The following is a 45,047-nucleotide window of genomic DNA, read 5'->3' on the forward strand; positions in this document are numbered from 1 at the left end:
GCTCGGCCTCGTCATGCGGGAGGCCACCACCAACGTCCTGCGGCACAGCCGCGCCCGGCACGCCACGGTCGACTACCGCGTCAGCGACGGGCTCGCCCGGCTGCGGGTGAGCAACGACGGCGCGTTCGAGCCGCCCGGCGTCCCGTCCGGCACCGGCCTGCGCACGCTCACCGAACGGCTGCGCGCGGCCGGCGGCTCGCTCACCTGGACGCACGACGGCGAGCGTTTCGAGGTGTCGGCCTGCCTGCCGGACGGGCACCCGGCGCCGGACCTGGAGGCGCGATGATCCGGCTGCTGATCGCCGACGACGAGGACCTGCTGCGCAGCGCCCTGGCGTCCCTGCTCGCGCTGGAGGACGACCTCACCGTCGTCGCCGAGGCGTCCACCTCCACCGACGCGGTGCGGCTGGCCCACGCCCACCGCCCCGACATCGCCGTCCTGGACCTGGAGATGCCGCCCGCCGACGGCCTGCGCGCCGCCGAGGAGATCAGGGCCGAGCTGCCGACCCAGATCGTGCTGGTGACCCGGCACGCCCGTCCCGCCGTGCTGCGCCGCGCGCTGGCCGCGGGCGTCCGCGCGTTCGTGCCCAAGACGACCGCCGCCGCCCGGCTCGCCGAGATCATCCGGGACGTCGCGGCCGGCCGACGCTACGTCGATCCCGACATCGCGGCCGCCGCCCTCACCGAGGACGACTGCCCGCTGACCGAACGCGAGCTGCAGGTCCTGGACGCCGCCCGCACCGGCGCGTCGGTCAACGAGATCGCGGCCCGCGTCCACCTCGCCCCGGGCACGGTCCGCAACTACCTCTCCGCCGCCATGACCAAGCTGGGCGCCCCGACCCGGCACGCCGCCGCCCACCACGCCTGGCAGCAGGGCTGGATCTGACCGGCCCGGCGGCGGAGATCAGGCGACCCGCGCGCCTCGCTCGCGTACCGCGGGCGAGGGCGGCGCCGCCGCGGGGGCCGTGCCGCGCGGGCGCAGGCCGAACCAGATGAGCGCCACGCTCGCGAGCGTCACGGCCACGTTCACGCTCAGCGCGAGGCGGATGCCGGCGAACTCCACGCCGCGCGTCGCCGCCACGGCGCCCAGGATCGGGATGCCGACCGTGATGGCCACCTGCTGGGTCATCGAGGTCAGCCCGGTGGCGAGCCCCTGCTCCCCGTCCGGCAGGCCCGACGTCGCGGTCACGGTGAACGCCACGATGGCGGTCACGTGCCCGAAGAAGCCGATGAACAGCGCGGGGACCAGGACCAGCAACGCCACACGGCTTTCGCCGAGGAACACCAGCGGCAGCGTCGCCAGGCCCTGCACCGTCATGCCCGCGGCCAGCACCGCCCGGCCGCCGAAGCGGCCGAGGGCCCGTCCCGCGATGACCCCGGCGGCGACCGAGGCCAGCCCCGGGATCCCGAAGACGAGGCCGGTCGCCAGCGGGGAGAGCCGCAGGGTCTGCTGGAGGTAGAGCGTGATCAGGAAGATCATCGCGGGCTCCATCGTGAAGATCACGAATCCCGCGTAGTTGCCCCACTTCACGGTGGGCCTGCGGAGGATGCGCACCGGGGCGAGCGGTGCCGGGGACCGCAGCTCGATCAGCCAGAACGCGGCCAGCAGCAGCACGCCCACGATCCCCGCCACCAGATGGCGCTCGATGACCGCGTAGATCAGCGCGAGCAGGCCGCCGGTCACGGTCACCGCGCCGGGCAGGTCGAGCCTGACCCGGCCCGGCACCCTGCTCTCGCGGATCAGCCCGGGCGTGAGCAGCAGGATGACGACGGCGACGGGGACGTTGATGAAGAACGCCGCGCGCCAGCTCAGCAGGCCGACCAGGGCCCCGCCGAGCAGCGCGCCCACCGTGAACCCGCCCGACAACAACGCGCCGTTCAGCCCGAGGACCCGCTCCCGAAGCGGCCCCTGGAACGTCGTCGTGATCAGCGACAGCCCGGCGGGCAGCGTCATCGCCGTGGCGAGACCCTGCAACGCCCGCGCGGTCAGGAGCGCCTCCGGGCCGGTCGCCAGGCCGCCCAGCAGGGACGCTCCCGCCAGCAGCGCCATGCCCGCCAGGAACAACCTCCGCCGCCCGAACAGATCTCCCATCCTCCCGAACACCAGGGAGAACCCGGCGGCGGGAAGCGCGTACGCGGAGGCGATCCAGGGGAGTGCCGTGTCGCTCAGCCCGACGCCCGCGCCGACCTGCGGCAACGCCACGTTCAGGATCGAGAAGTCGACCGACAACATGAACCCGGCACCGAGCAGCACGAACAGGACGAGCCGCTGCCGCCCGGTCATGAGGCTTCGAGATCGTCGGAGTGCCCGGCCTCGAGCCGGGACCACTGAGCCGTGGGACGCCCGTTCGTGGTGACCTCCCCGGACTCGAACTCCTGCGGCCACCCGTCCGGGGAGTCCTCGCAGTCCTCCCGCCGCCCGAACACGGTCAGGTCCATCAGCGAGTAGCTGTTGTCCATCGCCTCGACGCCGCGGCGGGTCGTCCAGTAGGTCTCGAACACGCGGTCGCCGTCCCGCAGGTAGCACACCAGGTAGAACATGCCGGCCTCGCGCCCGGCCAGCAGGGCCTCCGCCGAGTCCCGCACCGAGTACCAGGGCATGTCCAGCCCGAGGAAGTCGCGGTAGCGGACGCTCTGCTCGTACGGCCCCTGGCAGAACGTCGCGTAGGTGACGTCACGCGAGTGCAGGTGGGACAGCTCGCGGACCTGTCCGTTGAAGAAGGTGCACCCCTGGCACTGCTCGGAGGCGGGGTGCCCGGTGTCCCACATGTGGAAGTAGGCGATCAGCTGGCGGCGTCCCTCGAACACCTCCAGCAGGGTCACCGGCCCGTCCGGCCCGGCGACGGTGATGCCCGGGTCGACCTCGACCATCGGCAACCTCCGCCGGGCCGCCGCGATGGCGTCGCCTTCCCGCGTGTGCGCCTTCTCCCGGGCGCGCAGCACGTCGATCTCGGCCTGCCACACGTTCCGCTCACGAATCTCCGGTGTACGCATCGTTCCGCCCTCTCATCGATCGAGGTGGTCCTTCAGCGCGTCGAGCCGCCCGTCCCAGTCGCGCGCCAGCGCGGCCAGGAACTGCTGGGCGACCTGCATCGGCGCCGAGCGCAGCCGGTAACGCACCCGGCGTCGTTCACCGGGCTCGGCCGTCACCAGGCCGGCCTCTTCCAGCAGGTTCAGATGTTTGGCGATCGCCTGCCGGGTGATCGGCAGGCGGGTCGCCAGGTCCGTCGCCGTGGCCGGGCCCGACTCCGCCAGCGCGGCCAGGAGGGCGCGGCGGGACGGGTCGGCCAGGGCGACGAAGACCTGTTCGGCGATCGCCTCGACGTCAGGCCGCATCGAGGTATTCGACCAGTTCGCCCAGCTCGCTCTTCCAGCCGCGGACGTTGCCCTCGAAGGCCTGGGCGTAGGCCTCCTCGGACAGCTGGGCGAAGCCGGTCTCCACGACCGTGAGCCGGGTGCCCGCGGTGACGGGCTCGAGCGTGAACTCGACGTAGGTGCGGCGCGGGTCGTCGTCGGGCAGGCCGTAGATCGGCCAGGTGAACGCGAACACGTTCGGCTCCTCGACCCGCTCCACCCGCATGTCGACCGCGTGCCCGCCGTCCCAGCTCATCCGGGCGGGCCCGCCCGGGCGGAGCTCGATCGTGGCCTCCTGCCCGAACCAGGCCGACAGGCCCTCGGACGTGGTGAGCGCCGCCCAGACCTTCTCCGGCGGCTTCGAGACCTCGACGGTCCGCTCGATGCGATCAGGAAACCCCATGACGTCCTCCTCCATATATAGCAACCGACTGGTTGCAACAGTATGGCAACCCGTCGGTTGCGTCAAGGCGGGGGAGGTCTGGGCCCTGGTTCGCGGAAAATGCGGTGATCCGAGGGATTCGCCGCTGCTACGGTTCCGATCACGAACGAAAGGGGGCGCGACACCAGTGGCGACGAAACTGAACCAGATCATCGCGGTCGAGAAGGGCGTGAAGAGCAAGTCCTTCCAGGACCTCACCGAGGCCCACCACTCGGTGCAGAAGGCGCCGCTGCTGTCGGGCATCTCGCGTACGTACCAGCCCAAGGACGAGGAGGGCGAGCAGCTGCCGCCCGAGTCGACCCGCGTGCAGGTCAAGGTCGACGACGTGCTGCGTCAGCTGGGCACCTCGCTCACCCGGCTCTTCGACGTGACGGCCACCAAGGACTGGGCCAACTGTGTCGCGCGGGCCGACGTGACGGTGGACGGCACCACGCTCGTGCGCGACGCGCCGGTCACCTACCTGCTCTTCCTGGAGAAGCAGCTCAAGGACCTGCACACGTTCGTGCGCAAGCTCCCGGTGCTGGACGCCGCCGAGACCTGGAACCACGACGCGTCCACCGACGTGTGGCGCACCGAGCCGGTCCGCACGGTCAAGACCAAGAAGGTGCCGCGCAACCACGTCAAGGCCGAGGCGACCGAGAAGCACCCGGCCCAGGTCGAGGTGTACTACGAGGACGTTCCGGTCGGATACTGGACCACGGTGAAGTTCTCCGGCGCCCTGCCCGCCCAGCGGGTGAACGAGCTGCTGGAGCGCGTCGACAAGCTGCAGGACGCGGTGAAGTTCGCACGTGAGGAGGCCAACGGCACCGAGATCGCCGACCAGCGCGTGGGCGAGGCCGTTCTCGGTTACCTGTTCGGATGACCCAGACTCCCCCCGCCGGAGGGCGGGGGGTGCGCGAGGAGCGCAAAGCTGAAGCTGAAGCCGAAGCTGATCAGGATGAGTGACAGTGCGGGTTCGAATCCCGCCCCCACCACTCAGGGTGGGGTGGCCCAACCGGTAGAGGCAGCCGTCCGCTCAACCTCAGATTCTCGCTCCAGATTCAGTATTCACCGCCGATCGCCGAATCGATCGGATGTGGACGAGCCCCCTTGGGATGCTGGTTCGAGTCCAGCTCGCTCCGCTTCATGGGGCGATGGCGTAACGGTAACGCACAAGGGCCTTTGAGAACTGATCCGCATCCATACCGTGTCGGCGTGCGAATTGGGCGGTAAACCCAGGGACCCGGGGGCGGCAAAACCCCGGGTCCCGCCTCGTTCCCGGGGCCCGGTCGGGTCCGGGGGCTCCGTCACTCGGGGGAGGGGACGGCAGGGGGTTCGGCGGGGCGGCGTTTGCGGGGGGCCGCCGAGCGCGGCGGCAGGGCGCGCATGTGGTCGCGGACGCGGGTCATCATGTCGTTCAGCGAACGTACGTCGTCGCCGGTGAGCGGGGCGAACAGCAACGTCTTGGCGACCTCGACGTGGCCGGGCAGCACCGTGGCGACACGTTCGCGCCCGGCGGCGGTGATCGTGACCAGCGTGGCGCGTTCGTCGTCGGCGCTGGGGGCGCGGGTGATCAGGCCGGCCTTCTCCAGCAGCCCCGCCTGGTAGGTCAGGCCGCTGCGGCTGTAGACGACGCCGTCGGCCAGCTCGGTCATGGTGAGCCGGCCGTCCGGATGGGCCGCGAGGCTCGCCAGGATCTGGAACTGCACGGAGCTGAGGTCGCCGTCGGCGCGCAGCTGCCGTTCGACGGCGTGCTGGAGCAGGCTGACGGCCTCCATCAGCGAGAAGTAGGTCTCCAGCTGCTCGGGAGGCAGTCCCGGCGAGTCCCCGTGGGCGATGTCGGCCATGCCGCCCACCCTATCGCTTCGAATTCGAAGCATGTGACGAGGGTCACACGGCCCCAGGGTATTGCTTCGAATTCGAAGCGGGCTATGGTTCCTGCATGCTTCACATTCGAAGCAAATCAGGAGGAATCATGAAGGCAGTGCGTTTCCACGGGTTCGGCGACAGCGACGTCCTGGTGTACGAGGACCTCGAACGGCCGGTGGCCGGAGCGGGCGAAGTCGTCGTGAAGGTGGCCGGGACCTCGTTCAACCCGGTGGACGCGGCGGTCCGCGCCGGGATCCTGCGGGAGGTCCTCCCGGTGCCGCTGCCGCGCATCCCCGGCATGGACATGACCGGGACGATCGCCGAGATCGGCGACGGGGTCACCGGCTGGAACGTCGGCGACGCGGTGGTGGCCCTGCTGCCGGTCACCGGCGACGGCGCCGCGCGGGAGTACGTGGCCGTGGCCGCCGCCGAGCTGGCCGCCGCCCCGCGCACGGTCGACCTCGTCGACGCGGCCGCGCTGCCCACCGTCGGCCTGACGGCCTGGCAGGCCCTCTTCGACCACGCCGGCCTGCGCGCCGGGCAGCGCGTGCTGATCAACGGCGCCGGCAGCGCCGTCGGGGGATACGCCGTCCAGCTGGCCCAGGAGGCCGGCGCCACGGTGGTCGCGACGGCGGGCCCGCGCAGCGCCGAGCGGGTTCGCGCCCGCGGCGCGGACGAGGTGATCGACTACACGGTCACCTCGGCCGCCAAGGCGGTGACCGGCCGCTTCGACGTGGTGCTGAACCTGGCGTTCACCTCGCCGGAGGAGATCGCGGAGCTGATCGGCCTCGTCGTCGACGACGGCGTGCTCATCACCACCACCGGTACCGACGAGGAGGCCGGCCGCGGGGTGCGGGCGACGCGGATGTTCGTCCACGGCGACGCCGCCCAGCTCGCCGGCCTGGTCGAGCGGGTGGACGACGGGCGGCTGGTGATCGACGTGGCCGAACGCTCGACGCTGACCGGGCTGCCGGACGTCCACCGGCGCGCCGACGCCGGCGAGCTGGCGGGCAAGACCGTCGTGGCCGTCGGCTGAGCCGGTCCAGGCCCAGGTCCCGGGCCCGGCGGCGTGGCCGGGCCCGGGACCTCGGCCGCTCTAGTGTCCGGCCAGCTCTGCCACGACGGGTGCGAGTGTGTCGGCGAAGTCGGCGCCGAAGACGAAGTAGGAGAAGCCGATCTCCTCTCGCCGCCGCTGGATCTCCTCGGCGGCCGCCGCGGGGTCGTCAGCGCGAAGGCGACGGTGTCCGCGATCTCGGCCGCCATCGCCTGCGCCTTCGGCCCGCGCACGGCCATCACCACCGGCGTGTGCGAGTCGGCGCCGTCGAGACCTCGCAGCGCCGTCACGGTCTCACGCACCCGGGTCAGCCGCTGGCTCGGTGGCGCGACGGGCAGCCCCAGTTCGCGGAGTTCGTCTTCGATGCCGGGCCTGCCGGTACCGATGCCCATCTCGAAGCGACCGCCGGTGAGCACCGACAGCGAGTGCGCCTCCCACGCGGTGCTCCAGGCCGGGCGCAGCGGGGAGGCATACACCCACGTGCCCACCCGCAGGTCGGTCAGGGTCGCCGCGACCGCCAGCGCGGGGGCGGGCGCCGGCTGCCATTTCGGGACGTCGGGCGTCAGCAGCGTGGAATAGCCACTGTCGGCTACACGGCGTACCCGGTCTCGCCACGTCCGCAGATCTGCCGTGAGCGGGGCGACGACCCCGAAACGGAAGGACCTGGTACCGCCGGTCACCCTGGCGCCGCCCTTATGGACGGCCTCACCCCTGCTACGAACACCACCACCGAATCGACACCGTCCCCCGGATTTCTTCAAAGAACTTTCCGGGACACCGGTCGCCAGCGATCAGACAGCACGGCAGGGGGGCCGTCGTTGATCCCCGGGTCATGGTCACAGCCCGAAACCGGGGCACGGCGATCACCATGGATCCGCTACCGGAGGATGAAATTACCCCCGGGGTCGCGCCAGAGTTCGTGCCGGATCGGGCGTCCTGGATGCTGGGGCGACGCCGTGTCGTACCCAGAAGTCAAAATGTGGCTCGCCACCGTAACTCTGTTGGATGCCACGGTATGGTCTCTCGTTCGTGCGATTGATAAGCGAGCGTCTCGGTCGTCACTGCGCATACGTATACAGTGGTCCTGGCCGGTACAAGGCCGAGGAGGGCGGCGCTCTGATCGGGTGCTCGCCGGTCGATCGATGAGAGGTCCATGTGGTCACGAGTAGGGACGTCGCCTCAGCCGCCAAGGTCTCGCAGGCGACCGTGTCGCGGACCTTGTCCGGCGCTGGCGGTGTGTCCGCCGAGACTCGCGCGCGGGTCCTTGCCGCGGCGGCCGAACTCGGCTACGAACTCAACCACGCGGCCCGCACTATGCGGACGCAGCGCAGCGGGACCATCGGGGTGGTGGTGGACCGGGTGACCAACCCCTTCTATCCCGAGGTCATCGAGTCGCTGTCGCGGACACTTGATGACCTGGACCTTCGGATGATCCTTTGGGACTCGCAGGGGGCCGGCGAGAAGGGTGCGATCCAGGCGATAGGCCACAAGATGATCGACGGCCTGATCTTCACCACGGCCACCAGCACGTCGAGCGCACTCACGACGGCGCTGAAGGCGGGCGCTCCACTGGTACTGGTGAACCGTGTGGTCGAAGGAATGGGCTGCGACCAGGTCGACAGTGACAATGCCGTGAGGTCGTCGCAGGTCGCCCACTACTTCGCCGCGGCGGGCCGCACGCGCGCCGGCCTGATCACCGGCTCAGGTGGCGCGAGCACGGCGCACGACCGGAAGGAGGGATTCCTTGCAGGTGCGGCTCGGCACGGTGTCGATGTCCCAGACGAGTTCGTGCTCGATGGCCGCTTCTCTCACAGCGGCGGCTACGAGGCGCTACGCGCGATCTTCGAGAGCCCGCAGCCGCCGACGGCCGTCTTCTGCAGCAATGACCTGAGCGCGTTCGGTGCGGTCGACGCCGCCCGGTCGATGGGGCTCACCGTCCCGGACGACCTGTGGATCGTCGGGTACGACGACGTCGACATGGCGTCGTGGGAGTCGTTCAGTCTCACGACCGTGCGTCAGCCGGTCGAAGAGATGGTGCGAGCCGGGGTGCACCTGCTGCTCGAACGCATCGACAACCCGAAGAAGTCTTGGACGCATCAACGGTTCACCAGCGAGCTGATCGTGCGCGACTCGACTGGCCGGACACCGTTTCCCGGTGCGCCTTAGGCGTCGACGGCCAGATCGCGAGGCGTGTCAGCCCTCGACGTCGGGGACCTGCTCGAGCACGGCCGACTCGAACGCGTCAACGCTTCCCTGTCCGAGCAGCACGTTCATCTCGTCGAGGCTCATCATCCGGGTCGACCAGTCGGCGGTCGAGCCCGTGTCGCGCAGGCCGGCGTAGAGCTCGGAGATCATGCGGCCCGCCAACCTCAAGGCCGCCGTCGGGTAGATGGCCAGATCGAACCCCAGGGCTTCGATCTGGGCGAAGGGCAGGATCGGAGTCCTGCCGGACTCGGTCATGTTCACGACCAGGCGGCCAGGAACCTCGTGCGCGATCCGTTCGAGGTGCTCGACGCTCTCGGGCGCGTCGACGAACACGGCATCGGCCCCGAGATCGTGGAACCGCTTGCAGCGCTCGATCGCCTCGTCCACGCCGAGTGGACCCAGCGCGTCCGTCCGCGCGATGATGAGGGCCCCCGCAGTTCGGGCGCGGAGCGCCGCCACCACCTTGCGCTCCATCTGCTTCGCCGGGATGACCTCCTTGCCCTGCATGTGCCCGCAACGCTTCGGGGCGACCTGGTCCTCGATCTGGATCGCCGCGGCGCCGGCTTGCTCCAGTCGCGCCACGGTCGCGGCCACGGCGGTGACGTCGCCGTAGCCCGTGTCGGCATCAACGATGACGGGGATGCCGCTCGAGGTGGTGATGGCCGCGACGGCGTCGAAGACATCCGTCATTCCCGTGATCCCCAGGTCGGGCTGGCCGTGGCGCCAGGCGGCGACCGCGTACCCGCTCAGGTAGAAGGCGTCGAATCCGGCCGCCTCGGCGCAGTGCGCCTCCAGTGGGGTTCCGCCTCCTGGCACGGCCAGCGAACCTCGCCGGTCCAGCAGTCGTCGGAGCGTGTCGCCGGGGCGGGCGGAGTCGTCGGTCGTCATCGTCGAGTCCCGTCTCGTGGGGGTTGCGGCAAGTATGAAGTATACGTATCCAGATGCTGTCCGGAAATCAAGGATCCCTGACGTCTCGATTACCGCTCTGACCCTTGACGTTCGCCTCACCACAGTGCTCGAATACGTATTCAGTGATGTCGGCGGTAATCGCGCATCTCAGCATCCCGACGCGAGAGGGCCAGTCAATGACCGACGGGGGACGGACCGAGGCGTCGCTCCAGGGGCGAACGGTCGTGGTGACCGGAGCCGCGCGTGGCATCGGCCGGGAGATCGCCCTGGCCATGGCAGGCGCGGGCGCCGATGTCGCCGTCACCGCGCGTAGCCGCGAGGAGGCCCAGCGGACGGTCGGCGAGATCGAGTCCCTTGGCCGGCGCGGCCTCGCGGTGGCCCTCGACCTCGCCGACCGTGCCCAGGTGGCGCCGGCGTTCGAAGCGGTCGTGGAGGTGTTCGGCGGTATCGACGTGCTGGTCTGCAACAGCGGGGTGGGCGGCCCCTCGGCCCCGCTCTGGGATGTGACGGACGAGTCGTGGGACGAGGTCGTCGACGTCAACGTGACCGGCCCGTTCCTGTGCGTGCGGGCGGCCGTGCCTCACATGATCGCAGCCGGTCACGGGGTCGTGCTCGTGATCGGGTCGATGACCGGCAAGCGTCCCCTGCTGCACCGGGCGCCGTACGCCGCCAGCAAGCTGGCCGTGGTGGGCCTGTGCCGTACTCTCGCCCTCGACCTCGGCGCGCACGGAGTGCGCGCCAATGTCATCTCGCCCGGCCTGGTGGGAGGCGAGCGACTCGACTGGGTCGTCGAGAACCAGGCGGCGGCACGTGGCCTGGAAGTGGACGAGATGCGCGAGGCGATGCTCGCCGACACGCCGCTCAAGCGTTTCACCACGGCGGGCGACGTCGCCGCGACCGCCGTCTTTCTCGCGAGCGATGGTGCGGCGGCGATCACCGGTGAGGACGTCAACGTTTCGTCCGGGCTGGTGATGTACTGACATGGCACCGCGCACGCTGTTCGACAAACTGTGGGACGCCCATGTGGTCCGGTCGGCTCCGGGTGAGGCCGATCTCCTGTACATCGACCTGCACCTCGTCCAGGAGGTGTCGAGCCCCCAGGCCTTCGACGCGCTGCGCGACCAGGGCCGCGGGGTCCGGCGCCCCGACCTCACCCTGGCCACTGCCGACCACGCGGTTCCGACGCACGGCATCGGGCTGGAGGTCGCCGACGGTATGACGCGCCTCCAACTGCAGGCGCTGTCGGCCAACTGCGAGGAGTTCGGGATCCCCTTCTATGGGATGGGGTCGCCGCGGCAGGGCATCGTCCACGTGATCGGGCCGGAGCTCGGGCTGACCCAGCCCGGCATGACGATCGTCTGCGGCGACAGCCACACCTCCACCCACGGGGCCTTCGGTGCTCTGGCGTTCGGGATCGGCACGTCGGAGATCGCGCATGTGCTCGCGACGCAGTGCCTGCCCCAGCAGCGACCGCGCACGCTTCTCGTCGACGTGTCCGGCCGGCTGCCGTCCGGTGTCACGCCGAAGGATCTGGCGCTGACCCTGATGCACGAGCTCGGGACGTCCGGTGCGGCGGGTCGTGCCATCGAGTATCGCGGCGACGCCATCTCGTCGTTGACGATGGAGGGCCGCATGACCGTGTGCAACATGTCGATCGAGATGGGCGGCCGCGTCGGGATGATCGCCCCTGACGACGTCACCTACGCCTACCTGCAAGACCGCCCGTTCATCGCATCGATGGACCACTCGTTCGACGACTTGGTGCGGTTGTGGACCGAGCTGCGCAGCGACGACGGGGCCCACTTCGACCTTGTCCATCGGGTCGATGCGAGCCGTGTGGCCCCGATGGTCAGCTGGGGGACGACCCCCGCCATGAGTGTCCCCGTGACCGGACGCGTGCCGACACCCGAGACCCAGCCAGATCGCGAGGGCGCGCGCCGTGCTCTCGACTACATGGGGCTGTCCGGCGGGGAGGCCGTGCAGGACCTCGCCGTCGACCGGGTCTTCATCGGCTCCTGCACTAACGGACGGATTGAGGACCTGCGGGCGGCGGCGGCCGTCCTTCGCGGCCGGCGTGTCGCCGACGGAGTCGACGCCATGGTCGTGCCCGGGTCGGCGGCGGTGCGCCGCCAGGCCGAAGAGGAGGGCCTCGGCGAGATTTTCGAGGCCGCGGGGTTGTCGTGGCGCTTGCCGGGTTGCTCGATGTGCGTCGGCATCAACGACGACCGGCTCGGCGCGGGCGAACGCTGCGCCTCGACGTCGAACCGGAACTTCGAGGGCCGGCAGGGCGCGGGCGGGCGTACGCACCTCGTGTCGCCCGCCATGGCCGCGGCCGCGGCGATCCACGGCCACTTTGTTGACGTCCGCGAGGCCGGGGTTCAGCCGGTCGGGACATGACCGCCCAACCCATCAGCAGGAACGAACACAGGAGTGAAGATTGACATGACCTTGCGCATCGGTGTGGACGTTGGAGGCACGTTCACGGACGTCTTCCTCCACGACTCCGTCAATTCACGCTTCTGGCTCGCCAAGACTCCCTCGACTCCCGGCAACCAGGCGGAGGGAGTCATCCGCGGGATCGTCGAGATCTGCGCGAAGGCCGGCCTGGAGCCGGCCCGGCTCGACGCGGTTCTGCACGGCACCACCGTGGCGACTAATGCGTTGCTGGAGGGCAAGGGTTCCAGGGTCGGCCTGATCACGAGCTACGGATGGCGGAACATACTGCACCTGGCGGACAGCTGGACGCCGGGGCCGCTGTTCGGCTTCTTCTCCTACCAGCCGCCCGAGCCGGTGGTTCCGTACGAACGCGTGCGCCAGCTGAACGAGCGGATCACGGCGGACGGCGAGATCGTCATCCCGCTCGACGACTCCGACGTGGAGCGGCAGGTGCGCGACCTGGTCGGCCAGGACGTCGAGGCGCTCACCGTGTCGTTGATGCACGCCTACGCCCATCCCGACCACGAGGTACGGGTCGCCAAGATCGCTGCCGGAGTCCTCGCGGAACTCGGCGTGGACATTCCGGTATCGCTGTCCAGCGACGTCAGCCCGGAGTTCCGCGAGTACGAGCGGGCGGTGACCACGGTCCTCAACTCCTACCTCGGCCCGGTCATGCAGAGGTACCTGTCCGCTCTGGAGGTCGCCCTGCGCGACGTCCCGGTCACGGCAGGGCTGCAGGTCGTGCGCTCGGACGGCGGCCTGATGTCGGTCGCGGGCGCGCAGGCGCATCCGATCCAGACGGCCCTGTCCGGACCGTCGGGCGGCGTCAACGGCGCCGCGTTCGTGGCCAAGCGCGCCGGGTTCGACAAGATCATCACATTCGACATGGGCGGCACGTCATCCGACGTCGCGGTGTGCATCGGCGGCATCCCCGAAGTCACCCGTGAGACGAAGGTAGCGGCCTTCCCGGTGCGTGCCCCCGCCATCAACGTCGAGACCATCGGCGCGGGCGGTGGATCGATCGCCAGCGTCTCCGAGGTCACCGGCGGACTGCGCGTGGGCCCCGCCAGCGCGGGTGCGCAGCCGGGTCCCGCGTGCTACGGCCGGGGTGGGGAACTGCCGACGGTCACGGACGCCAACCTCGTCCTTGGCCACCTGCCGACCGCTCTGCTCGGCGGTGACATGACACTCGACGTCGAGGCCGCGGTGCGTGCCCACGAGCCGCTCGCCGCCCAGCTGAACATCGACGTGCACAGCGCCGCGCAGGCCGTCGTCGACATCGTCAACGGCAACATGCTCGGAGCGCTTCGGGTCGCGACCGTCCAGAAGGGGCTGAACCCCCGGGAGTTCTCGCTGCTGTCGTTCGGTGGTGCCGGTGGCCTGCACGCGAACGCGCTCGCGGCCGAACTGGGGGCGTTCCCGGTCATCGTGCCGCCGGAGGCCGGTGTCCTGTCCGCTCTGGGCTTCGTCGTCGCGGACGTCCAGAACGAGTTCTGCCAGGCGTTCCTGGGGACCGTCGACGACATCGACGTGACGAGCCTGCGCGCCACGCTGCACGAACTGGACGGCCGTGCGGCCGCATGGCTGGAGGAGGAGGGCGTGCCGGCCGGACGGCGCAACGTGCGCCACGTGCTCGACATGCGCTACCGGCGCCAGGGCTACGAGATCCCGGTGGAGTTCGACGGCGACGCCTCGACCCTGGGGCTCGACGAGCTGAAGAGGCTGTTCCACGACGAGCACCACCGCCTCTATGGGTTCGATCTTCCCGCGCCGATCGAGATCGTGACCGTGCGTTCCAGGGCGATCGGCCGGACCGAGAAGGTCGACCTCGAACCCGGGACCGAGGGACCCGCGGACGCGTCGGCGGCGCAGGCCGGCACGCAGCCGTCCTGGGTCGACGGCGCGCTGAGCGACATCCCCGTCTACGACCGTGCCCTGCTGGCTCCCGGCATGCGTGTCGAAGGCAAGGCGGTCATCACCCAGTACGACTCGACGGTCCTCGTCCTGCCCGGACACACCGCGCGTGTCGACCCGTGGTTCAACCTGCTGATCGAGGAGGCCCGATGAGCCCGACGTTCGACATCGATCCGATCACCCTCGACCTGATCGAGAACTCGCTGAAGAACATCCGCATCGAGATGGACGAGGTCCTGCGCAGATCGGCGATGTCCTCGTCGATCCGTGAGCAGCATGACGAGTTCCCGATGATCGCCAACGCGGCCGGCCAGATGATCGTCGGCCAGTTCGGCTCCTACATTCCCGATGTCGTGAGCCGGTTCGAGGGGGAGATCGACCCGGGTGACGCCATCATCCTGAACGATCCGTACCTGTGCCGCGGGTCGATCTCGCACACCAACGACCTGCTCGTGATCATCCCGATCTTCCATGCGGACGTGCTCGTCGGGTACGCGAGCCAGTTCGGCCACGTGCTCGACATCGGCGGGCGGGCCGCCGGCACGCAGTCGGCCGATGCGCTCTCGATCTGGGACGAGGGCCTGCGCATCCCGCCGGTCAAGCTGGTCGAGCGCGGCAGGCTCAACGAAGCCGTGCTCACACTGATCCTGAACAACACCCGCGTTCCCGACATCGTCCGGTCGGACATCATGGGCCTCGTCGGTGCGTGCCAGCGTGCGGGATCGCGCGTCATCGAGCTCTGCGACCGCTACGGCCGCGGCACCTACGAGGTGGCCTGCGACGCCCTGCTCGACCGGACCCGTGTCGCGATGACCAAGCTGATCCGCCGGTACATCGGCGAGGAGAAGGTGACCTTCTGGGATTGGGTCGACGACGACGGTCTCGGCAACGGGCCCTTCAAGCTCCAGCTCACGGTGTGGCGGGAGGGGGACAAGGCCTACTTCGACTGGACGGGCACCGACCCGCAGGCGCCGGGGTCGATCAACTTCCTGATCCACGAGAACCTGTGCAAGCTGTTCTTCGGCGTCTACATGATCATGGCGTTCGACTCGACCATCCTGTTCAACGACGGCTACAACGAGGTGTTCGAGGTCGTCCTGCCCGAGGGCTCCCTGCTGAACCCGGAGTTCCCGGCGCCGCTGTCGAACCGCCTGAACGTGCACACGCGGCTGTTCGACTGTATCTCGGGAGCGCTCGGTCAGAAGGCGCCCGACCTCTCGATGGCGGCCGGGTACGGCACCAGCCCGTATCTCGTCTACTCCGGAGTGGACGGCTCCGGCGAGTATTTCCAGATGACCGAGCTGCTGTTCGGCGGACTGCCCGGTCGCCGCGCGGGAGACGGGCTCGACGGTCACTCATGGTGGCCCGAGTTCCGCAGCACTCCCGCCGAGTACATGGAGACCAACTACCCGCTGGTCGCCCTGCGCTACGAACCGGTCCTCGACTCCGGCGGCGCAGGACTGCACCGCGGCGGCACCGGAATCGAGCGCGAATACCTCTTCCGCAGGGCCGGCCAGATCACGGTCAACGACGACCGAGCCACCCTTCAGCCCTGGGGCATCGGCGGCGGCAGGGCCGGAGGGAGCTCGGCGAAGACGCTCATCCGTGCCGATGGCTCGGTGGAGTCGCTGGTGTCGAAGATCGACAATGTCGCCGTGGGACCGGGTGATCGGCTCGTGTTCCGCACCGCGGGCGCGGGCGGCTGGGGTGACCCGCTGGAGCGGCCGGTCGAGGCGGTCGAGCGCGACATCGCCCGCCGCCTGGTCTCCGCCGAGGCGGCCAGGACCCAGTACGGCGTGGTGCCGGGTGACGAGCAGGCGACCACCGGGCTTCGCCAGGAGCTCGGCGCGGAACGGCCGGCTCTCGGCTTCGACTTCGGCGACCTGCCCTCCGGCCTCACCCCGCCGGTCGCCTGGACCGAGGAGGTGCAGGCGTGAGCGCGGACATCACCGGCGACTACGTCGAATCAGGCTTCAACCAGCGTCTGGGGTTCGGCGCTCGGCCCGCCCTGGTCGTCGTCGACTTCGTCAAGGCGTATCTCATGCCGGGCAACCCGCTTTACGCAGGAGTCGAACCGGCGCTGGCGGCCGCGGTGACGCTGGTCGATGCCGCACGGTCGGCCGGGATCCCCGTGATCTATACCGTCGTCCACTACGAGAGGGGCACCGAAGGCGGCCCCTTCTTCCGCAAGGTCGCGGCCCTGCAGAACTTCGTGGGCGACACCGAGGCAGGGGAGATCTGCGACGAGCTGGCCCCGCGTCCGGGTGACCCGGTCATCCGCAAGCGGTTCGCCAGCGCGTTCTTCGATACCGACCTGAAGCAGCGGCTCGACGACCTCGGTGCCGACAGCGTGCTCGTCTCCGGGCTCAGCACGAGCGGCTGCGTACGCGCGACCGCACTCGACGCGGTGCAGTCCGGGCTCATCCCGATCGTCGTCCGTGAGGCGGTCGGTGACCGCGCCGCCGGCCCGCACGATGCCGCGTTGTTCGATCTCGATGCCAAGTACGCCGACGTCGTCGGTCTCGACGAGGTCCTGACCTACCTGCGGGATCTGCCGAGCCGGCGGTAGCCGTCTCCGCGATCACCACGCGCGGCGGGGGCCATCCTGCCGTCGGCACCGAACGGAGCACCAACCTATGGAACACCTCAAGAGGCCTGCTTTTGCATCGTCGGCCGCACCGGACGGGAACGGTTCCGTGTCCGAGACGGTCAGGGGGATCATCCAGGACGTCAGGACGCGCGGCGACGCGGCCGTGCGAGAGCTCTCGGCGCGGTTCGACTCGTGGGAGCCGGAGAGCTTCCGCCTCACACCCGACGAGATCGCCCGCGTCGTCGCGTCAGTGCCGCGACAAGTGATCGACGACATCCGGACGGTGCAGGACAACGTCCGCGCGTTCGCGGTCCACCAGCTCGAATCGATGCGCGAGTTCGAGGTGGAAACGATGCCGGGCGTCTTCCTCGGGCAGAAACACCTACCGGTCGAGGCGGCCGGCGCCTATGTCCCGGGCGGCCGCTACCCGTTGCTCGCGTCGGCGCACATGACGATCCTGACGGCGAAGGTCGCGGGCGTCGAACGTGTCGCGGCGTGCACACCACCGATTCGCGGCGAAGTGCCGGCACCGACCATCGCCGCGATGCATCTCGCCGGTGCCGACGAGATCTATCTGCTCGGAGGAGTCCAGGCCGTCGCCGCGCTGGCGCTCGGCACCGAGTCCATCGGACGGGTCGATCTTCTCGCCGGCCCAGGCAACGCCTACGTGGCGGAGGCCAAGCGCCAACTCTTCGGCGAGGTGGGAATCGACCTGCTCGCCGGGCCGACCGAGATCCTGGTCATCGCAGACGAGCACGCCGACCCGTTCGTCGTGGCGGTCGACCTTCTGAGCCAGGCCGAACACGGACCGGACTCGCCGGCCGTTCTGATCACGACGAGCCGCGAGCTCGGCTTGGAGGTCCTGGCACATATCGAGCGACTGCTCCCCGGCATGCCGACCGTCGACAATGCCGGTCCCGCGTGGGCCGACCACGGCGAGGTGGTCGTCGTGGACGACCTCGCCGAGGCCTACGCGCTCGCGGATACGTATGCGAGCGAACATGTCGAAGTTCTCACCGAGCAGCCACGGCGCGCACTCGACGAGATGAGGAACTACGGCGCGCTGTTCCTCGGCGCCGGGACCTGCGTTTCCTACGGCGACAAGGTGATCGGCACCAACCACACGTTGCCCACTCGCGGCAGCGCGCGTTTCACCGGTGGGCTCTGGGTCGGCAAGTACCTGAAGACGGTCACCTACCAGGAGGTCATCGACGAGGCTTCCAGCGCCGAGCTGGGTGAACTGTGCGGCCGCGCCAGCCGGGTCGAGCTGTTCGAGGGCCACGCGCGTTCGGGGGACGTGCGTGCGGCGGCCCGCACCGGTGCGCAGCTGAGCTGGAATACGGAGGCTTCGGTCGTCCAATGAGGCGTGTAACGGTCACGTGAAATCTGGAACCGGCCACCTCTGAACTCTTTACAACAAATCGCGCCCCCTAGTTGAATACGTATTCTACTGAATACGTATTCAGAGGTTCAGGGGCCTGCAAGGGGCCGCGGGAGAACTGCGGCCCACGTGGTCCCCCCACCGTCGCGACCGTGACGGCGGATCACGCTTCGAGGCCGACGACCCACAGTGACGGCGGGTCCGCGTTCCCTGCGATCGCCGGCCGGACGATGCCCTGCGGCCCGCGATGGGCGAGGACGACGTCACTCCAAAGGCTAGGAGAGAACCATGACACTCAGATGTCCGCCCGCCCTGCGGCTCGTCGGTACGGCCTCGGCGGCGCTGATCCTGACGGTCGCCACGCTCGCCGGGTGCAGCACGGCGGGGTCGACCACGAGCGCGTCGGACGGCGGCAAGAAGAGCGAGGCGCAGGCCAAGGCGCAGGCGGTTATCGACCAGGCGCGCGCCCTGCCCACGTTCACCCTTGACGCCCCGGCGTTCGACGTCACCAAGGCCAGGGGCAAGACCGTCGTCAACGTCCCGATCACCGAGCAGATCCCGTACGTCAAGGCGGTCGACGATGAGATGAAGCGGGTCGCCACCAGGTACGGCGTCAAGTGGACCAACTACCAGAACGGCGGAACGCCGACCGAGTGGTCCAAGGGCATCGACTACGGCATCCAGGTCAAGGCCGACCTGATCATCGCCCACTCGGGCATCAACCCCGAGGTGATCATCCCGGCTCTCCAGCGCGCCAAGCGGGCCGGCATCCCGGTCATCGCCACCCACACCTACCAGGACGGCGAGAGGCCTCCCGCTTCGGTGGCGAGCCTCCTTGCGGGGACGACCACGGTGCCCTTCTCCCGGTCCGGCGCGCTGCAGGCCGACTACGTGATCTCCAAGAGTGGCTGCGACGCCAAGCCGGTCGTCATCACGGCGAACGACCTGCTCGCCTCCAAGCACATCCTCAAGGGCATGCGGGAGGAGTTCGCCAAGCTCTGCCCCGGCCTCAAGTTCGGCACGATCGACGTCCCGGTCGGCCGGTGGGGCACCAGCATCAAGCCCGAGATCCAGTCACACCTGGTCAAGAACCCCAACACCGACTGGGTGCTCGCCAGCTTCGACGACCAGACGATTCCGGCCGTCGCAGCGATCCAGGCCGCCGGCAAGGCGGGCAAGGTCCGCATCACCTCGTACAACGGCACGCCGGCGAACGTGAAGCTCATCCAGGACGGTGACATCTTCGTCGCCGACATGGGGGAGAGCATCAACTGGCTGGCCTGGTCGGTCGTCGACCAGTCGTTCCGCATCCTGAGCGACGTGGAGCCGACCGAGAACGGCGACCAGAGGACGCCCATCCGGGTCATCGACGACACCAACGTCAACGAGACGGGCAAGCCGCCGAACAACTCCGACGGCTACGGCGACGCCTACGTCACCGGCTACGAGAAGCTCTGGAAGACGGAGGGCTGACCGGTGGGAGTACCTGTACGGCAGACCGACGTCGAGACGACCAACATCGCCCTGCGAGGAATCACGAAGTCGTTCGTGGGCGTGCAGGTGCTCAAGGGCGTGGATCTCTCCATCTCGCACGGGGAGATCCACGGCCTGCTCGGGCAGAACGGCTCGGGCAAGTCCACGCTGATCAAGGTGCTCAGCGGGACGCACGACCCGGACGACGGTGAGGTCCTGGTCGAGGGGAAGCCGCAGGGTCTGCCGCTCGTCGACTTCGCCCGCGTCGGTTTCAGCTTCGTCCACCAGGACCTGGGGCTCATCGAGGAGCTCACGGTCCTCGACAACTTCCTGCTCCCGCACACGGCGAGATCCTCGTCGTGGTATTTGCGGTGGAGGGACGACCGGGCGCGCGTTCAACGCGTACTCGACGACTACGGAGTCCACATCGACGTGCGGGCCGCGGTCGCCTCGCTGGAGGCGACGGACCGCGCCCTGCTCGCGATCGTGCGAGCTGTCCACGACATCCGGCAGAGCGAGACGCGCGGCCTCCTCGTCCTCGACGAGCCGACGGTGTTCCTGCCCCGTGAGGGTGTCGAGCGGCTCTTCGACCTCGTGCGCGGCGTCGCCGCCCAGGGCACGAGCGTGCTGTTCGTGTCGCACGACATCGACGAAGTGCGGGAACTGACGTCACGCGTGACCGTCCTGCGCGACGGAGCCGTCGCCGGAACCGCGGTGACCGGGGACGTCACCGACGACGAGCTGGTCACCATGATCGTCGGTCGGCGGCTCGCCAAGCACCAGGGTCGGCTGCGAGCGCACGACGGTCTCGGTGAGGTCGTGCTGAAGGCCATGAACGTGCACACATCCCTGCTGGCCGGCGTCGACGTCGAGGTTCGCGAGGGTGAGGTCCTGGGCGTCACGGGCCTGAACGGATCCGGGTTCGAGCATGTGCCCTACGCGTTGTTCGGCGCACTCTCCGATGCCCGCGGCGAGATCGCGACCAGCGGTGGCCGCTTCGATCTCGGGTCGTTCGGCCCGGGTGGTGCTCTGGCGAACGGTATGGCGTTCGTCCCCGGCGACCGCAAACGTGAGGGTGCCGCTGCGGATCTGACGCTCGCCGACAACGTCACGATGCAGGCCATCGACCGGCACCGTCCGTGGCTGCTGCGCCGCGACGCCCTCCGGCGCGAGGCCGTCCGGCTCATCGGGGACTACGACGTCCGGCCGGGCGACCCCGACGCGGTGTACGGATCGCTCAGCGGCGGCAACCAGCAGAAGGCATTGATGGCGAAATGGCTGACCACGGAGCCGTCACTGCTGCTGTTGCACGAGCCGACGCAAGGGGTCGACGTGGGTGCCCGAGAGCAGATCTTCAAGGCCCTCGATGACGTTCGCGATCGGCGCACGGCAGTGATCTGCGCCAGCTCCGACTGCGAGCAGCTCGCGCGGATCTGCGATCGCGTCGTCGTGGTCGCCCGCGGACGCGTCGCGGCCGTCCTGACGGGCGAGTCGCTCGACAAGGACACGTTGATCGAGCAGGTCTACAACACCGCGACGATTCTCGACGAACGGGACGAGCACAAGGAGACCTCAGCATGAGCACCGTCACCGACGAGCCGACCGACCTCGGAGAGAGGAAGGGGGCCGGAGCACGGCCGACCGGGATCAAGTGGCGCGACCTCGGTCAGCGGTACGCGCTGCTGCTCGCGTGGGCCCTGGTCATCGTCGCGTTCGGCGCCCTCCGGCCCGACATCTACCTGAGCGCGGCGAACTTCCAGACCATCTTCGCCTCGCAGGCGGTGCTCCTGCTTCTCGCGCTCGGGCTGCTGCTCCCGCTCGTGACCGGCAACCTCGATCTCTCCATCGCCTCGAATCTCGCGTTCTCATCGATCTTCCTGGCGATCCTGCAGGTCAAGCATAATTTCTCGCTGCCCGTCGCGATCGCGGTCGTGCTGGTCGGTGGTCTCGTCATCGGCATGATCAACGGGTATCTGATCGTGGGACTCGGCATCGACTCGCTCATCGCGACCTTGGGCATCGGCACGGTCCTGCAGGGCCTCGCTTTGGCGATCTCCAACGGAGAGACCTATTCCGGCATCAGCTCGACCCTCATCAACCTCGCGGCCAACTACCGGTTCGCGGGCATCTCGCTTGGCTTCTGGTACGGCGTGATCCTGACGCTCTTGCTCACCTACCTGTTCTCGTTCACGGCGCTGGGCCGCCGCATGCTGTTCGTGGGCCGCAACGCGGAGGTCTCACGGCTCAGCGGCGTGCGGGTCGCCAGGATCCAGTGGGGAGCGATTGTCGGTGCCGCGCTCATCGCGTCGTTGGCGGGCGTGCTGTACACCGGCACCCAGGGCGCGGCGGACCCGACCTCCGGGCTGGAGTTCCTGCTGCCCGCGTTCGCGGCCTGCTTCCTCGGATCGACCACGGTGCAGCCCGGCCGTTTCAACCCGCTGGGAACCTTCATCGCCGTGTTCTTCCTTGTCAGCGGCATCACCGGGCTCCAGATCCTCGGAGCGGAGTCCTACGTCCAGCAGCTGTTCTACGGCATCGCGCTGGTGCTGGCCGTCGCGCTCGCGAAGCTGCCCGAGCGCCGGCGCCGGCGCCGTCGGGCGGCGGTGTGAGCGTGCTGGCCGCGATGAGCCGGCTCCCGGTCTGCCCGAGCGGCGCCGACCGGGGGGACCGAGGATGAGTGTCGATTCCCTGGCAGGACGTCGCGTTCTGGTGACAGGGGCCGCCGGTGGTGTCGGGGCCGCGGTGGCCGTCGCGGCGGCCCGTGCCGGAGCGGCGGCGGTCGTTCTGAGCGATCGGCGTCAGGACGATCTGTCGGCGTTGGCCGCCGAGGTCGAGGCCGTCGGTGCGCGAGCCGTCACGATCGGCGCGGACCTGTCCGCCGAACGTGCCGTCGTAGGTCTGGCCAAGGACGCGCTCCAGGCGACCGGCGGGATCGACGTGCTGGTCAACTCCGCCGGCGTGCACGAGCGGGCGATGGCGGCGGATACCGCCACCGACCGACTGACGTCCGAACTGTGGAACGTCGTGATGGCGGTCAACCTGACGGCACCGTGGCTGCTGATGCGCGAGCTCGCGCCCGCCATGCGGGATACCGGTGGCGGCACGGTCGTGAACATCGCTTCCCAGCTCGGGATCGTCGGCACAGAGCGCAGCCCCGCGTACACGACCAGCAAGGCGGGCCTGATCCAGCTGACCCGGAGCGCGGCCGTCGATCTCGCGCCCCTGGGCATCCGGTGCAACTGCGTGGCGCCCGGGGCGATCGAGACGGCGATGACCAACAGGATCTTCGCAGCGGCCCCCGACCCCGGCGCGGCCCGCGCCGATGCGCTCTCGACCTACCTGATCAAACGGTTCGGCGACGTCGGGGACGTGGCGCGTGCGGTCTGCTTCCTCGCCTCCGATGCCTCCTCGTGGACGACGGGCTCGTGCCTTGTCGTCGACGGCGGCCAGACGGCCTGGCGGTGATCGGTGCGGAACAGAATGTGCGCAGGGCGTGATGACTACGTATACACCCTATTGACGAACTTCGAGGAGTGCCATGAATACGCGGCTTGACCACGCGGGAACGACCGCGGTCATCGGTACTGGAACGATGGGAAGGGGCATCGCCCGGCTCTTCCTCCGTGCCGGGCACACCGTGCGCGTGCACGACCACGTCACGGGTCTCGCCGCCGCCTGGGTCGAGTCGCTGCCCGATGAGGAACGGCTGTCAGCGGACGGTGGGGTCCGGATCAGCGATGCGGCCACCCCGGCCGATGCGGCGAACGGCGCAGACCTGATCATCGAGGCGGTGGCCGAGGACCGCGCCGTGAAAGCCGTCGTCCTCAAGGTGCTCTCTGCCCACGCATCCGACGACTGCGTGATCGCCAGTAACACATCGTCGTTCCCGATCGACGACCTGGCGCCCGACTGTGCGCTGCCGGAGCGCTTTCTCGGCATCCATTTCTTCAATCCGGCCGACGTCATTCCCGGGGTCGAGGTGATCCCCGGCAGGGCGACCGACCCGGAGGTGGTCGCACGGGCGACGGCCTGGCTCACGGCCGCGGGCAAGCGCCCGGCGACGGTTCGCAGCTCTCCCGGCTTCATCGCCAACCGGCTCCAGATGGCGCTCTTCCTCGAGTGCCTCCGCTGCGTCGACGAGGGCCTGGTGACGCCCGAGGATCTCGACACCGTCGTGTCCACGACGTTCGGTTTCCGGCTGTCCCTGTTCGGTCCGTTCGCGATCGCCGACATGGCCGGGCTCGATGTGTACCAGAGCATCTTCGCCACGCTCGAGGCCGGTCTGGGTGAGCAGTTCACGGCGCCCGAGTCGCTGAGATCACGGACCGCGCGGGGCCAGTTCGGTCTCAAGGTGGGCCAGGGATTCAAGACCTATGACGGTCCGCAGCGCTCCGAGCTGGTCACCGCCAGGGACGCGAAGTACGCGAAGCTGCGCGACTTTCTCGAGGATCTGTGAGCCGCCGGAGAACGACCCCGTCGCAACGAGGAGGGGACCGTCGATGACCGCTACCACCACACAGCTCAGCCGTATCTGGCAGCCCCTTCAGATCGGGCCGATGCGTCTGAAGAACCGCGTCATCGTGCCGGCCCGCGTCATGAACTGGTCGAAGACCGGTGTGCTGAGCGACCGCCATCTCGACCACTACCGCGAACTGGTGGCCGGTGGCGCCGCGATGATCGTCACCGAGCAGCACGCCGCCTACCCGGTGGCGAAGGGATCGTTCCACAACCCGTGCTCGGCGTGGGACCCCCGCGCGGTGCCGCAGTTCGAGGAGTTCGCGCGGATCGTCCACGAGCACGACGCCCGCGGGGTGGTCGAGCTGTTCGGGACCGGCGTCCACGACAAGGGCATGATGCTCGTGGACGACTGGAAGCCGCTCTGGGGCGTGTCCGACATTCCCTCCGTCGTGCACACCGAGGTGCCGACGGTCATCGGGAAGAACGAGATCGAGCAGATCGTCGCCGGTTTCGTCCAGTCCGCACGCAATGTCAGGGACGGCGGGCTCGACGGCGTCGAGATCCACGCCGCCCACGGATATCTGCTGTGCCAGTTCCTCAGCACGATCTACAACAAGCGCACCGACGAGTACGGCGGACCGCTGGAGAACCGGGCGCGAATCGTCGTCGACATCGCTCGCGGCATCCGTGCGGACATCGGTTCCGACCTCGCGGTCGGGTTGCGCCTGTCCTACGACGAGTACGTCGATGGCGCCGGCATCACCCCTGACGAGGCCGACCGGCTGACAACGCTGTTCGTCGAGACGGGCCTGTTCGACTACTTCAGCATCTCGGCCGGCAGCTACCACACCATTCACCGTTCGGTCGCTCCGATGCAGGAGGACGACGGCCACCTCGTTCCACTCGCCAGGCGGGCCAAGAGGATCGTCGCGGACCGGGCCGCGGTCTTCGCGGTGGGGAAGGTGCGCGACCTGCATCTCGCCGAGGAGATCGTCGCCTCCGGCGCGGCGGACGTGGTCGCGCTGGGCCGTGCCCAACTGGCCGACCCGCACATCGTCCGCAAGACCCGCGAGGGCCGCGAGCACGAGATCATCCGCTGCACCAACGTCAACGAGTGCGTGGGGCGGCTGTTCGACGAGACCGAAGTCATCTGCATGATGAACCCGGTCACCGGGCGGGAGGGTCGCTGGAGCGGGAGTGAGCCGGCGGCGGACGTCAAGTCGGTGCTCGTCGTCGGCGGCGGGCCCGCCGGCCTGAAGCTCGCCTCGGTCGCGGCGGGACGCGGCCACCTCGTCACGCTCGTCGAGGAGCGTGAGGAACTGGGCGGCCACCTGAACCTGCTCGCCTCGATGCCGCGCCAGCCCGGCTGGGGCGTCGCGGTCGACGACCTCGTCCGGGCGGTGCGGAACGCCGGTGTGGACGTCCGGCTCGGCACCCGGGCCGACGCCGGCTTCGTCCGCAGGTTCGGCGCGGACGAGGTGTACCTCGCGGTCGGTGCCTACTACGACGACCGCGGTGTGAGCGTGTGGAGCCCCCATCTCGACGAGGTCCCGGGCGTGCGCGCCCCGCACGTCATCGGGGTGGACGAGGCGGTCCGCCGCGTCCTGTCCGAGGGCGGGGGAGCCCTGGGGTCCCACGTGATCATCGTCGACGAGTCGGGCACCTACCTCCCGCTCGGCCTGGCCGAACTGGTCGCGGAGTCGGGCGCGATCGCATCGATCGTGACGCCCCAGATGTTCGTCGGTAGCGAGGTGGAGCGGCACCTCGGTCTTCCCTGGGCCATGCCGCGACTCCGCAACCTCGGTGTGGAGTTCGTGGCGCAGAAACGACTCGAGGCCATCGAGGGCGGCTCGGTCGTCCTCTCGGACCGGTGGTCGGAGAAGCAGGAGGTGGTCGAGGGCGTCAGCACGGTGGTGCTCTCGGTCTACCGGCGTTCCCACACCGACCTCGCAGATCAGCTGGCCGACCTGGGCGACCGGGTGCAGCGCGTCGGCGACGCGCTCGCTCCGCGCAAGCTGGCGGAACTGATCTATGAGGGCGAGTTGCTGGGACGCCGGATCTGAGCGACCGGTCACACCACTGTCAACCACACCGGCCAGCTGAAGGAATGACCATGCCTAAGATCCTTTACTTGACGGAAGCGACGACGGTCACCGGCAGGGGAGGCTCGGTCGCGACCACCGACGGACGCCTCGACCTGGACCTCTCGGCTCCGGCGGAACTCGGAGGCGACTCGGGGCCCGGCACCAACCCCGAGCAGCTGTTCGCCGCCGGATACGCTGCCTGCTTCAATACGGCGCTTCGTGCGACGCTCACGAAGCATTCGCTGAGAGATTGCGAGCCGGTGGTGTCGGCGCGCGTCGGCATCTTCAAGCACTCCGGCGGTTACCGACTGGAGGTGGCCGTTTCCGCCGAGCTTCCGGGCATCGATCGCGAGGAGGCCGAGAGGTACGTCACCGAGGCCGACCTGCTCTGCCCGTTCTCTGACGCGCTGCGAGGCAACGCGGTCGTCAGCGTCGGTCTGGCCGAATAGATGCCGGCCGCTCACTCGGCACGCAGAAGGGTCCTGGTCACCGGCGGGTCGATCGGCATCGGGGCGGCCTGCGTACGGGCCTTCGCACGCGCTGGTGACCACGTGATCATCGCTGACATCCTCGATGCCGAGTCCGCCGCGCTGGCATCCGAGCTCGGCGGCGAGGGTGGGAGTGTCGACGTCGTCCACATGGACATGCGGTCCCCCTTGGAGATCGGTGACGGTGTCACCGCCCTCCAGGGGCGTGGGTTCGACGTTGTCGTGGCGAACGCGGGCATTGCCCGACGACAAACCTTCGATGGCCTGACCGACGAAGCGTGGGACGAGGTAGTGGAGGTCAACCTGAGGGGCGCCATGCAGGTGTTCCGGTCCGCGATGCCGGCGATGGCCGCCCGGGGCACCGGCAGTATGATCGCCATGTCCTCGGTGCACGGCATCGCATATGGATGGGAAGAGCACGCTCACTACTCGACGTCCAAGGCCGGGCTCATCGGTCTGACCCGTGCACTCGCCACCGAACTAGGTCCGCAAGGAATCCGGGTCAACGCGATCGCTCCCGGGCTGATCCGGACCGCACAGTCGCTGGACGAGACGAACTCCGCGGGCGCCGCCCAGCTCGAGGCCTCGCTGCCGATGGTGCCCCTCGGCCGAATCGGTGAACCGGACGACGTCGCCGACGTGGCGACGTTCCTCGCGTCCCACGCCGCACGGTACGTGACGGGGCAGGTGATCGTGGTCGACGGTGGACTAACGGTCAAGTTGTAGTGAGCCAAGAGCAGCCGGCGGACTGACGTGCCATGACTCGATCCTCTCAGGGAGTCGAAACTCCATCCGACCCGGGGCGCTTCAGTGCCGCCCTCTGTCGTTCGTCCTTACCGCAGGACAGGCTGCCGACTGCCCCCAGTTCGTCAAGGTCCTCATGCTCATCAAGGTGCGCGGCCCGGCCGGCCGTCCCCGCACCCGCCCCGACGCGGTCGCCGCCGACAAGGCCTACTCCTCTCGCTTCAACCGCTTCTACCTGCGCCGCCGCGGCATCAAGAGCGTCATTCCCGTCAAAGCCGACCAGGCCCAACATCGCGAGAACAAGGGCAGTCGCGGCGGCCGGCCCGCCTCGCACGACGAAGACCTCTACCGCGACCGCAACACCGTCGAACGCTGCATCAACAAGATCAAGCAATGGCGGGGACTCGCCACCCGCTATGACAAAACCCCCGAAGCTTCCTTGCCGGGCTACACCTCTGCGGAGCACTCAGCTGGATCAGAAGCCTCGACCCGCTATAGATCCATACCTAGAACAGCCCTAGGTGAGGACCCGCTTGGTGAACGTGCGGGTCGCGAACCAGGTGAGGGCGATCGTGCCGCCGACGAGCGCGAGCAGGAACGCCCAGACCGGCATGTGGCCCACGTCCGGGGTGAGCGCGGCGCGCAGGCCCTCGCTCAGGTAGACCAGCGGGTTGAACAGGCTGACGATCTGCAGCCAGCGCACGCTGTCGAGCGCCTCCCACGGGTAGTAGACGCAGCCCAGCATCGTGATCGGCATCAGGATCAGCGCGAACAGCACCTGCGCCTTCTGCGGGTTGATCAGCGTGCCGAGCAGCAGCCCGCCCGCGGCCGACAGCAGCGCGCCGCTGAGCATCACCACGATGAAGACCGGCCAGTTGGACACGTGGACGGTCGGCGCCTGCCCGTCGGCGTGGATGAACAACACCGCGGGGAAGACCAGCAACCCGCCGATGAGGCCCTGCAACGCGGCGGCGGAGATCTTCTGGATCGCCAGCAGCGGGACCGGGATCGGCGCGAGCGCGCGGTCGGTGATCGAGCGCTGCCAGGTCAGCTCCATCATCAGCGGGAAGATCACCGCCATCATCGCCTGCATCATGATCGAGGAACCGACCAGGCCCGGCACCAGGATCGTGGAGAACGTCGCGCCGCCCTGCCCGGCCATCCCGCCGCCGATCTTGGGCAGCACGTAGGCGAAGACGAACACGAACATCACCGGCTGGGCGAGCACGCGGACGAACGTGGAGAGGAAGTTCTTGCGCATGACCCGGACCTCGCGGGCCATCATCGCCAGGAACGTGCGCGGCACGGTCGGCCGCACGGCGGGCGGTGCGGCCAGGACCTCGGCGGTGCTGCTCATTCGCGGTACTCCCGTCCGGTCAGGGTGAGGAAGACGGTCTCCAGGCTGGGCCGCAGCTGCGAGGCGTCGGTGACGCTGACACCGGCGGACGAGCCGAGCGCGACCAGCTCGCCGAGGAGGCCGTCGGGCTCGTGCGCGAAGACCCGCACCTGGCCGTCCGACAGCTCGACCTTGGAGATGCCGTCGCGGTCGCGCAGGCCGCTCACGTCGTCGGGCACCGGGCCGTCGTAGGCGACGGTGAGCACGGTGTCGGCGCCGGCGGAGCCCTTGAGCTCCTCGACGGTGCCGCTGGCCAGGATCCTGCCGTGGTCGACCACCGCGACCCGGTCGCAGAGCGCCTCGGCCTCCTCCATGTAGTGGGTGGTGAGCACGATCGTCTGCCCGTCCTTCTGCAGCTCGCGCAGCACCTCCCACAGGTTGACCCGCGTCTGCGGGTCGAGCCCGGCGGTCGGCTCGTCCAGGAAGAGCACCTCGGGCCGGTGCACCAGGGCGCGGCAGATCATCAGCCGCTTGGCCTGGCCGCCCGACATCTCCATCGGCTCGGCGCCGCGGCGGTCGGTGAGGTTGAACATCTCCAGCAGCTCGTCGGCGCGGCGCCGGGCGTCGCGCCCGCTCATCCCGAAGTAGCGGCCGCGGAACTCCAGGTTCTCGAACGCGGAGAGGTCGGTGTCGAGGGTGTTGTTCTGCGACACCATCCCGATGCGCCGCTTGACCTCGACCGACTGCCGGGTGACGTCGAAGCCGCAGACCCGCGCGCTGCCGGAGGTGGGCACCACCAGCGTGGTCAGCATGCCGATGGTGGTCGACTTGCCCGCGCCGTTGGGGCCGAGCAGGCCGAAGAACTCGCCCGGCCGCACGTCGAGGTCGATGCCGCGCACCGCGGGGACGTCCCCGCGCGGGCTCTTGTAGGTCTTGTGGAGGTCCACCGCCCCGATGGCGGTCTCCGCTGGTGGCTCGGTCACGCGTCGTCTCCTTGGTGGGGTCCTTCGGAGGGCTCTCCCGCCTTGTCGGAGAACTCCTCGAAACGTTCGATCAGGCGGAGCAGGAACCGGCGGACGGCCGGCTCGTCCGCCTCGTCGATCACGTCGTACATGGTCCAGATGTCGTCCTTCATGGACTCGCCGGTCTCGGTGACCACGGCCAGCCCGGAGGGGTTGATGTGGACGCGCAGCGCCCGCCGGTCGCGCTCGTCGGGCCGCCGCTCGACGTGCCCCTTACGTTCGAGCGTGTCGACCACGGTGGTGACGGTGGCGGGGGAGATGAGCAGGCGCCTGGCCAGCTCGCCGGGGCGCAGGCCGTCCTCGGTGACCAGCGCCCGCAGCAGCAGGAAGCCGGCCGGGCTCGTCCCGTGCTGCTCGATGACCCGCCACATGACGGGCCCCGCGAGCCGGGACGCTGCCGCGAAGAGGCGGCCGATGGGCCACTCCTCCATGGGGCCGAGCTTGTCGAGGTCGCCGAACCCGAGCTTCTTCGCATCCACGCGGACATTCTTAGGTGGCCGATATTTAGCTGTCAAATCTTTCGAGGGCTAAATATCAGTGCGGAACGACCGGTCTCGGATGGTGAGAGTTCTGTCGCCCGTCGTTGAATACTCATCCATAGTCATGCATAATCTTGCTTTAACCCTCCGGAAGGACGAGCAGACATGGGAATCAGGGCGGCGGTCGCCGGCGCCAGCGGCTACGCGGGCGGCGAGGTGCTGCGCATCCTCGCCGGCCATCCGGGATTCGAGATCGGTGCGCTCACGGCGGGCTCCAACGCCGGCACCGACCTGGGGGCGCACCAGCCCCACCTGCGATCCCTGCGCGGCCGGAAGCTGGCCGAGACCAGCGCCGAGACCCTCGCCGGTCACGACGTGGTCTTCCTGGCGCTGCCACACGGCCAGTCCGGCGCGATCGCCGAGCGGCTGGGCGGCGACGTCCTCATCGTCGACTGCGGCGCCGACTTCCGCCTCACCGACGCCGCCGACTGGGAGCACTTCTACGGCTCGCCGCACGCCGGCACCTGGCCGTACGGCCTGCCCGAGCTGCCCGGCCGGCGCGAGATCCTGCGGACGACCCGGCGCATCGCGGTGCCCGGCTGCTACCCGACCGCGGTCACCCTCGCCCTGTTCCCCGCGTTCGCCGCCGCGCTCACCGAGCCCGACGTCGTCGTGGTCGCCGCGTCCGGCACCTCCGGCGCGGGGCGCGCGGCCAAGCCGCACCTGCTGGGCAGCGAGGTCATGGGCTCGGTCAGCGCGTACGGCGTGGGCGGCACGCACCGGCACACCCCCGAGATGATCCAGAACCTCAGCGCCGTCGCGGGCGAGCCCGTCACCGTCTCGTTCACCCCGACGCTGGCACCGATGAGCCGCGGCATCCTGGCCACCTGCACGGCCAGGGCCAAGCCCGGCCTCACCGCCGCCGCCCTGCGCGAGGCCTACGAGGACGCCTACCGCGGCGAGCCGTTCGTCGGCCTGCTGCCCGAGGGGCAGTGGCCCGCCACCTCGATGACCCTCGGCGCCAACAGCGCGCTCGTCCAGGTCGCCCTCGACGAACGCGCCGGGCGCGTCGTCGTGGTCGCCGCCATCGACAACCTCGCCAAGGGCACCGCGGGCGGCGCGATCCAGAGCGCCAACCTCGCCCTCGGCCTCCCCGAAGAACTCGGACTCACCACGATCGGAGTGGCACCTTGAGCGTTACCGCCCCCCAAGGGTTCCGCGCCGCGGGCATCGTCGCCGGACTGAAGAACAGCGGGGCCCGCGACGTGGCCCTGGTGGTCAACGACGGGCCGTCCCGGGCCGCGGCCGCGGTCTTCACCCGCAACCGCGTGAAGGCCGCGCCGGTGATCTGGTCGGAGCAGGTCATCAGGGGCGGGCGGGTGCACGCCGTGGTGCTCAACGCCGGCGGCGCCAACGCCTGCACCGGCCCGGCCGGTTTCCAGGACACCCACGCCACCGCCGAGACCGTCGCCGAGGTCCTCGGCGACTCGGCCGGCGAGGTCATCGTCTGCTCGACCGGCCTCATCGGCGAGCGGCTGCCGATGGACAAGCTGCTGCCCGGCGTCGCCGCCGCGGCCGACGAGCTGTCGCGCACCGACGGCGGCCTCGCCGCCGCCGACGCCATCCGCACCACCGACACCGTCGCCAAGATCGCCTTCCGGCAGGGCGAGGGCGGCTACCGGATCGGCGCGATGGCCAAGGGCGCGGGCATGCTCGCCCCCTCCCTGGCCACCATGTTGTGCGTCATCACCACCGACGCCGACCTGGACGCCGGCAGGCTGGACCGCGCGCTGCGCTCGGCGACCGCGCTGACGCTCGACCGGCTCGACTCCGACGGCTGCATGTCGACCAACGACACCGTGCTGCTCATGGCCTCCGGCGCCTCCGGCATCACCCCCGACGAGGCCGAGTTCACCGCCCTGCTCACCGACGTGTGCGCCGACCTCACCCGGCAGCTCCTGGTCGACGCCGAGGGCGCCTCCAAGGCCATCACCATCGAGGTCGTCGGCGCCGCCAACGACTTCGACGCCGTCATGGTCGGCCGCGCCATCGCCCGCAACAACCTGCTCAAGTGCGCCATCCACGGCGAGGACCCCAACTGGGGCCGGGTGCTCTCGGCGGTCGGCACCACCGAGGCCGTCTTCGAGCCCGACGAGCTCAACGTCGCGATCAACGGCGTGTGGGTGTGCCGCAACGGCTCGTTCGGCGACGACCGCGACAAGGTCGACCTGCGCCCGCGCGACGTCACCATCACCGTCGACCTGTCGGCGGGCCCCAACAGCGCGACCGTCTGGACGACCGACCTCACCGCCGACTACGTCCACGAGAACTCGGCGTACTCGACATGACCACCGCCGACACGAGCACGAACACGGGCACGGGCACGGGCACGGAAACGGGCACGGAAACGAGCACGGCAGGAGAGCTGAGCGCCGTCTCCCGGGCCCGGATGCGCAAGAACCGGGCGGGCGCGGCCGACAAGGCCGTGACGCTGATCAAGGCGCTGCCGTGGCTGGAACGTTTCCACGGCAAGACCGTCGTGATCAAGTACGGCGGGCACGCGATGACCGAGGAGCGGCTGCGTCACTCGTTCGCCGAGGACCTGGTGTTCCTGCGGTACGCGGGCATCAGGCCGGTGATCGTGCACGGCGGCGGCCCGCAGATCAACGCCGCCCTGGAGCGCAACGGCATCGAGTCGCACTTCACCGCCGGGCTGCGGGTCACCACCGCCGAGGCGATGGAGGTCGTGCGGATGGTGCTGGTCGGCCAGGTCCAGCGGGACGTGGTCGGGCTCATCAACCGGCACGGCGCGTTCGCCGTCGGCATGTCGGGCGAGGACGCCAACCTGTTCACCGCCGAGCGCAAGTTCGCCGATGTCGACGGCGAGCGCGTCGACATCGGCCAGGTCGGCGAGATCGTCGAGGTGCAGGTCGGCGCGGTCAGGGCCATGCTCGACGACGGCCGGATCCCGGTGATCTCGAGCATCGCCCGCGGTGACGACGGAGAAATCTACAATGTGAACGCCGACACCGCGGCGGCCGCCCTGGCGGTCGCGCTGGACGCCGCCAAGCTCGTCGTCCTCACCGACGTCGAGGGCCTGTACGCGGACTGGCCGGCCAGCGACGACGTCATCGACGAGATCGACACCGACGAGCTGGCCGGGCTGCTGCCCGACCTGTCGGCGGGCATGGTGCCCAAGATGGAGGCCTGCCTCCACGCGGTGCGCGGCGGCATCCCGCAGGCGCACGTGCTGGACGGGCGGGTGCTCCACTCGCTCTTGCTTGAGATCTTCACCGACGAGGGGATCGGCACCATGGTGCTGCCCGCCCCGGAAGGGCCGAGGGAATGAGCGCACAGGACCTGCGGAGCCGCTACGAGGCCGCGTTCATGCCCAACTACGGCGTGCCCCCGGTGGTGCTGACCGCCGGGCACGGCTGCGTGGTGTGGGACGCCGACGGCAAGGAGTACCTCGACCTGATCGCCGGCATCGCCGTCACCTCGCTCGGCCACGCGCACGAGCAGCTCGGCGCGGCCGTCGCCAACCAGGTCATGTCGATCGCGCACACCTCCAACCTGTTCGTCAACGAGCAGGAGGTGCTGCTCGCCGAGAAGCTGCGCGAGCTGCTCGGGGGAGAGGGCCGGGTCTTCCTGGCCAACAGCGGCACCGAGGCCAACGAGTGCGCGCTCAAGCTGGCCATCAAGTACGCCAAGGCCAATGACCGCACCTACTTCGTCGCGGCCGAGAACGGCTTCCACGGACGTTCGATGGGCGCCCTGTCCCTCACCGGCAAGCAGTCGATCCGCGAGCCGTTCGGCCCGTTCGCGCTCGACGTGCGGTTCGTGCCCTACGGCGACGCCGAGGCGCTGCGCGAAGCGGTCACCGGCGACTGCGCGGCGGTCTTCCTGGAGCCGACGCAGGGCGAGGCGGGCGTCGTGCCGCCCGCCGACGGCTACTTCGCCGCCGTCCGGGAGATCTGCGACGCGGCCGGCGCGCTGTTCGTCGCCGACGAGATCCAGTCGGCCATCGGCCGTACCGGCGCCTGGTTCGCCCACCAGCACGAGGGCGTCCGGCCCGACGTCCTCACCCTCGCCAAGGGGCTGGGCGGCGGGCTGCCGATCGGCGCGTGCGTCGGGTTCGGCGCCGCCGGGGAACTGTTCGCCAAGGGCGACCACGGCAGCACCTTCGGCGGCAACCCGGTCGCCGCCGCGGCGGCGCTCACCGTGCTCTGGACGATCGAGAAGGACGACCTCCTCGACAACGTCACCCAGGTGGGAACGCTCCTCCGGGACGGCATCGCCGCCGTCGACCACCCGCTGCTCCAGGGCGTGCGGGGCCGCGGCCTGTGGTTGGGCGCCGTGCTCGCACCCGGCGCGGCGGGCGCCGTCGAGGCCGCCGCCCGTGACGCCGGGTTCCTCGTCAACGCCGTGCAGCCGGACGCCATCCGGATCGCGCCGCCGCTCATCCTCACCGCCCAGCAGGCCCAGACCTTCGTCGACGCCCTCCCGGCGATCCTCGACGCCGCCGCCGACGCCCTGAAGGAGCACTGACACCGATGGTCCGCCACTTCCTGCGGGACGACGACCTCAGCCCCGCCGAGCAGGCCGAGGTGCTGGAGCTGGCCGCCGCGATGAAGCGCGACCGCTTCGCCCGCAGGCCCCTGGAGGGGCCGCGGTCGGTGGCGGTGCTGTTCGACAAGCCGTCCACGCGCACCCGCGTCTCGTTCGCCATCGGCATCGCCGAGCTGGGCGGGCACGCGCTGGTGCTGGACGCCGGCACCAGCCAGCTCGGCCGCGGCGAGACGATCGCCGACACCGCGCGCGTGCTGGAACGGCAGGCCAGCGCGATCGTCTGGCGGACCGGCGGGCAGGAGCGCATCGAGGAGATGGCGGCCGGCACCACCGTCCCGGTGGTCAACGCCCTCACCGACGAGTTCCACCCCTGCCAGGTGCTCGCCGACCTGCAGACCGTCCAGGAGGCCAAGGGCCGCCTCGCCGGGGTCACGCTCGCCTACTTCGGCGACGGCGCCAACAACATGGCGCACTCCTACCTGCTGGGCTGCGCCACCGCCGGCATGCACGTGCGGATCGCCGCGCCCGAGTCGCTGCCGCCCGACCCGGCGATCGTGGCACGGGCCGGCGAGATCGCCGCCGCCACCGGCGGCTCGGTCACCGTCACCGCCGACGCCAAGGGCGCCGCCGCCGGCGCCGACGTCCTGGCCACCGACACCTGGGTGTCGATGGGCCAGGAGGGCAAGGGCACCGAGATCTACGAGCCGTACGCGGTCGACGAGGAACTCGTGGGACTCGCCGCACCGGATGTCGCGGTGCTGCACTGCCTTCCCGCCTACCGTGACAAGGAGATCGCCGCCTCCGTCCTGGACGGCCCGCACAGCGTGGTCTGGGACGAGGCGGAAAACCGGCTGCACGCGCAGAAGGCGCTGCTGACCTGGCTGCTGGAGAACGCCTGACCATGACCACGCCGATGACCAAGGCCGCGCGCCACGCCAAAGTGATCGAGCTGCTGACCCGCCACCCCGTGCACTCGCAGGGTGAGCTGGCCAAGCTGCTCGCCGACGAGGGCCTGGAGGTCACCCAGGCCACGTTGTCGCGCGACCTGGTCGACATCGGCGCGGTCAAGCTGCGCGCCGACGACGGCACGCTCATCTACGCGGTGCCCGGCGAGGGCGGCGAACGTATCAAGCTGACCCGCACCGGCACCGCCGAGACGTTCGCCGGCCGGCTCACCCGGCTCGCCGCCGAGCTGCTCGTCTCCGCCGAGGCGTCGGCCAACCTGGTCATCGTCCGCACCCCGCCCGGCGCCGCGCAGTACCTCGCCTCCGCCATCGACCACGCCGAATGGCCGTCGATCCTCGGCACGGTCGCGGGCGACGACTCGATCCTGGTCATCTCGCGCAGCCCCGACGGCGGCGAGGAACTGGCCCGGGCGCTCCTCCGGCTGACCTCGAACCGGGAGCGACGAAGCTAGGGGCCCGTTCAGGAGCCCCGGCGCACGTCGTCACGACATCCCGGCACCGAAGCCGTCCGAAGAACGTCCGAAGGAGAACGAGCATCATGAGCGAGCGGGTCGTACTCGCCTATTCCGGCGGCCTGGACACCTCCGTCGCCATCCCCTACCTGGCCGAGCAGACCGGGGGAGAGGTGATCGCCGTCGCGCTGGACCTCGGGCAGGGCGGCGAGGACCTCGACGCCGTCCAGAAGCGCGCCACCGCCTGCGGCGCCGTCGAGTCCATCGTGGTGGACGCCAAGGAGGAGTTCGCCGCCGACTTCTGCGTCCCGGCGCTGCGCGCCAACGCCCTCTACATGGACCGCTACCCGCTGGTGTCGGCGCTGTCCCGGCCGCTGATCGCCAAGCATCTGGCCACCGCCGCCAGGGAGTTCGGCGGCACCGCCGTCGCGCACGGCTGCACCGGCAAGGGCAACGACCAGGTGCGGTTCGAGGCCGGCCTGTCCGCGCTCAACCCCGAGCTGAAGGTCATCGCCCCGGCCCGCGACTACGCCTGGACGCGCGACAAGGCCATCGCGTTCGCCGAGGACAAGGGCCTCCCGATCGACGTGACCAAGAAGTCGCCGTACTCCATCGACCAGAACCTGTGGGGCCGCGCCGTCGAGACCGGCTTCCTCGAGGACGTCTGGAACGGCCCCATCGAGGACCTCTACGACTACACCGCCGACCCGGCCGCGCCGCGCGAGCCCGACGAGGTCGTCATCACCTTCGACGCCGGCGTCCCCGTCGCCCTCGACGGCCGCGCGCTCACCCCGTTCCAGCTCGTCGCCGAGCTCAACCAGCGCGCCGGCGCGCAGGGCGTCGGCCGGATCGACATGGTCGAGGACCGGCTCGTCGGCATCAAGAGCCGCGAGGTGTACGAGGCGCCCGCCGCCATCGCGCTGATCACCGCGCACATGGAGCTGGAGAACATCACCGTCGAACGCGACCTGGCCCGGTTCAAGCGGTCGGTCGACCAGCGGTGGGGCGAACTGGTGTACGACGGCCTGTGGTTCTCGCCGCTGAAGGACTCCCTCGACGCGTTCATCGACGACGCCCAGCGGCACGTGTCCGGCGACATCCGGCTGGTCCTGCACGGCGGCCGGGCCGTCGTCACCGGACGGCGCAGCGGGGCGTCGCTCTACCGTTACGATCTGGCTACGTACGACACGGGCGACACGTTCGACCAGAGCCTGGCCAAGGGCTTCGTCGAGCTGTGGAGCCTGCCCAGCAAGATCGCGGCCGCGCGGGACCGCGACCAGGCCTGACCCGGTCCTCCCGGCCGGGCAGAATCTCAGGCACCACCACCAGGAGCAGGAAGTAGAGGATCTTCGTGACCAAGGCACCGACGCGACTGTGGGGCGGCCGGTTCGAAGGCGGCCCGTCGGACGCGCTCGCGCGGCTCTCGGTGAGCGTCCAGTTCGACTGGCGGCTCGCCCCGTACGACCTCATGGGCTCGCGCGCGCACGCCCGCGTGCTCAACCGGGCGGGGCTGCTCACCGACGACGAGCTGGAGCGCATGATCGGTGCTCTGGACGACCTCGAGGCGGCGTGCCGGTCGGGCGAGTTCCGGCCGACCGTCGCCGACGAGGACGTGCACACCGCGCTGGAGCGCGGCCTGCTGGAGCGCCTCGGCGCGCTCGGCGGCAAGCTGCGCGCCGGCCGCAGCCGCAACGACCAGGTCGCCACCGACCTGCGCCTCTACCTGCGCGACGCGGCCCGCCAGATCGTGTCGCGGCTGGTCGAGCTGGAGACCGCGCTCATCGCGCAGGCCGACCACAACCTCGGCGTCGCGGCGCCCGGCATGACCCACCTCCAGCACGCCCAGCCGGTGTTGTTCTCGCACCAGCTGCTGGCCCACGTCCAGCCGCTCACCCGCGACATCGACCGGCTGCGCGACTGGGACAAGCGCGCCGCCGTCTCGCCGCTCGGCTCGGGCGCGCTGGCGGGCTCGTCGCTGCCGCTCGACCCGCAGGCCACCGCCGCCGAGCTGGGCTTCGACGCCGCCGCGGCCAACTCGATGGACGCGGTCAGCGACCGCGACTTCGTCGCCGAGTTCCTGTTCGCGGCGGCCCTGGCCGGCGTGCACCTGTCGCGGCTCGGCGAGGAGATCTGCCTCTGGGCCTCGCAGGAGTTCCGGTGGATCGAGATGGACGACACCTACGCCACCGGGTCGTCGATCATGCCGCAGAAGAAGAACCCCGACGTCGCCGAGCTCGCGCGCGGCAAGGCCGGCCGGCTCATCGGCCACCTCGTCGGCCTGCTCACCACCCTCAAGGGCCTGCCGCTCACCTACAACCGCGACCTCCAGGAGGACAAGGAGGGCGCCTTCGACGCCGTCGAGACGCTGCTCCTCGTCCTGCCGGCGATGTCCGGCCTGATCGCCACCATGCGGATCAACACCGAGCGGCTCGAGGCGCTGGCCCCGCAGGGCTTCGCGCTCGCCACCGACCTCGCCGAGCTGCTGGTCCGGCGCGGCGTGGCGTTCCGCGACGCGCACGAGGTCGTCGGCCACCTGGTGGTGTGGTGCCAGGTCAACGACAAGGACATGGACGAGCTGACCGACGACGAACTGGCCAAGGTGTCCCCGCACCTGACGCCGGACGTGCGCGAGGTGCTCAACGTCCCCGGCGCGCTGGCGTCCCGCAAGGCCTACGGCGGCACCGCCCCCGACCGGGTGCGCGAGCAGGCCGGGGAGCTGCGGGCGCTGGTCAACGAGCACGCCGCCTGGGCCGCCGGTTCCGACGCCACCTGAGCCGGTGCCGATCCTGCCGAGAGAGTTCTTCGACCGCCCGGTCGAGGAGGTCGCGCCCGCGCTGCTCGGGCAGATCCTCGCCCACCGCACCGCCGAGGGCGAGGTCCTGCTGAGGCTCACCGAGGTCGAGGCGTACGCGGGGCCGCTCGACGCGGCCTCGCACGCCTACCGCGGCCGGACGGCGCGCAACGCCGTGATGTTCGGGCCGCCGGGCCACTCGTACGTCTACTTCACCTACGGCATGCACTTCTGCATGAACCTCGTCTGCGGGGAGGACGGCGACGCCTCCGCGGTGCTGCTCCGCGCGGGCGAGGTCATCGCGGGCGGTGAGCTCGCGGCGACCCGGCGTCCGCGCTCCAGCGTGCGCGACCTGGCCCGCGGGCCCGCCCGGCTGTGCCAGGCGATGGGGATAGGGCGGGAGCAGTACGGGCTCGACGTCTGCTCGCCCGCCGGCCCGCTCCGCGCCCTGGCGGGCGAGCCGGCGGACCCGGCGTCGATCATGGCGGGTCCGCGGACGGGCGTGACCGGCGCCAAGGAGACGCCCTGGCGTTTCTGGATCGACGGCGACCCGAGCGTCTCGCCGTACCGGGCGCACGTTCCCAAACGCCGCAAGGCGACCGCCGATGGCCGCGGCTGACCCCGGGCCGCCGCACGCGGGCGGCGCCTCGGGAGCCGGCGTGAGCGGGGGAGTGGGCGGCACCGCGGGCCGCCGCGGGCCCGCCGGATGCCTGGTCGCAGTGCTCCTCGCCGGGCTCCTCGCCGGCGTGCTGGCCACCGGGCTGGTCGCCGTGGCGGACGCCTCGCTGCGCGACACCAAGGTGATCGGCAAGGTCGGCCAGCCCGCGTCCGTGCGTTACCCGGACGGCCGCACCCACCACGCCGGGATCGTCGAGGTCCGCACCTGGCTCTTCCACCGGCACCGCCCTTACGAGCTGGTGCTCGGGTCCGATCCGAGCCTGTCGTACGGGCACTCGGTCACGTTCGAGGCCACCGGGGAGGGCCCGCCCAAGATCGTCGCGGTCGAGTGGCGGGCCGAGGGCGCGCGCGTCCGCCTGGATTCCGGCCACGAAGTGTTCGTGCCCGCGCAAAAGTTCCTGGGCGGCCGCTGATAACCGTTACCGTGATCCGCGCCCGATCGGGCACCCTGATTCGAGAACCACAGCACGTTGGAGACGAGGGAGAACGTGACCGACATCATCGATGATCTCGCGTGGCGCGATCTGATCGCGCAGTCCACTGATCTGGGCGAACTGCGAGCCTTGCTCGCCGCGGGGCCGGTCACGCTCTATTGCGGGTTCGACCCGACGGCGCCCTCGCTGCACCTGGGCAACCTCATCCAGATCCTCACCCTGCGCCGCTTCCAGAACGCCGGCCACCGCCCGATCGGCCTGGTCGGCGGCGCCACCGGCCTCATCGGCGACCCCAGCGGCAAGAGCGCCGAGCGGGTGCTCAACTCCGAGGAGACCGTGGCCGGCTGGGTCGAGCGCATCCGCGGCCAGGTCGAACGTTTCCTGGACTTCGGCGACGGCCCGACCGGCGCCCTCATGGTCAGCAACCTCGACTGGACCGGGCCCATGTCCGCCATCGAGTTCCTGCGCGACGTGGGCAAGCACTTCCCGGTCAACAAGATGCTCGCCCGCGAGACCGTCAAGTCGCGGCTCGACACCACCGGCATGAGCTACACCGAGTTCAGCTACGTGCTGCTCCAGTCGATGGACTTCCTTGAGCTCTACCGGCGCTACGGCTGCACGCTCCAGACCGGCGGCAGCGACCAGTGGGGCAACCTCACCGGCGGCGTCGACCTGATCCGCCGCGCCGAGGGCGGCAGCGCCCACGCGCTCACCACGCCGCTGCTGACCAAGGCCGACGGCACCAAGTTCGGCAAGACCGCGGGCGGCGAGACCTACTGGCTCGACCCCGAGCTGACCTCGCCGTACGCGTTCTACCAGTTCTGGTTCAACGCCGACGACCGGGACGTGGAGAAGTACCTCAAGGTCTTCAGCTTCAGGTCCCACGAGGAGATCTCGGCCCTGCTCAAGGAGGGCGCCGAACGGCCCGCCGCCCGCGCGCCGCAGCGTGCCCTCGCCGAGGAGCTCACGACCCTCGTCCACGGCGCCGACGAGACGGCGCGCGTCATCGCCGCCTCGCGGGCCCTCTTCGGCCAGGGCGACCTCCAGGAGCTCGACGAGCGAACCCTGGGCGCCGCGCTCGCCGAGGTCCCGCGCGCCGAGGTGGCGGGCGAGCTGCCCACCGTGGCCGACCTGCTGGCGGCCACCGGCCTCTGCAAGAGCAAGTCCGAGGCCCGCCGCGCGATCGCCCAGGGCGGCGCCTACCTCAACAACGCCAAGGTCGAGGCCGAGGACGCGGCGCCCACCGGCGCCGACCTGCTCCACGGCCGCTACCTGGTCGTGCGCCGCGGCAAGCGCAACGTCGGCGGCGTCGAGGTCGCCCGCTCCTAGGTGTATTCGGCCAATAGGTTGGTCACAGTCGGCTGCCCTGCTCCGCGACGCCCAGGCACGCATCTCGCGGAGTTGTCGTCGGTCACCGGCCAACACCGGGCTGCCTCTCTCCTCCGCCCCACGAGGCACGCACCTGGACGCCGCTCGCCACGGACGCCGACCTCGAGACACGCCCTGGCACGACCCCTGGCACGACCCCTGGTACGGGCCGGTCCGGAGCGATCCCGGACCGGCCCGTCCCGTTCTCATCCCGCCGGACGCCGGCGCGGCCTAGCATCCGTTCATGAATGTGGAAGTGGTGCTTTCCGGACGGAACACCAGCGCGCGGTTCGACGGCTCCCGGCTCCGCGTCACGCGGGGACGCACGACCTGGACCGTGCCGGTCCAGGCCGTCCGCGGCGCCGGACTCCTCCAGGACCGGTCCGTCCGCGTCGAGCTGGACGCCGAGGTCGACGAGCGCGGCCTGGGCCGGACCGTCACCCTTCCCTACCGCAACGCCGCGGCGGCGCTGGCGTTCGTCGAACGGCTCCAGGGCGCGCTCGGCCCGGCGACCGGATCCCCCCAGGTCACCGTGGAGACCTCCGTCCGCCGGCTCAGTCTGCGGCAGCGAAGGACGCTCCAGATCGGCGGCGCCGTCCTCGCCTACCTGCTGGCACTCGTCGCGCTGGGCGTCCTGCGCTCGGACCTCGCGACTCTCCTGATCACCAGCTGGTTCGCCCCCGCCGGCGTCGGCGTCCTGTACCTCTGCCGGACGTTCATGATCCGCGACGTCCGGGCGCTGCGGCGGCGGGGCGTCACGGTCGCGGGCAGGTCCGAGGGCACGGTCCGGGCCTTCGGCGGCAACCTCTTCTACCACCACCTCCTCACCTTCCGCACCGCCGACGGCCGGAACCTCCAGAGGGTGCGGTCGCGGGGAACGGTCAGCTCGTTCGAGAAGGGCGGGAGACCCCTCGACGTGACCTACGACCCGGGCGACCCGCGCGTCGCGACCGGCCCCCTGACGCTCAGCCACGCCCTCTGGACGGTCGTCGTCGCGGTCTTCGGCCTGGTGCTCCTCCTGTCGTGGATCGTGGTTCTCGTCGTGGCCGCTCTCGGGGCATGATGCAGGCATCCCTTCCGGAAGGAGAGTTGTGATCGAGGTCGAAGTCACCGGCGGAACGGCGATCGTCCGGCTGGCCCACGGCAAGGTCAACGCCCTCGACCTGGAGTTGTGCCAGGCGATCGAGGCGACGGCCCGCGACCTGGACGCCGACCAGGCCAGGGCGGTGGTCCTCACCGGCTCCGGCCGCGCGTTCTCCGCCGGAGTCGACCTCGACCGCGTCACCGCGGGCGGCCCCGGCTACGTGGCCGACTACCTGCCCGCCCTGATCGGGGCGTTCCAGGCCCTCTTCGACCTCGGCAAGCCCGTCGTCGCCGCGGTCAACGGCCACGCGATCGCCGGTGGCTGCGTCCTGGCCGCGGCCTGCGACCACCGCGTCATGTCCGCCGGAACGATCGGCGTCCCCGAACTCCTCGTCGGCGTGCCGTTCCCCGCCGTCGCCATCCAGATCATGGAGTACGCCCTGGGCCCGGTCGGCGCCCGCCGCGCGATCCTCGACGGCCGCAACCACGAGCCCGCCGAAGCGCTGGCGCTCGGCTTCGTCGACGAGGTCACCGAACCCGAGCATCTCCTCGACCGCGCCACCGTGGCGGCCGAACGCCTGGCGGCCATCCCCGCCGACACGTTCCGCCACACCAAACGCCAACTCCACGGCGACGCCGCCGTTCGCCGCGACGCCGAGCCCGCCACGCTGGCCCTCTGGCAGACCGGCGCCGCCGACGGGCGCATCCGCGCCTTCATGGAGCGCACGGTCACCTCCCGCAGATGACCGTCTTCACCTGCACCGCCTGCGACGCCGTCCTGACCGCCGACCTCGCGCGCGTCGCCCTCCCCGTCCACGCACATCAGCACGGCCCGCACGAGTTCCTCCCTCCGCTGATAAAGCCCGGGACGTACGCCATCGACCCCGAGCCGTACGGCAAACCGTGGCGGAGATGGAACGAACGAGGTCGGCGCCGAGGAGGCGGCCGCCCGCGGCATCTACGCGCCCGTCTACTCTCTGTCCTACGGAACGGCGGACGCGATCGTCATCGCGCCCGGCGACGTGCGCGGGGTCACGCTGATCCCCGGACGCCTGGAGGGCTACTGCATGGGGCTGGACGGGCGCGACGGCCGCAACCTGGCCTGCGAACGTTGCGGGCGCGCCGTGGCGACCCGCGTCGACGACTGCGCGCTCTGGCAGGCGGTCCGCCTGGAACCGTCAGCCGTACGCGACGTTTCTACGACCGCCGCGCCCCGCGAGCTGACCTGGGACGACGTGCTGGCCGAACCGCCAGATGCTCCGCAGATCGACCAGCGAGGGTACTGGAACGAGGAATGGTCCGCGGCCGCCGGAGCGGCACTGGCCCACCTCCTGGTCGCCTCCTCGGGCAGCCCGGTGACCGTCCCGGACGGGCCCGTCGCCGCCGTGTTCCGCCGCTCGATCGACGCCCTGCTCCCACCGGGACCGGACGCCAGGATCCTGGACCTGGCCGGGCCGCACCTCCCTGCGCCCGACGCCGACATCGTCCTCGTCCCGACCCATCCGCAGAGCGGCCAGGCCTGGCGGCCAGAGGACGACGCGGCGGCCGTGCCTCTGCCGTCAGGCAGCTGGGCGGAGCTGGCCTTCCACCACGACCGTTCTCCCCTTCCCGTCGTGGGCGGGCTGCCCGAAGGCGTCCACCGCGACGATCCGCCGCCGCTGCTCCCTGACCGGCGTTTCCAGCCCGACCGGCGGCTGTTCCTGCACGTGCTGGCGCGAACGCCCGAGGTTCGTGAACCCTGGCTGGTGGAGATCTACCCGCGGGTCGACGCGTTCAAGGGCTACCCCGGCGTCTTCTGACCTCTTCGGCGGTCCCGAGTCGTCGACGCGGGAGTGATGGCGCGGAAAAACTTGGGTAGATCTGGATCACAATGAGGTCGCGGCGAGCGGGCCCGGACGCCCGCAGGCGCCGACGAATGTGGCTCTGAGCAGGCCAAACGATCTGTTCGACAGGGTCTCGCGTCGATTTGACGAAGGTGTCGACCCGACTTAATGTCTTACCTGCCCCACGGGGGAGCAGGACGCCGACAGGCGGCCGGCCCCAGGGGGAGCCTCCTCGGACTTCAAGGTCGTGGCTTTGTCGCGCCCTTGAATCGGTCGAGAAGGGCCCAAACGGATCGAAAGTTTGACAAACCGGTCCTGCTGGGTAAGCTTGAAGGGTTGCCCCGGAGCCGGTTCCGCGAAAGCGGGGGTTCGGCGCGGTGGGTGTCCGTTTCTTGAGAACTCAACAGCGTGTTAAAAGCCAGTGCCTTTATAGATCAGGCTGTGCCTGGTCTCCCCGTGGCCGCTGTCTTCGGATGGTGGTTGGGGATTTCTTTGAGGCAAGCGATCCTTGGATCGCATTGCTGGGATTTTCTTCAAGGTTTGGCTCGCTCGGATTTGTCTGGGTGGGTCGTTTGGCCTTAATGGAGAGTTTGATCCTGGCTCAGGACGAACGCTGGCGGCGTGCTTAACACATGCAAGTCGAGCGGAAAGGCCCCTTCGGGGGTACT

Annotated in this window: 42 protein-coding genes, 1 rRNA gene and 2 pseudogenes (1 of these 45 only partly in view); 35 read left to right on the forward strand and 10 right to left on the reverse strand. The window is 70.1% G+C overall.

Annotation, left to right across the window (positions count from 1 at the left end):
* Together ABZ810_RS41305 and ABZ810_RS41310 are read left to right on the forward strand one after the other, a co-directional pair.
* On the forward strand, nt 1-286 hold the 3' end of the coding sequence (locus ABZ810_RS41305) for a histidine kinase (protein WP_358412476.1). It extends 911 nt beyond the left edge of the window; 286 of the gene's 1,197 nt are visible here — the last part of the coding sequence; its start codon lies beyond the left edge, outside the window; the stop codon is at nt 284-286.
* Nucleotides 283-885 carry a response regulator transcription factor gene (locus tag ABZ810_RS41310; RefSeq protein WP_358412478.1) on the forward strand — a complete coding sequence of 201 codons (603 nt, stop codon included), beginning with the start codon at nt 283-285 and terminating at the stop codon, nt 883-885. Before ABZ810_RS41305 ends, ABZ810_RS41310 begins: the two co-directional genes overlap by 4 nt.
* An 18-nt stretch (nt 886-903) precedes the next feature.
* Here the strand turns inward: ABZ810_RS41310 and ABZ810_RS41315 are convergent, their stop codons facing one another.
* The 4 genes from ABZ810_RS41315 to ABZ810_RS41330 are packed head-to-tail and all read right to left on the reverse strand — an operon-like array spanning nt 904 to nt 3,756.
* A complete protein-coding gene (locus tag ABZ810_RS41315; RefSeq protein WP_358412480.1) occupies nt 904-2,283 on the reverse strand; it encodes an MFS transporter in 1,380 nt (459 codons plus the stop codon).
* Nucleotides 2,280-2,993, reverse strand: a complete 714-nt coding sequence (locus tag ABZ810_RS41320; protein WP_358412482.1) for a DUF899 family protein — start codon at nt 2,991-2,993, stop codon at nt 2,280-2,282. Before ABZ810_RS41320 ends, ABZ810_RS41315 begins: the two co-directional genes overlap by 4 nt.
* A gap of 12 nt (nt 2,994-3,005) precedes the next feature.
* Nucleotides 3,006-3,335, reverse strand: a complete 330-nt coding sequence (locus ABZ810_RS41325) for a metalloregulator ArsR/SmtB family transcription factor (protein ID WP_358412484.1) — start codon at nt 3,333-3,335, stop codon at nt 3,006-3,008.
* A complete protein-coding gene (locus tag ABZ810_RS41330) occupies nt 3,325-3,756 on the reverse strand; it encodes an SRPBCC domain-containing protein (protein ID WP_358412486.1) in 432 nt (143 codons plus the stop codon). The genes ABZ810_RS41325 and ABZ810_RS41330 overlap by 11 nt, the downstream gene beginning before the upstream one ends.
* Before the next feature lie 166 nt (nt 3,757-3,922).
* On the opposite strand from ABZ810_RS41330, the gene ABZ810_RS41335 reads away from it, so the two are divergent.
* Nucleotides 3,923-4,657 (forward strand): hypothetical protein, encoded by a 735-nt coding sequence (locus ABZ810_RS41335; protein ID WP_358412487.1) that lies wholly within the window; start codon nt 3,923-3,925, stop codon nt 4,655-4,657.
* A gap of 424 nt (nt 4,658-5,081) precedes the next feature.
* On the opposite strand, the gene ABZ810_RS41340 is transcribed toward ABZ810_RS41335, so the two are convergent.
* On the reverse strand, nt 5,082-5,621 hold the full coding sequence (locus ABZ810_RS41340) for a MarR family transcriptional regulator (protein WP_358412489.1): 540 nt from the start codon (nt 5,619-5,621) through the stop codon (nt 5,082-5,084).
* Nucleotides 5,622-5,749: 128 nt separating this feature from the next.
* Between ABZ810_RS41340 and ABZ810_RS41345 the strand changes: the two genes are divergently transcribed.
* Nucleotides 5,750-6,679, forward strand: coding sequence for an NADP-dependent oxidoreductase (locus tag ABZ810_RS41345; protein WP_358412491.1), 930 nt, complete (start codon nt 5,750-5,752; stop codon nt 6,677-6,679).
* Nucleotides 6,680-6,918: 239 nt separating this feature from the next.
* Here the strand turns inward: ABZ810_RS41345 and ABZ810_RS41350 are convergent.
* A pseudogene (locus tag ABZ810_RS41350) lies at nt 6,919-7,377 on the reverse strand (LLM class flavin-dependent oxidoreductase); the annotation flags it as partial.
* Between the two features lie 475 nt (nt 7,378-7,852).
* Here ABZ810_RS41350 and ABZ810_RS41355 point away from each other — a divergent pair.
* Nucleotides 7,853-8,863 (forward strand): LacI family DNA-binding transcriptional regulator, encoded by a 1,011-nt coding sequence (locus ABZ810_RS41355; RefSeq protein WP_358412493.1) that lies wholly within the window; start codon nt 7,853-7,855, stop codon nt 8,861-8,863.
* Between the two features lie 27 nt (nt 8,864-8,890).
* On the opposite strand, the gene ABZ810_RS41360 is transcribed toward ABZ810_RS41355, so the two are convergent.
* On the reverse strand, nt 8,891-9,790 hold the full coding sequence (locus ABZ810_RS41360) for an isocitrate lyase/phosphoenolpyruvate mutase family protein (protein ID WP_358412495.1): 900 nt from the start codon (nt 9,788-9,790) through the stop codon (nt 8,891-8,893).
* A gap of 104 nt (nt 9,791-9,894) precedes the next feature.
* Here ABZ810_RS41360 and ABZ810_RS41365 point away from each other — a divergent pair, with 104 nt between their 5' ends.
* From ABZ810_RS41365 to ABZ810_RS41435, 15 genes and pseudogenes are all read left to right on the forward strand, one after another.
* Nucleotides 9,895-10,791 carry an SDR family NAD(P)-dependent oxidoreductase gene (locus ABZ810_RS41365; protein ID WP_358412497.1) on the forward strand — a complete coding sequence of 299 codons (897 nt, stop codon included), beginning with the start codon at nt 9,895-9,897 and terminating at the stop codon, nt 10,789-10,791.
* Nucleotide 10,792: 1 nt separating this feature from the next.
* Nucleotides 10,793-12,208: a 3-isopropylmalate dehydratase large subunit gene (gene leuC, locus ABZ810_RS41370; protein WP_358412499.1), complete on the forward strand. Its 1,416-nt coding sequence runs from the start codon at nt 10,793-10,795 to the stop codon at nt 12,206-12,208.
* Nucleotides 12,209-12,253: 45 nt separating this feature from the next.
* The gene (locus ABZ810_RS41375; RefSeq protein WP_358412501.1) at nt 12,254-14,314 is read left to right on the forward strand and encodes a hydantoinase/oxoprolinase family protein; all 2,061 of its coding nucleotides are present in this window, start codon (nt 12,254-12,256) and stop codon (nt 14,312-14,314) included.
* Nucleotides 14,311-16,098 (forward strand): hydantoinase B/oxoprolinase family protein, encoded by a 1,788-nt coding sequence (locus tag ABZ810_RS41380; protein ID WP_358412503.1) that lies wholly within the window; start codon nt 14,311-14,313, stop codon nt 16,096-16,098. Before ABZ810_RS41375 ends, ABZ810_RS41380 begins: the two co-directional genes overlap by 4 nt.
* On the forward strand, nt 16,095-16,730 hold the full coding sequence (locus ABZ810_RS41385; protein WP_358412505.1) for an isochorismatase family protein: 636 nt from the start codon (nt 16,095-16,097) through the stop codon (nt 16,728-16,730). Before ABZ810_RS41380 ends, ABZ810_RS41385 begins: the two co-directional genes overlap by 4 nt.
* Nucleotides 16,731-16,797: 67 nt before the next feature.
* Nucleotides 16,798-18,114, forward strand: coding sequence for a histidinol dehydrogenase (gene hisD, locus ABZ810_RS41390; RefSeq protein WP_358412507.1), 1,317 nt, complete (start codon nt 16,798-16,800; stop codon nt 18,112-18,114).
* A 306-nt stretch (nt 18,115-18,420) separates the two neighbouring features.
* Nucleotides 18,421-19,605 (forward strand): substrate-binding domain-containing protein, encoded by a 1,185-nt coding sequence (locus ABZ810_RS41395; protein ID WP_358412509.1) that lies wholly within the window; start codon nt 18,421-18,423, stop codon nt 19,603-19,605.
* Between the two features lie 3 nt (nt 19,606-19,608).
* Entirely contained in the window at nt 19,609-21,186 is a 1,578-nt protein-coding gene (locus ABZ810_RS41400) for a sugar ABC transporter ATP-binding protein (protein ID WP_358412511.1), read from the forward strand.
* Complete coding sequence (locus tag ABZ810_RS41405) at nt 21,183-22,214, forward strand: ABC transporter permease (RefSeq protein WP_358412513.1); 1,032 nt, start codon at nt 21,183-21,185, stop codon at nt 22,212-22,214. Before ABZ810_RS41400 ends, ABZ810_RS41405 begins: the two co-directional genes overlap by 4 nt.
* Before the next feature lie 64 nt (nt 22,215-22,278).
* Entirely contained in the window at nt 22,279-23,070 is a 792-nt protein-coding gene (locus ABZ810_RS41410) for an SDR family oxidoreductase (protein ID WP_358412515.1), read from the forward strand.
* Between the two features lie 73 nt (nt 23,071-23,143).
* Nucleotides 23,144-24,061 carry a 3-hydroxyacyl-CoA dehydrogenase family protein gene (locus tag ABZ810_RS41415; RefSeq protein WP_358412517.1) on the forward strand — a complete coding sequence of 306 codons (918 nt, stop codon included), beginning with the start codon at nt 23,144-23,146 and terminating at the stop codon, nt 24,059-24,061.
* Between the two features lie 43 nt (nt 24,062-24,104).
* Nucleotides 24,105-26,126: an FAD-dependent oxidoreductase gene (locus tag ABZ810_RS41420; RefSeq protein WP_358412519.1), complete on the forward strand. Its 2,022-nt coding sequence runs from the start codon at nt 24,105-24,107 to the stop codon at nt 26,124-26,126.
* A gap of 68 nt (nt 26,127-26,194) precedes the next feature.
* Complete coding sequence (locus ABZ810_RS41425) at nt 26,195-26,596, forward strand: Ohr family peroxiredoxin (RefSeq protein WP_358412521.1); 402 nt, start codon at nt 26,195-26,197, stop codon at nt 26,594-26,596.
* Nucleotides 26,597-27,361, forward strand: a complete 765-nt coding sequence (locus ABZ810_RS41430; protein WP_358412523.1) for an SDR family NAD(P)-dependent oxidoreductase — start codon at nt 26,597-26,599, stop codon at nt 27,359-27,361. It abuts the gene before it with no gap.
* Between the two features lie 85 nt (nt 27,362-27,446).
* A pseudogene (locus tag ABZ810_RS41435) lies at nt 27,447-27,877 on the forward strand (transposase); the annotation flags it as partial.
* Nucleotides 27,878-27,896: 19 nt separating this feature from the next.
* Here ABZ810_RS41435 and ABZ810_RS41440 read toward each other — a convergent pair.
* From ABZ810_RS41440 to ABZ810_RS41450, 3 genes are read right to left on the reverse strand one after another with little or no spacing between them, the layout of a single operon-like run.
* Nucleotides 27,897-28,736, reverse strand: a complete 840-nt coding sequence (locus ABZ810_RS41440) for an ABC transporter permease (RefSeq protein ID WP_358412525.1) — start codon at nt 28,734-28,736, stop codon at nt 27,897-27,899.
* Nucleotides 28,733-29,698 (reverse strand): ATP-binding cassette domain-containing protein, encoded by a 966-nt coding sequence (locus ABZ810_RS41445; protein WP_358412526.1) that lies wholly within the window; start codon nt 29,696-29,698, stop codon nt 28,733-28,735. Before ABZ810_RS41445 ends, ABZ810_RS41440 begins: the two co-directional genes overlap by 4 nt.
* Nucleotides 29,695-30,216, reverse strand: coding sequence for a MarR family winged helix-turn-helix transcriptional regulator (locus tag ABZ810_RS41450; protein ID WP_358412528.1), 522 nt, complete (start codon nt 30,214-30,216; stop codon nt 29,695-29,697). Before ABZ810_RS41450 ends, ABZ810_RS41445 begins: the two co-directional genes overlap by 4 nt.
* A gap of 165 nt (nt 30,217-30,381) precedes the next feature.
* Between ABZ810_RS41450 and argC the strand changes: the two genes are divergently transcribed.
* From argC to ABZ810_RS41525, 15 genes are all read left to right on the forward strand, one after another.
* Nucleotides 30,382-31,410 carry an N-acetyl-gamma-glutamyl-phosphate reductase gene (argC, locus tag ABZ810_RS41455; protein WP_358412530.1) on the forward strand — a complete coding sequence of 343 codons (1,029 nt, stop codon included), beginning with the start codon at nt 30,382-30,384 and terminating at the stop codon, nt 31,408-31,410.
* Nucleotides 31,407-32,564, forward strand: a complete 1,158-nt coding sequence (gene argJ / locus ABZ810_RS41460) for a bifunctional glutamate N-acetyltransferase/amino-acid acetyltransferase ArgJ (protein ID WP_358412532.1) — start codon at nt 31,407-31,409, stop codon at nt 32,562-32,564. The genes argC and argJ overlap by 4 nt, the downstream gene beginning before the upstream one ends.
* A 101-nt stretch (nt 32,565-32,665) precedes the next feature.
* On the forward strand, nt 32,666-33,565 hold the full coding sequence (argB, locus tag ABZ810_RS41465) for an acetylglutamate kinase (protein WP_358412564.1): 900 nt from the start codon (nt 32,666-32,668) through the stop codon (nt 33,563-33,565).
* The gene (locus ABZ810_RS41470) at nt 33,562-34,764 is read left to right on the forward strand and encodes an acetylornithine transaminase (RefSeq protein ID WP_358412534.1); all 1,203 of its coding nucleotides are present in this window, start codon (nt 33,562-33,564) and stop codon (nt 34,762-34,764) included. Before argB ends, ABZ810_RS41470 begins: the two co-directional genes overlap by 4 nt.
* A 5-nt stretch (nt 34,765-34,769) precedes the next feature.
* Nucleotides 34,770-35,684 (forward strand): ornithine carbamoyltransferase, encoded by a 915-nt coding sequence (argF, locus tag ABZ810_RS41475; RefSeq protein ID WP_358412535.1) that lies wholly within the window; start codon nt 34,770-34,772, stop codon nt 35,682-35,684.
* 2 nt (nt 35,685-35,686) lie between these two features.
* A complete protein-coding gene (locus ABZ810_RS41480; protein ID WP_358412537.1) occupies nt 35,687-36,202 on the forward strand; it encodes an arginine repressor in 516 nt (171 codons plus the stop codon).
* 86 nt (nt 36,203-36,288) lie between these two features.
* Nucleotides 36,289-37,488, forward strand: a complete 1,200-nt coding sequence (locus ABZ810_RS41485) for an argininosuccinate synthase (protein WP_358412539.1) — start codon at nt 36,289-36,291, stop codon at nt 37,486-37,488.
* A 65-nt stretch (nt 37,489-37,553) separates the two neighbouring features.
* On the forward strand, nt 37,554-38,975 hold the full coding sequence (gene argH / locus ABZ810_RS41490) for an argininosuccinate lyase (protein WP_358412541.1): 1,422 nt from the start codon (nt 37,554-37,556) through the stop codon (nt 38,973-38,975).
* A 4-nt stretch (nt 38,976-38,979) separates the two neighbouring features.
* Nucleotides 38,980-39,612, forward strand: a complete 633-nt coding sequence (locus ABZ810_RS41495) for a DNA-3-methyladenine glycosylase (protein ID WP_358412543.1) — start codon at nt 38,980-38,982, stop codon at nt 39,610-39,612.
* Nucleotides 39,599-40,084: a hypothetical protein gene (locus tag ABZ810_RS41500; protein WP_358412545.1), complete on the forward strand. Its 486-nt coding sequence runs from the start codon at nt 39,599-39,601 to the stop codon at nt 40,082-40,084. The genes ABZ810_RS41495 and ABZ810_RS41500 overlap by 14 nt, the downstream gene beginning before the upstream one ends.
* 75 nt (nt 40,085-40,159) lie before the next feature.
* On the forward strand, nt 40,160-41,434 hold the full coding sequence (gene tyrS, locus ABZ810_RS41505; RefSeq protein ID WP_358412547.1) for a tyrosine--tRNA ligase: 1,275 nt from the start codon (nt 40,160-40,162) through the stop codon (nt 41,432-41,434).
* A 283-nt stretch (nt 41,435-41,717) separates the two neighbouring features.
* Nucleotides 41,718-42,536: a DUF3592 domain-containing protein gene (locus ABZ810_RS41510; RefSeq protein WP_358412549.1), complete on the forward strand. Its 819-nt coding sequence runs from the start codon at nt 41,718-41,720 to the stop codon at nt 42,534-42,536.
* A gap of 28 nt (nt 42,537-42,564) precedes the next feature.
* Complete coding sequence (locus tag ABZ810_RS41515; RefSeq protein ID WP_358412551.1) at nt 42,565-43,302, forward strand: enoyl-CoA hydratase/isomerase family protein; 738 nt, start codon at nt 42,565-42,567, stop codon at nt 43,300-43,302.
* 276 nt (nt 43,303-43,578) lie between these two features.
* A complete protein-coding gene (locus ABZ810_RS41520) occupies nt 43,579-44,355 on the forward strand; it encodes a hypothetical protein (RefSeq protein WP_358412553.1) in 777 nt (258 codons plus the stop codon).
* A 602-nt stretch (nt 44,356-44,957) separates the two neighbouring features.
* A 16S ribosomal RNA gene (locus tag ABZ810_RS41525) occupies nt 44,958-45,047 on the forward strand; the annotation flags it as partial.

It is taken from the genome of Spirillospora sp. NPDC047279 (genome assembly GCF_040643285.1).
Taxonomy (GTDB): domain Bacteria; phylum Actinomycetota; class Actinomycetes; order Streptosporangiales; family Streptosporangiaceae; genus Spirillospora.

What these genes read in the sequence shown, in the direction of transcription:
- ABZ810_RS41310 (WP_358412478.1), top strand. Translation starts at nt 283, where the DNA reads ATGATCCGGCTGCTGATCGCCGACGACGAGGACCTGCTGCGCAGCGCC.
- ABZ810_RS41315 (WP_358412480.1), bottom strand. Translation starts at nt 2,283, where the DNA reads ATGACCGGGCGGCAGCGGCTCGTCCTGTTCGTGCTGCTCGGTGCCGGG.
- ABZ810_RS41320 (WP_358412482.1), bottom strand. Translation starts at nt 2,993, where the DNA reads ATGCGTACACCGGAGATTCGTGAGCGGAACGTGTGGCAGGCCGAGATC.
- ABZ810_RS41325 (WP_358412484.1), bottom strand. Translation starts at nt 3,335, where the DNA reads ATGCGGCCTGACGTCGAGGCGATCGCCGAACAGGTCTTCGTCGCCCTG.
- ABZ810_RS41330 (WP_358412486.1), bottom strand. Translation starts at nt 3,756, where the DNA reads ATGGGGTTTCCTGATCGCATCGAGCGGACCGTCGAGGTCTCGAAGCCG.
- ABZ810_RS41340 (WP_358412489.1), bottom strand. Translation starts at nt 5,621, where the DNA reads ATGGCCGACATCGCCCACGGGGACTCGCCGGGACTGCCTCCCGAGCAG.
- ABZ810_RS41345 (WP_358412491.1), top strand. Translation starts at nt 5,750, where the DNA reads ATGAAGGCAGTGCGTTTCCACGGGTTCGGCGACAGCGACGTCCTGGTG.
- ABZ810_RS41360 (WP_358412495.1), bottom strand. Translation starts at nt 9,790, where the DNA reads ATGACGACCGACGACTCCGCCCGCCCCGGCGACACGCTCCGACGACTG.
- leuC (WP_358412499.1), top strand. Translation starts at nt 10,793, where the DNA reads ATGGCACCGCGCACGCTGTTCGACAAACTGTGGGACGCCCATGTGGTC.
- ABZ810_RS41375 (WP_358412501.1), top strand. Translation starts at nt 12,254, where the DNA reads ATGACCTTGCGCATCGGTGTGGACGTTGGAGGCACGTTCACGGACGTC.
- ABZ810_RS41380 (WP_358412503.1), top strand. Translation starts at nt 14,311, where the DNA reads ATGAGCCCGACGTTCGACATCGATCCGATCACCCTCGACCTGATCGAG.
- hisD (WP_358412507.1), top strand. Translation starts at nt 16,798, where the DNA reads ATGGAACACCTCAAGAGGCCTGCTTTTGCATCGTCGGCCGCACCGGAC.
- ABZ810_RS41395 (WP_358412509.1), top strand. Translation starts at nt 18,421, where the DNA reads ATGACACTCAGATGTCCGCCCGCCCTGCGGCTCGTCGGTACGGCCTCG.
- ABZ810_RS41405 (WP_358412513.1), top strand. Translation starts at nt 21,183, where the DNA reads ATGAGCACCGTCACCGACGAGCCGACCGACCTCGGAGAGAGGAAGGGG.
- ABZ810_RS41410 (WP_358412515.1), top strand. Translation starts at nt 22,279, where the DNA reads ATGAGTGTCGATTCCCTGGCAGGACGTCGCGTTCTGGTGACAGGGGCC.
- ABZ810_RS41415 (WP_358412517.1), top strand. Translation starts at nt 23,144, where the DNA reads ATGAATACGCGGCTTGACCACGCGGGAACGACCGCGGTCATCGGTACT.
- ABZ810_RS41420 (WP_358412519.1), top strand. Translation starts at nt 24,105, where the DNA reads ATGACCGCTACCACCACACAGCTCAGCCGTATCTGGCAGCCCCTTCAG.
- ABZ810_RS41430 (WP_358412523.1), top strand. Translation starts at nt 26,597, where the DNA reads ATGCCGGCCGCTCACTCGGCACGCAGAAGGGTCCTGGTCACCGGCGGG.
- ABZ810_RS41440 (WP_358412525.1), bottom strand. Translation starts at nt 28,736, where the DNA reads ATGAGCAGCACCGCCGAGGTCCTGGCCGCACCGCCCGCCGTGCGGCCG.
- argC (WP_358412530.1), top strand. Translation starts at nt 30,382, where the DNA reads ATGGGAATCAGGGCGGCGGTCGCCGGCGCCAGCGGCTACGCGGGCGGC.
- argB (WP_358412564.1), top strand. Translation starts at nt 32,666, where the DNA reads ATGCGCAAGAACCGGGCGGGCGCGGCCGACAAGGCCGTGACGCTGATC.
- ABZ810_RS41470 (WP_358412534.1), top strand. Translation starts at nt 33,562, where the DNA reads ATGAGCGCACAGGACCTGCGGAGCCGCTACGAGGCCGCGTTCATGCCC.
- argF (WP_358412535.1), top strand. Translation starts at nt 34,770, where the DNA reads ATGGTCCGCCACTTCCTGCGGGACGACGACCTCAGCCCCGCCGAGCAG.
- ABZ810_RS41480 (WP_358412537.1), top strand. Translation starts at nt 35,687, where the DNA reads ATGACCACGCCGATGACCAAGGCCGCGCGCCACGCCAAAGTGATCGAG.
- ABZ810_RS41485 (WP_358412539.1), top strand. Translation starts at nt 36,289, where the DNA reads ATGAGCGAGCGGGTCGTACTCGCCTATTCCGGCGGCCTGGACACCTCC.
- ABZ810_RS41500 (WP_358412545.1), top strand. Translation starts at nt 39,599, where the DNA reads ATGGCCGCGGCTGACCCCGGGCCGCCGCACGCGGGCGGCGCCTCGGGA.
- ABZ810_RS41510 (WP_358412549.1), top strand. Translation starts at nt 41,718, where the DNA reads ATGAATGTGGAAGTGGTGCTTTCCGGACGGAACACCAGCGCGCGGTTC.